This is a genomic window from Frigidibacter oleivorans, assembly GCF_003993775.1.
In the GTDB taxonomy this organism is placed as follows: Bacteria; Pseudomonadota; Alphaproteobacteria; order Rhodobacterales; family Rhodobacteraceae; genus Frigidibacter; species Frigidibacter oleivorans.
The window spans coordinates 1-56,268 of record NZ_RJRZ01000011.1 but is presented as its reverse complement, the minus strand read 5'-3'; the positions used below and the strand labels follow the sequence as shown (position 1 = coordinate 56,268).

General features: G+C 70.2%; 53 protein-coding genes and 1 pseudogene (1 of these 54 only partly in view). 39 read left to right on the top strand and 15 right to left on the bottom strand.

The features are described 5' to 3' along the window. The 5 genes from trkA to EEY80_RS13695 all read left to right on the top strand — a co-directional run. Positions 1-722, top strand: the 3' portion of a protein-coding gene (gene trkA / locus EEY80_RS13715; RefSeq protein ID WP_126977282.1) for a Trk system potassium transporter TrkA. 655 nt of this gene lie to the left of the window's left edge; only the last 722 of its 1,377 coding nucleotides appear in the window; the start codon falls outside the window, past its left edge; it ends in the stop codon at positions 720-722. A 9-nt stretch (positions 723-731) separates the two neighbouring features. Further along, positions 732-2,291: a potassium transporter TrkG gene (locus tag EEY80_RS13710; protein ID WP_126977280.1), complete on the top strand. Its 1,560-nt coding sequence runs from the start codon at positions 732-734 to the stop codon at positions 2,289-2,291. A gap of 212 nt (positions 2,292-2,503) precedes the next feature. Further along, on the top strand, positions 2,504-2,737 hold the full coding sequence (gene hfq / locus EEY80_RS13705) for an RNA chaperone Hfq (protein WP_066812964.1): 234 nt from the start codon (positions 2,504-2,506) through the stop codon (positions 2,735-2,737). Continuing rightward, complete coding sequence (gene hflX / locus EEY80_RS13700) at positions 2,734-4,041, top strand: GTPase HflX (RefSeq protein ID WP_126977278.1); 1,308 nt, start codon at positions 2,734-2,736, stop codon at positions 4,039-4,041. The genes hfq and hflX overlap by 4 nt, the downstream gene beginning before the upstream one ends. 271 nt (positions 4,042-4,312) lie before the next feature. Next, complete coding sequence (locus tag EEY80_RS13695) at positions 4,313-5,389, top strand: DUF475 domain-containing protein (protein WP_126977276.1); 1,077 nt, start codon at positions 4,313-4,315, stop codon at positions 5,387-5,389. A gap of 103 nt (positions 5,390-5,492) precedes the next feature. Here the strand turns inward: EEY80_RS13695 and EEY80_RS13690 are convergent, their stop codons facing one another. Continuing rightward, on the bottom strand, positions 5,493-5,675 hold the full coding sequence (locus EEY80_RS13690) for a hypothetical protein (protein WP_126977274.1): 183 nt from the start codon (positions 5,673-5,675) through the stop codon (positions 5,493-5,495). A gap of 343 nt (positions 5,676-6,018) precedes the next feature. Here EEY80_RS13690 and EEY80_RS13685 point away from each other — a divergent pair, with 343 nt between their 5' ends. From EEY80_RS13685 to EEY80_RS13650, 9 genes are all read left to right on the top strand, one after another. Next, positions 6,019-7,353 carry an ammonium transporter gene (locus EEY80_RS13685; protein WP_126977272.1) on the top strand — a complete coding sequence of 445 codons (1,335 nt, stop codon included), beginning with the start codon at positions 6,019-6,021 and terminating at the stop codon, positions 7,351-7,353. Positions 7,354-7,375: 22 nt separating this feature from the next. Further along, positions 7,376-7,543, top strand: a complete 168-nt coding sequence (locus EEY80_RS20130) for a hypothetical protein (protein WP_164738259.1) — start codon at positions 7,376-7,378, stop codon at positions 7,541-7,543. A gap of 181 nt (positions 7,544-7,724) precedes the next feature. Beyond that, complete coding sequence (locus EEY80_RS13680; RefSeq protein ID WP_126977270.1) at positions 7,725-10,073, top strand: DUF1989 domain-containing protein; 2,349 nt, start codon at positions 7,725-7,727, stop codon at positions 10,071-10,073. 104 nt (positions 10,074-10,177) lie between these two features. After that, on the top strand, positions 10,178-10,831 hold the full coding sequence (locus EEY80_RS13675) for a helix-turn-helix domain-containing protein (RefSeq protein ID WP_126977268.1): 654 nt from the start codon (positions 10,178-10,180) through the stop codon (positions 10,829-10,831). 187 nt (positions 10,832-11,018) lie between these two features. Then, a complete protein-coding gene (locus EEY80_RS13670; RefSeq protein ID WP_126977266.1) occupies positions 11,019-12,149 on the top strand; it encodes an aminomethyltransferase family protein in 1,131 nt (376 codons plus the stop codon). A 7-nt stretch (positions 12,150-12,156) separates the two neighbouring features. Beyond that, positions 12,157-12,753, top strand: a complete 597-nt coding sequence (locus EEY80_RS13665) for a dimethylamine monooxygenase subunit DmmA family protein (protein WP_126977264.1) — start codon at positions 12,157-12,159, stop codon at positions 12,751-12,753. Continuing rightward, positions 12,750-13,703 (top strand): PDR/VanB family oxidoreductase, encoded by a 954-nt coding sequence (locus tag EEY80_RS13660; protein WP_126977262.1) that lies wholly within the window; start codon positions 12,750-12,752, stop codon positions 13,701-13,703. The genes EEY80_RS13665 and EEY80_RS13660 overlap by 4 nt, the downstream gene beginning before the upstream one ends. A 10-nt stretch (positions 13,704-13,713) precedes the next feature. Beyond that, on the top strand, positions 13,714-14,787 hold the full coding sequence (locus tag EEY80_RS13655) for a heme-dependent oxidative N-demethylase family protein (RefSeq protein WP_126977260.1): 1,074 nt from the start codon (positions 13,714-13,716) through the stop codon (positions 14,785-14,787). Positions 14,788-14,836: 49 nt separating this feature from the next. Then, the gene (locus EEY80_RS13650) at positions 14,837-16,174 is read left to right on the top strand and encodes an NAD(P)-binding domain-containing protein (RefSeq protein ID WP_126977258.1); all 1,338 of its coding nucleotides are present in this window, start codon (positions 14,837-14,839) and stop codon (positions 16,172-16,174) included. A gap of 12 nt (positions 16,175-16,186) precedes the next feature. On the opposite strand, the gene mnmA is transcribed toward EEY80_RS13650, so the two are convergent. Next, a complete protein-coding gene (gene mnmA, locus EEY80_RS13645) occupies positions 16,187-17,329 on the bottom strand; it encodes a tRNA 2-thiouridine(34) synthase MnmA (protein ID WP_126977256.1) in 1,143 nt (380 codons plus the stop codon). A 199-nt stretch (positions 17,330-17,528) separates the two neighbouring features. On the opposite strand from mnmA, the gene sciP reads away from it, so the two are divergent. From sciP to EEY80_RS20610, 5 genes are all read left to right on the top strand, one after another. Then, positions 17,529-17,807 carry a CtrA inhibitor SciP gene (gene sciP / locus EEY80_RS13640; RefSeq protein WP_126977254.1) on the top strand — a complete coding sequence of 93 codons (279 nt, stop codon included), beginning with the start codon at positions 17,529-17,531 and terminating at the stop codon, positions 17,805-17,807. Positions 17,808-17,899: 92 nt separating this feature from the next. Beyond that, positions 17,900-18,613, top strand: coding sequence for a response regulator transcription factor CtrA (gene ctrA / locus EEY80_RS13635; protein ID WP_126977252.1), 714 nt, complete (start codon positions 17,900-17,902; stop codon positions 18,611-18,613). 151 nt (positions 18,614-18,764) lie between these two features. Beyond that, positions 18,765-21,023, top strand: coding sequence for an NAD-dependent DNA ligase LigA (ligA, locus tag EEY80_RS13630; protein WP_126977250.1), 2,259 nt, complete (start codon positions 18,765-18,767; stop codon positions 21,021-21,023). 1 nt (position 21,024) lies between these two features. Beyond that, the gene (gene recG, locus EEY80_RS13625; protein WP_126977248.1) at positions 21,025-23,127 is read left to right on the top strand and encodes an ATP-dependent DNA helicase RecG; all 2,103 of its coding nucleotides are present in this window, start codon (positions 21,025-21,027) and stop codon (positions 23,125-23,127) included. A gap of 105 nt (positions 23,128-23,232) precedes the next feature. After that, a complete protein-coding gene (locus EEY80_RS20610) occupies positions 23,233-23,355 on the top strand; it encodes a hypothetical protein (protein WP_268885658.1) in 123 nt (40 codons plus the stop codon). A gap of 179 nt (positions 23,356-23,534) precedes the next feature. On the opposite strand, the gene EEY80_RS13620 is transcribed toward EEY80_RS20610, so the two are convergent. Further along, entirely contained in the window at positions 23,535-23,993 is a 459-nt protein-coding gene (locus EEY80_RS13620) for an iron-sulfur cluster assembly scaffold protein (protein ID WP_126977246.1), read from the bottom strand. Positions 23,994-24,062: 69 nt separating this feature from the next. On the opposite strand from EEY80_RS13620, the gene hisI reads away from it, so the two are divergent. Beyond that, on the top strand, positions 24,063-24,455 hold the full coding sequence (gene hisI / locus EEY80_RS13615; RefSeq protein ID WP_126977244.1) for a phosphoribosyl-AMP cyclohydrolase: 393 nt from the start codon (positions 24,063-24,065) through the stop codon (positions 24,453-24,455). Between the two features lie 4 nt (positions 24,456-24,459). Here the strand turns inward: hisI and gluQRS are convergent, their stop codons facing one another. Together gluQRS and trmFO are read right to left on the bottom strand one after the other, a co-directional pair. Continuing rightward, positions 24,460-25,299 carry a tRNA glutamyl-Q(34) synthetase GluQRS gene (gene gluQRS, locus EEY80_RS13610; protein WP_126977242.1) on the bottom strand — a complete coding sequence of 280 codons (840 nt, stop codon included), beginning with the start codon at positions 25,297-25,299 and terminating at the stop codon, positions 24,460-24,462. Beyond that, positions 25,299-26,639 carry a methylenetetrahydrofolate--tRNA-(uracil(54)-C(5))-methyltransferase (FADH(2)-oxidizing) TrmFO gene (gene trmFO, locus EEY80_RS13605; protein ID WP_126977240.1) on the bottom strand — a complete coding sequence of 447 codons (1,341 nt, stop codon included), beginning with the start codon at positions 26,637-26,639 and terminating at the stop codon, positions 25,299-25,301. The genes gluQRS and trmFO overlap by 1 nt, the downstream gene beginning before the upstream one ends. A gap of 135 nt (positions 26,640-26,774) precedes the next feature. Here trmFO and EEY80_RS13600 point away from each other — a divergent pair, with 135 nt between their 5' ends. The 5 genes from EEY80_RS13600 (at position 26,775) to EEY80_RS13580 (ending at position 30,817) form a co-directional block, all read left to right on the top strand. Then, entirely contained in the window at positions 26,775-27,212 is a 438-nt protein-coding gene (locus tag EEY80_RS13600; RefSeq protein WP_407920734.1) for a PaaI family thioesterase, read from the top strand. Positions 27,213-27,355: 143 nt separating this feature from the next. After that, the gene (gene rplM, locus EEY80_RS13595) at positions 27,356-27,820 is read left to right on the top strand and encodes a 50S ribosomal protein L13 (protein ID WP_126977238.1); all 465 of its coding nucleotides are present in this window, start codon (positions 27,356-27,358) and stop codon (positions 27,818-27,820) included. Between the two features lie 2 nt (positions 27,821-27,822). Next, positions 27,823-28,317, top strand: a complete 495-nt coding sequence (gene rpsI / locus EEY80_RS13590; protein ID WP_126977236.1) for a 30S ribosomal protein S9 — start codon at positions 27,823-27,825, stop codon at positions 28,315-28,317. Positions 28,318-28,433: 116 nt separating this feature from the next. Further along, positions 28,434-30,413: an acyltransferase family protein gene (locus EEY80_RS13585; RefSeq protein WP_164738258.1), complete on the top strand. Its 1,980-nt coding sequence runs from the start codon at positions 28,434-28,436 to the stop codon at positions 30,411-30,413. A gap of 137 nt (positions 30,414-30,550) precedes the next feature. Continuing rightward, the gene (locus EEY80_RS13580; protein ID WP_126977232.1) at positions 30,551-30,817 is read left to right on the top strand and encodes a hypothetical protein; all 267 of its coding nucleotides are present in this window, start codon (positions 30,551-30,553) and stop codon (positions 30,815-30,817) included. 38 nt (positions 30,818-30,855) lie between these two features. On the opposite strand, the gene EEY80_RS13575 is transcribed toward EEY80_RS13580, so the two are convergent. The 7 genes from EEY80_RS13575 to miaA form a co-directional block, all read right to left on the bottom strand. Next, a complete protein-coding gene (locus EEY80_RS13575; RefSeq protein WP_126977230.1) occupies positions 30,856-31,620 on the bottom strand; it encodes a sulfite exporter TauE/SafE family protein in 765 nt (254 codons plus the stop codon). A gap of 64 nt (positions 31,621-31,684) precedes the next feature. Then, the gene (locus EEY80_RS13570) at positions 31,685-33,784 is read right to left on the bottom strand and encodes a dipeptide ABC transporter ATP-binding protein (RefSeq protein WP_126977228.1); all 2,100 of its coding nucleotides are present in this window, start codon (positions 33,782-33,784) and stop codon (positions 31,685-31,687) included. A gap of 67 nt (positions 33,785-33,851) precedes the next feature. After that, entirely contained in the window at positions 33,852-35,003 is a 1,152-nt protein-coding gene (locus EEY80_RS13565) for an ABC transporter permease (RefSeq protein WP_126977417.1), read from the bottom strand. Further along, positions 35,003-36,049, bottom strand: a complete 1,047-nt coding sequence (locus tag EEY80_RS13560; protein WP_126977226.1) for an ABC transporter permease — start codon at positions 36,047-36,049, stop codon at positions 35,003-35,005. Before EEY80_RS13560 ends, EEY80_RS13565 begins: the two co-directional genes overlap by 1 nt. Positions 36,050-36,159: 110 nt before the next feature. After that, positions 36,160-37,815, bottom strand: a complete 1,656-nt coding sequence (locus EEY80_RS13555; RefSeq protein WP_126977224.1) for an ABC transporter substrate-binding protein — start codon at positions 37,813-37,815, stop codon at positions 36,160-36,162. 365 nt (positions 37,816-38,180) lie between these two features. Further along, a complete protein-coding gene (locus EEY80_RS13550; protein ID WP_235829845.1) occupies positions 38,181-39,026 on the bottom strand; it encodes a helix-turn-helix domain-containing protein in 846 nt (281 codons plus the stop codon). 139 nt (positions 39,027-39,165) lie between these two features. Continuing rightward, positions 39,166-40,158, bottom strand: a complete 993-nt coding sequence (gene miaA / locus EEY80_RS13545; RefSeq protein ID WP_126977220.1) for a tRNA (adenosine(37)-N6)-dimethylallyltransferase MiaA — start codon at positions 40,156-40,158, stop codon at positions 39,166-39,168. A 36-nt stretch (positions 40,159-40,194) separates the two neighbouring features. Between miaA and pyrH the strand changes: the two genes are divergently transcribed. From pyrH to lpxB, 13 genes are all read left to right on the top strand, one after another. Continuing rightward, positions 40,195-40,995: a UMP kinase gene (gene pyrH, locus EEY80_RS13540; protein WP_268885657.1), complete on the top strand. Its 801-nt coding sequence runs from the start codon at positions 40,195-40,197 to the stop codon at positions 40,993-40,995. A 101-nt stretch (positions 40,996-41,096) separates the two neighbouring features. Continuing rightward, the gene (frr, locus tag EEY80_RS13535) at positions 41,097-41,660 is read left to right on the top strand and encodes a ribosome recycling factor (RefSeq protein WP_126977218.1); all 564 of its coding nucleotides are present in this window, start codon (positions 41,097-41,099) and stop codon (positions 41,658-41,660) included. Between the two features lie 74 nt (positions 41,661-41,734). Then, a complete protein-coding gene (gene uppS, locus EEY80_RS13530; protein ID WP_126977216.1) occupies positions 41,735-42,514 on the top strand; it encodes a polyprenyl diphosphate synthase in 780 nt (259 codons plus the stop codon). Next, positions 42,511-43,377, top strand: a complete 867-nt coding sequence (locus tag EEY80_RS20500; RefSeq protein WP_235829844.1) for a phosphatidate cytidylyltransferase — start codon at positions 42,511-42,513, stop codon at positions 43,375-43,377. The genes uppS and EEY80_RS20500 overlap by 4 nt, the downstream gene beginning before the upstream one ends. Further along, a complete protein-coding gene (gene dxr / locus EEY80_RS13525; protein WP_268885656.1) occupies positions 43,374-44,555 on the top strand; it encodes a 1-deoxy-D-xylulose-5-phosphate reductoisomerase in 1,182 nt (393 codons plus the stop codon). Before EEY80_RS20500 ends, dxr begins: the two co-directional genes overlap by 4 nt. Positions 44,556-44,587: 32 nt before the next feature. After that, the gene (rseP, locus tag EEY80_RS13520) at positions 44,588-45,940 is read left to right on the top strand and encodes an RIP metalloprotease RseP (RefSeq protein ID WP_126977212.1); all 1,353 of its coding nucleotides are present in this window, start codon (positions 44,588-44,590) and stop codon (positions 45,938-45,940) included. Between the two features lie 107 nt (positions 45,941-46,047). Next, a complete protein-coding gene (locus EEY80_RS20125) occupies positions 46,048-46,206 on the top strand; it encodes a hypothetical protein (protein WP_164738257.1) in 159 nt (52 codons plus the stop codon). 277 nt (positions 46,207-46,483) lie between these two features. Beyond that, positions 46,484-48,802: an outer membrane protein assembly factor BamA gene (bamA, locus tag EEY80_RS13515; protein WP_126977210.1), complete on the top strand. Its 2,319-nt coding sequence runs from the start codon at positions 46,484-46,486 to the stop codon at positions 48,800-48,802. A gap of 62 nt (positions 48,803-48,864) precedes the next feature. Beyond that, the gene (locus EEY80_RS13510) at positions 48,865-49,548 is read left to right on the top strand and encodes an OmpH family outer membrane protein (protein WP_205749121.1); all 684 of its coding nucleotides are present in this window, start codon (positions 48,865-48,867) and stop codon (positions 49,546-49,548) included. A gap of 168 nt (positions 49,549-49,716) precedes the next feature. Then, positions 49,717-50,217 carry a 3-hydroxyacyl-ACP dehydratase FabZ gene (fabZ, locus tag EEY80_RS13505; RefSeq protein WP_126977206.1) on the top strand — a complete coding sequence of 167 codons (501 nt, stop codon included), beginning with the start codon at positions 49,717-49,719 and terminating at the stop codon, positions 50,215-50,217. 4 nt (positions 50,218-50,221) lie between these two features. Next, entirely contained in the window at positions 50,222-51,016 is a 795-nt protein-coding gene (gene lpxA, locus EEY80_RS13500) for an acyl-ACP--UDP-N-acetylglucosamine O-acyltransferase (protein ID WP_126977204.1), read from the top strand. Continuing rightward, positions 51,013-51,834, top strand: coding sequence for an LpxI family protein (locus EEY80_RS13495; protein ID WP_126977202.1), 822 nt, complete (start codon positions 51,013-51,015; stop codon positions 51,832-51,834). Before lpxA ends, EEY80_RS13495 begins: the two co-directional genes overlap by 4 nt. Beyond that, positions 51,831-52,982, top strand: coding sequence for a lipid-A-disaccharide synthase (lpxB, locus tag EEY80_RS13490; RefSeq protein ID WP_126977200.1), 1,152 nt, complete (start codon positions 51,831-51,833; stop codon positions 52,980-52,982). Before EEY80_RS13495 ends, lpxB begins: the two co-directional genes overlap by 4 nt. Before the next feature lie 71 nt (positions 52,983-53,053). On the opposite strand, the gene EEY80_RS13485 is transcribed toward lpxB, so the two are convergent. Genes EEY80_RS13485 through EEY80_RS13475 form a run of 3 tightly spaced genes read right to left on the bottom strand, consistent with a single transcriptional unit; the run spans position 53,054 to position 55,383 of the window. Then, on the bottom strand, positions 53,054-53,731 hold the full coding sequence (locus tag EEY80_RS13485) for a uracil-DNA glycosylase (RefSeq protein WP_126977198.1): 678 nt from the start codon (positions 53,729-53,731) through the stop codon (positions 53,054-53,056). 24 nt (positions 53,732-53,755) lie between these two features. Then, complete coding sequence (gene trpD, locus EEY80_RS13480; RefSeq protein ID WP_126977196.1) at positions 53,756-54,775, bottom strand: anthranilate phosphoribosyltransferase; 1,020 nt, start codon at positions 54,773-54,775, stop codon at positions 53,756-53,758. After that, positions 54,772-55,383 (bottom strand): anthranilate synthase component II, encoded by a 612-nt coding sequence (locus EEY80_RS13475; protein ID WP_126977194.1) that lies wholly within the window; start codon positions 55,381-55,383, stop codon positions 54,772-54,774. The genes trpD and EEY80_RS13475 overlap by 4 nt, the downstream gene beginning before the upstream one ends. Positions 55,384-55,617: 234 nt before the next feature. On the opposite strand from EEY80_RS13475, the pseudogene EEY80_RS13470 reads away from it, so the two are divergent. Next, a pseudogene (locus EEY80_RS13470) lies at positions 55,618-56,268 on the top strand (hypothetical protein); the annotation flags it as partial.

The window sequence follows — 56,268 nt, the reverse complement described above, 5'->3', positions numbered from 1 at the left end:
TGAACCGCACGCTGGAAATCTTCGGCAAGTCGACGAAGAAGCAGGAACGGGTGGTGATCATCGGCGGCGGCAATGTCGGCCTCGCCGTCGCCCGGGCGCTGGAACGCCGCACCGACCGGGTGCGGGCCAAGGTGATCGAATATGACCGCGCGCAGGCGGAACGGGCGGCGGATGCGCTGGAACGCACCATCGTGCTGAACGGCGACGGGATGGACATGGACATCCTGCAGGAGGCCAATATCGACCGGGCCGATGCGGTGCTGGTCGTGACCGACGACGACAAGACCAACATCCTTGCCGCGGTGCGGGCCAAGCAGGCGGGCTGTCCGATGGCCATCGCGCTGATCAACGATCCGACGCTGGTGCCGCTGATGGGGCCGCTCGACATCGACGCCTATATCAACCCCCGCGCGACCACCGTCAGTTCGATCCTGCGCCATATCCGCCATGGCCGGGTGCGCGAGATCTATTCCATCGGCGATGCCGAGGCCGAGGTGATCGAGGCGCAGGTGCTGTCCACCTCGCCGCTGACCGGGCGGCTGGTGCGCGACATCGACTTCCCCGAAGGCGTGCTGGTGGGGGCGCTGCTGAAGGGCGATCAGGTGCTGAAGCCGCGTCCCGACCTGAAGGTCGAGGAGGGCGACGTGATCCTGCTGTTCTCGATGGCGGGCGACGTGCCGGAGGTCGAGCGCCTTCTGCAGGTCTCCATCGACTTCTTCTGAGGCGCCGGGGTGGGCCGGATCGCCACGCTGCCGCTGATCGTCCTGCTGATGCTGGTGGGGGCGCTGGCCATGCTGGTGCCGGCCGCCCATGCCGCGGCGCTGCGCGACTGGAACGTGGCGCGGGCCTTCCTGTTTCCCGCGCTGCTGGTCGTCACCCTGTCGGTGATGATCGGCATCGCCACCTCGGGCCGGCCGCCGATGACGCCGGCGCGGGGCCAGCTGCTGGCGCTGCTCGGCGCCTTCACCCTGTTGCCGCTGGTGCTGGCCGTGCCCTTCAACGAGGCGGTCCGCGACACCGGCTATGTCAGCGCCTGGTGGGAAATGGTCTCCTCGCTGACCACCACCGGGGCGACGCTGTTCGAACCCTCGCGCCTGCCGCCCTCGGTGCATCTGTGGCGGGCGCTGGTGGGCTGGCTCGGCGGATTCTTCATGCTGGTGGCGGGGGTGGCGATCTTCGCGCCGATGAACCTCGGCGGGTTCGAGGTGATGGGCGATGCCTCGGCCGCGCCCGGGCAGGGGGCGGCGCGGGTCGCCAACACGAAGCCGCGGGCGGCACGGGCGGTCGCGGCGGCCCGCGGCGCGCGCGGCGCCGCGCCCGGCGACCGGGTGGTGCGGCAGGCGGTGGTCGTCTTCCCGATCTATGCCGGGCTGACCGGGCTGCTGTGGCTGGCGCTGCTGCTGGCGGGGGACAGTTCGCTGGTGGCCTTCTGCCATGCGATGTCCACGCTCGCCACCTCGGGCATCTCGCCCGTCGGCGGCATCGGCCGGGGCGGATCGGGATTCGCGGGCGAGATCGCGATCTTCCTGTTCCTGCTGCTGGCGCTGTCGCGCCACACCCTGCCCGAGGCCGGGGCGCGCTGGCGGGCGGGGCCGCTGTGGCACGATCCCGAGGTGCGGATGGGGCTGGCGCTGATGCTGATCGTGCCGGGGGTGCTGTTCCTGCGCCACTGGGTGGGCGCGGTGGAGGTCAACGATACCGAGAATATCCCCGCCGCCGCCGAGGCCGCCTGGGGCGCGGTCTTCACCGTGCTGTCCTTCCTCACGACCACGGGCTTCGAATCCTCGGGCTGGATCGACGCGCGCTTCTGGTCGGGGCTGCCGACGCCGGGGCTGGTGCTGGCGGGGCTGGCGATCATCGGCGGCGGGGTGGCGACCACAGCGGGCGGGGTCAAGCTGCTGCGGGTCTATGCGCTCTACCGCCATGGCGAGCGCGAGCTGCAGAAGCTGGTGCACCCGCATTCGGTGGGTGGCGGCGGCGCGGCGGCCCGGCAGATGCGGCGGCAGGGCGCGCAGGTGGCCTGGGTGTTCTTCGCGCTCTTCGCGCTGTCGATCGCCGTCACCATGCTGGCGCTGACGCTGACGGGGCTGGATTTCACCGCGGCCACCATCCTCGGCATCGCGGCCCTGTCGAATACCGGGCCGCTGGCCGGGGTGGCGGGCGATGCGCCGCTGGTCTGGGCCGCGCTCGGGGTGGTGCCCAAGGCGGTTCTGGCGGTGGCGATGGTGCTGGGGCGGCTGGAGACGCTGGCCATCGTGGCGCTGCTGAATCCCGAGATGTGGCGCGGCTGAAGCGGAACCGCGACGCCCCTGCGCGCATTCGGCCACATGCGGCGGAGGCGGTGGCGGGACGTTCGCGCTTCGTGCTTTTCGGGGTGGAAACTCCCCCGGTTGCGTCACATACTCGCCACGACCCTGAGGCCGACGACCCTGCGGCCCTTGCATCTGCCGCAAGCAGGGTGGAACGAACTGCGACAACCCAAGGCAAGACAAGGCAAATAACAATGGCCGCCGACAAACAGAACCTGCAGGACGCCTTTCTCAACCACGTTCGCAAGACCAAGGTCCCGGTGACGATCTTCCTGATCAACGGGGTGAAGCTGCAGGGCGTCATCACCTGGTTCGACAATTTCTGCGTCCTGCTGCGGCGCGACGGGCAATCGCAACTGGTCTACAAGCACGCGATCTCGACCATCATGCCGGGGCAGGCCATCTCTCTCTACGAGGGCGAAGACTGACCGACCTTCCTGACGTCAAGGACCGGCCCACCCGCGCGCTGGTCCTGCATCCCGACCTGAAAAGCGGGCCGCGGGCGCGCGCGTCGCGGCGCGAGCCCGAACTGGCCCTGGCCGAGGCGGTGTCGCTGGCCGATGCCCTGCCGGACCTCGTGGTGGCGGGGGCCGAGGTCGTGCGCGTGCCGCGCGCCGCGCCGGGGCTGTTGTTCGGCACCGGCAAGGTCGAGGAGCTGAAGGGCCGGATCAAGGCCGACGAGGTCGATCTGGTGCTGATCGACGGGCCGGTGACGCCGATCCAGCAGCGCAACCTAGAAAAGGAATGGGGCTGCAAGCTCCTGGACCGGACCGGGCTGATCCTGGAAATCTTCGCCGACCGCGCCCGCACCCGCGAGGGCGTGCTGCAGGTGGAACTGGCGGCGCTGAGCTATCAGCGCACCCGGCTGGTCCGGGCCTGGACCCACCTCGAACGGCAGCGGGGCGGCTTCGGCTTCGTCGGCGGCCCCGGCGAGACCCAGCGCGAGGCCGACCGCCGCGCCATCGACGAAGAGGTGGTGAAGATCCGCCGCCAGCTGGACAAGGTGGTCCGCACGCGCGAACTGCACCGGGCGGCCCGGCGCAAGGTGCCGTTCCCGGTGGTGGCGCTGGTGGGCTATACCAACGCCGGCAAGTCCACGCTGTTCAACCGGATGACCGGGGCCGAGGTGCTGGCCAAGGACATGCTGTTCGCCACGCTCGATCCGACGATGCGGGGGGTGGTGCTGCCCTCGGGGCGCAAGGTGATCCTGTCGGACACGGTGGGCTTCATCTCGGACCTGCCGACGCAGCTGGTCGCCGCCTTCCGCGCCACGCTGGAAGAGGTGCTGGAGGCGGACCTGATCCTGCATGTCCGCGACATCGCCCATCCCGAGACCGAGGAACAGGCCGAGGATGTCGGCGGCATCCTCGAAAGCCTGGGCGTGGACGAGGACGTGGCGCTGTTCGAGGTCTGGAACAAGATCGACCTGCTGGGGCCGGAGTCGCGCCGGGCGCTGCTGGCGCAGGATGCGCGTACGCCCGGCGTCCATGCGGTGTCGGCGGTGACGGGCGAGGGGCTCGACGCGCTGCTGGCGGCGGTGTCCGAGGCGCTGGATGAGGAGCGGACCGAGGCGGTGGTGCATCTGCGCTACGAGGCCGGCAAGGAACGCGCCTTCCTGCACCGCGAGACGCTGGTGCTGGAGGAACTGGCCGAAGAGGCGGGCTACCGGCTGAAGGTGCGCTGGACCGCCCGGCAGCGCGCCGCCTATGAGGCGCTGGTGGCCGAGGGCTGATCGCACGCGGGGCCTGCGACAATATTGACCTTTGCCGGATTTGCGGTAGATGGGGGAACATGCGCGCCCGCGATCCCGGGCGCGCGACGGTGACCGGGCCCCTCTGGCGAGAGTAATCGGCGCTCTCGCGATGTCGGCGCCGCCAGGATGTGAAGCCGGCGGAACCAGATTTCATGACTCTCACTCACCCGCGCGACGCGCGCGCCCCTGCGCGCCCTCAGGGCCGCCTGCGCGCCCTGCCTGCCTGCGCCCTCTGCACGGAGCGCCAGCAATGACCACGCAACCGATCTCGCACAGCTCGACGCTGGGCTATTTCAGATGGGCCTTCATCGTCACGGCGATCGGCCTCGCGCTCGGCGCGTGGCTCGGCTTTTCCACCGAACATACGATCGCCGGGGCGATGAAGGTCTTCTTCATCTGCTGCGTGCTGGCGGTGCTGGAAATCTCGCTGTCCTTCGACAACGCGATCGTCAACGCCAACAAGCTGAAGGAAATGACGCCGAAGTGGCAGCACCGCTTCCTGACCTGGGGCATCGTCATCGCCGTCTTCGGGATGCGGATCCTGTTCCCGGTGCTGATCGTCGTGATCGCGGCCAAGATCGGCCCGTGGCAGGCGGTGGTTCTGGCCGCCTCCGAGCCCGAGCAATATGCCGAGATCATGCATGACGCGCATCTGCCGATCGCGGCCTTCGGCGGGACCTTCCTGATGATGGTGGCGCTGAACTTCTTCTTCGACCACGAAAAGGACGTACACTGGGTCCATGCGCTGGAAGACTGGGCCTCGCGCTATTCCTCGATCCGCGGGATCGAGATCGCGGTGGTGCTGGTGATCATGCTGGTCTTCTCGCGGCTGGTGCCCCCGGCGCAGGCGGGCGTCTTCATCTCGTCGGCGATCTGGGGTCTGCTGACCTTCCTGCTGGTCGAGGTGCTGGGCGGCATCCTCGACAAGAACGAAGAGGCGATGTCCGGCGCGGCCAAGGGCGGGCTCGGCGCCTTCCTCTATCTGGAAGTGCTGGACGCCTCGTTCTCCTTCGACGGGGTGATCGGGGCCTTCGCGCTGACGCAGAACCTGTTCATCATCGCCATCGGCCTCGGCATCGGCGCGATGTATGTGCGTTCGATGACGATCATGCTGGTCGAGAAGGGGACGCTCGCGCAGTACCGCTATCTGGAACACGGCGCCTTCTACGCGATCCTGATCCTGTCGGTGATCATGTATGTGCAGACGCTGTTCCACATCCCCGAGGTCATCACCGGCCTGGGCGGCGCGGCGCTGATCGGCATCTCGCTGTGGTCCTCGATCCGGTGGAACCGGGAAAACGGCCATGCGGCGGATGCGCCCGCCTGACCGTCACCCGTGACGCCAGACAGCAGAAAGGCCCGCCGGTTGCACGGCGGGCCTTTTCTCTTCCACGGACCGCGGGCGAGGCCGCGGACGGCGGCCGGTGCGGTCAGTGCAGGGCCGGGAAGGCGGCGGGTTCGATGCCGAGCGCGCGCAGCGTCGCGTCGTCGGGGCGGCGATGTGCCTGGATGTCGGCAGAGGCGCTGACGGCGGCCTCGAAGATGCGGAAGATCTCGCCGATCGCGGCAAGCGGGCTGCGGCGGGGCGCGTGGTCGAGCGTGAGGGTCGTCATGGTCGGGCTTCCTTGGGTTCGGTCGGGCGGCGTCGTTCTGCCCGTGAGCGGAAAATGGGGTTGCCGGTCTCTTTCTGCAACGCAGAAAGCGCCATGCCCGTCATGCGCTGGACGCAAGGAATGCGCGGTTTGCAAGGCGGCTAGAACATAGCTGCGGGGCGCGCACCTGCGACGGATCGCAACCGTGCCGCCCCGGCAGGAAGCTTGCCGCAGTTGCAACCCCCGATGCTGCAACGGAAAATGCTGCGTTGCAAAAATTCCTGCCGATTATAGAATATTATCTTGAGGAAACGCTTCCAAAGAGTCGAAAAACGACTGACTGTCCAACAGCGAAGGGAAACCCATGGAAGAGACCACGCCCGACCTCGAGGCCCAGATCGCCGCGCTGGAGGCGGCGATCGCCTCGGTCAACACGCTCAATATCGAGATATTCTACTGGTGGTGCACCGCCCTGATGCTGGCGATCCACGCCGGCTTCCTCGCCTATGAAATGGGCGCGTCGCGGTCCAAGAACGCGCTGGCCTCGGGCATCAAGAACCTGCTGGCCTTCGCCTTCCTCGTGCCGTCCTTCTATTATGTCGGCTGGTGGATCTACAACGCCTTCCCCGGCGGGATCATCCCCGCCGCCGCGCCGGGCGCGCTGCCCTGGTCGGCAAACATGGGGCCGAACCTCGCAGACCAGGCCTCGGGCATCTTCTATGCGGCCTTTACCCTGTTTGCCGCCACCACCGCCTCGATCATGTCCGGCTCGGTCATCGAGCGGATCCGCATGTCGGGCTTCACCATCCTCGCCATCGTGCTGGGTTCGGTCGTCTGGATCCTCGGCGCCGCCTGGGGCTGGCATCCGTCGGGCTGGCTGACCTCGGTCTGGGGCCTGCATGACGTGGGCGCGGCGGGCTGCGTCCACACCATCGCCGGCTTCTTCACGCTCGGCGTATTGATGAACCTCGGCCCGCGGATGGGCCGCTACAACCCGGACGGCACGCTGAACGAGATCCCGGGCCACAACATGCCGATGTCGCTGATCGGGCTGATGCTGATCGTGATGGGCTTCTTCGGCTTCCTCGGCGGCTGCATCATCTACACGCCCGACGGGTGGCTGACGATCTACAACACCCCCACCACGCTGTCGGCCTTTGCCTTCAACACGCTGATGGGCGTGGCGGGCGGCATGATCGGCGCCTATCTGATGACGCGCGATCCGTTCTGGATGATGTCCGGCGCGCTGATCGGGGTCATCTCCTCGGCGCCGGCGCTGGACCTCTACTATCCGGGTCTGGCCTTCCTCGTCTCGTTCATCGGCGGGGTGATCATCCCGAAGATCAACGATTTCATCGTCGTCCGGATGAAGATCGACGACGCGGTGGGCGCGGTGGCCGTGCATGGCTGTTCGGGCGTCTACGGGCTGGTGATGGCGGGGCTGCTGGCCTCGGGCTACCTGAACGTCGAGGGTCCGGCGATCAGCTTCACCGGCCAGCTGATGAGCGCGGCGGTCTTCGTCCTGCTGGGCTTCGTGCCGGGTTGGGTGCTGTCCTTCGTGCTGAAATCCGTGGGCCTGCTGCGCGTGAGCCAGGGTGTGGAACTGGCGGGGCTCGACAAGGTCGAGATCCCGGCCAAGGCCTATCCCGAGGCGGCGGTGCCGGCCTTCGACCTGTCGCCGGTCTCGCCGGCGGAATGATCCCCAGTCCAGGAGAGCACAGATGAACACCGCACCGATCACCAGCTGGGACGGCGCCGAGGTCTATTACACCTTCGCCGACAAGCCCGCCGTCGTGGGCTTCCTGATCCTCGCCGGCGTCGCCGCCTGCGTCTACACGATCTTCCGCATGGCCGCGCACGAGATGCATATGGCGAAGAAGCACGGCTGAGCCGTCCCGAAGGGCAGTCCGGCGGGCCGCGTCGCAGGGCGCGGCCCGTTGCTGTTCGAATCGGCTGTTGCGTCCTGCTAATAAACTAAAATTCCTGTAGGGCAATATTCCGACTTTACAGCCGCGCCGGTCGCGGCGGAAGATCGCTCCGAACCGCCGTTCCGCGAGGTCCGCCGCCCCCATGCTCCTGTCGCCCCCCGCCGCCAGCCTGTTGCGCCGGCCCGGGCAGCCCGCGCTGCCGCCGGGGGTGGAACGTCACCGCGTGCCGGCGGGGGGATCGGTGACGCTGCGGCTGGCGGCAGGCGAGGCGCTGGAACTGGTGGATATCGAGGGCGGGCAGGTGTGCGAGCTGTCCTTCGTCACCCGGGACGGGCGGTTCCGGACCGGGGCGCTCGGCCTTGCCGGCGACGGACCGGCGGGCGCGCTGCAGGCGCTGCTGGCGGCGGCGGACGGATCGGGCCGCCGCCTTGCCGCGGCGCTGCTGCGGGCGGGCGCGGACCCGGCGCAGGGCCGGGCGCTGCGGCTGTTCGGGCCGGACAGCCGCGCGGGCGACCGGGTCCGAATGACGGCGGCAGAGCCGGGGCTGCTGATCGCCGTGGCGCCGCGACCGCCCGCAGCCCCCGACAGTGCCGAGACGGCGACGCCCCTGCACCTGTTCGTCACCCGCGCCCCGGGCCGGCGCGCCTATGCCGACCGGCTGCCCGACCCGCTGGCCGAGCCGCTGACCGATCTGCGCATCCGCCCGGCCAGCGCCCGCGCCTTCACCGTGCGGGCGGGCGAGTGGATCCAGGTGATCGACGTCGACGGTCGGCAATGCAGCGATTTCCAGTGCTTCGACGCGCGCAAGCTCGACCGCGGCATCGAACATGCGCTGGACGCCACCATCACCCGCACCCTGACCGGGCGCAGCTATCCGGCGCCGGGCCTGCCGTCGAAGGCCTTCGACCGCGATTTCCAGCCGCTGGTGGAAATCGTGCAGGACACGGTCGGCCGGCACGACGCCTTCGCCACCGCCTGCAACGCCCGCTATTACGAGGATCAGGGCTATCCGGGCCATCCGAATTGCAGCGACAATTTCAACGCCGCGCTGAACCCGTTCGGCGTCGCTGCCCGCAAGGGGTGGGAGGCGCTGAATTTCTTCTACAACACCGGCGTCGATCACCTGAACCAGCTCTATTTCGACGAACCGTGGTCGCGGCCCGGCGATTATGTGCTGATGCGGGCGCTGACCGATCTGGTCTGCGTCTCGTCCTCCTGCCCCGACGACATCGACCCCGCCAATGGCTGGGACCTGACCGACATCCACATTCGCACCTATTCCGGGCGCGAGACCTTCCAGAGAGCCGTGGCCTGGCGCATGACCCCCGATGCCGAACCCGAACTGACCAGGGAGACCGGCTTTCATGCCGCGCTCGCCCCGCATGTGACCGAGCATGTCGAGTATCGCGGCTTCTGGCTGCCGCAGGAGACGCGGGCGGGCCGGATCGCCGAATACCGCGCCTGCCGCGAGGCGGCGGCGGTGATCGACCTGTCGGCGCTGCGCAAATACGAGGTGACCGGGCCGGATGCCGGGGCGCTGCTGCAATGGTGCCTGACCCGCGACGTGTCGAAACTGTCGGTGGGGCAGGTGGTCTATTCCGCCATGTGCTACGACCATGGCGGCATGGTCGATGACGGCACCCTGTTCCGCATGGGCGAGATGGCCTGGCGCTGGATCGGCGGCGACGATGCCAGCGGGCTGTGGCTGCGCGAACAGGCCGGGCGGATGGGCTACCGGGCCTGGGTCCGGTCCTCGACCGACCGGCTGCACAACATCGCGGTGCAGGGTCCGGCCTCGCGCGAGATCCTGCGCGATCTGGTCTGGACGGCGCCGAACCGCGTGCCGCTGGCCGATCTGGACTGGTTCCGCTTCACCGTGGGCCGGATCGGCGGGTTCGAGGGGATTCCGGTGGTGGTGTCGCGCACCGGCTATACCGGCGAACTGGGCTATGAGGTCTTCTGCGACCCCAAGGATGCGGGCCGGGTGCTGGAGGCGGTGATGGCGGCGGGTGCGCCGCACGGGCTGATCCCCATGGGCCTTGCCGCGCTCGACATGCTGCGGATCGAGGCGGGGCTGGTCTTCGCGGGCCACGAATTCACCGACCGGACCGACCCGTTCGAGGCGGGGCTGGGTTTCGCCGTGGCGCTGAAGGGCAAGGCCGACGACTTCTGCGGCCGCGCGGCGATCGAGCCGCGCAAGGCCCATCCGCGGCAGGTGCTGGCGGGACTGGCGCTGCAGGGGCGCGATGCGGTGGCGCATGGCGACGGCGTGTTTCTGGGCCGGGCGCAGGTGGGGGTGGTCACCTCGGCCACCCATTCGCCGGTGCTGGGCCGGCAGATCGCGCTCGCGCGGCTGGAGCCGGTCCATGCCGCGCAAGGCACGCGGCTGGAGGTCGGGCGGCTGGACGGGCAGATGAAGCGGATCCCGGCCGAGGTCACGGGACTGGCGCAATACGATCCGCAGAAGCTGCGGCCGCGGGGGCTGGCCTGAGCGGATCCGCGCGGCGGATCGTCTTTCCCCGGAAGGCGCATTGCGGTAATCAGCAGTGAAATGCGCCGGGCCTCCGGTGCAAGGATTCCCGGAAGGACTGCCCCTTGGACGATGCCAAGCGCCCCGTACCGCTGACCCAGGACCCGCACGCGCTGCGCGAGCCGCGCGAGAACCGGCTGGAACTGGCCATCGGGCACGAGGTGCGCACCTTCCGCAAGAAGCTGGGCATCACCGTCACCGATCTGGCCAATGCCACCGGCCTGTCGCTGGGGATGCTGTCGAAGATCGAGAACGGCAACATCTCGCCCTCGCTCTCGACCCTGCAGGCGCTGTCGCGCGGGCTCGGGGTGCCGCTGACCGCCTTCTTCCGCGGCTATGAGGAGCCGCGCAACGCGGTCTTCGTCCGGGCGGGCGAGGGGGTGGAGCTGGAACGGCGCGGCACCCGGGCCGGACACCAGTACAACCTGCTGGGCCATATCGACAACAACACCTCGGGCGTGGTGGTCGAACCCTACCTGATCACCCTGTCGGACAATGCCGATATCTTCCCCACCTTCCAGCACGAGGGCATGGAGTTCCTCTACATGCTGGAGGGCGAGGTGGTCTATCGCCATGCCGACCAGCTGTTCCACATGCGGCCCGGCGACAGCCTGTTCTTCGACGCGGATGCGCCGCACGGGCCGGAACAGCTGGTCAGCCTGCCGGCGCGCTATCTGTCGATCATCAGCTATCCGCAGGCCAACGGCGACCGGCGCTGACCGGCGCCCTGTCCCCCGCTCCCCCGTGACGGACCCTGTCCGCCGGCCCGGTCGGGGCGGGGCGGCCGATCCTTGTGCACCTGCCGCAGAATTCTGCCGCAACTGCGAGATTCTTCTTGCGACGCGGCAATCGCTGCCTATCATCAAGAAATAACTATTCCAGAAAATAAAACATCAGGGAGTGATCATGGCGCTGAGCTGGCGTTTCTCGGCCCTTGCGGACAGGCATCGCGCGCTTGGATCGGCGCTGGAGGACTGGAGCGGGATGGGCACCGCCTGGACCTATGCCAAGGACATCCAGGAGGAACACACCGCCATCCGCACCAAGGCCGGGCTGATGGACGTGTCGGGCCTGAAGAAGATGCACCTCGTCGGGCCGCATGCCATCGCCGTGCTGGACTGGATTACCACGCGCGACATGTCGAAGGTGACGCCGGGCCGGTCCGTCTATGCCTGCCTGCTGAACGAAAAGGGCTTCTTCACCGACGACTGCATCATCTACCGGACCGGCCCGAATGCCTGGATGCTGGTGCACGGCTCCGGGTCCGCGCATGAGGAGGTGGTGAAGGCCGCGATGGGCCGCAACTGCGCGGTGCTGTTCGACGACGACCTGCACGACCTGTCGCTGCAGGGGCCGGTGGCGGTGGATTACCTTGCCCGCCATGTGCCGGGTATCCGCGACCTGAAATACTTCCACCACATGCCGGCCACGCTCTTCGGCGCGCCGGTGACGATCTCGCGCACCGGCTATACCGGCGAACGCGGCTACGAGATCTTCTGCCGCGGGCAGGACGCGCCGCTGATCTGGGACACGATCCTGTCCGAGGGGGCAGAAATGGGCATCGTGCCCTGCTGCTTCTCGGTGCTCGACATGCTGCGGGTGGAAAGCTACCTGCTGTTCTACCCTTACGACAATTCGCAGATGTATCCCTTTGCGGACGAAGGCCCGGGCGACAGCCTGTGGGAACTGGGGCTGACCTTCACCGTCAGCCCGGGGAAGACCGCCTTCAAGGGTGCCGAGGAACATTTCCGCCTGAAGGGGAAAGAGCGGTTCCGCATCTTCGGCCTGCTGCTGGAGGCCGACCATGCCTGCGGTCTGGGGGACGAGGTCTGGGCGGGCGACCGGCGGGTGGGGGTGGTGACCTGCCCCAGCTATTCCGCGATCACCGGCCAGTCGATGGCGATCGCCCGGCTCGCGCCCGACTGCGCCGTGGCGGGAACGCCGCTGACGGTGAAGGGGGCGGAAACCTTTGCGGCAAAGGCGCATGAACTGCCCTTCGACGACCCGAAGAAGCTGAAACGCACGGCGGTGGGCTGAGGCGGGCATGGCGGCAGCGTTCCTCAGCCGGCCCGTCTATCCCGGCCTTGCGCTGGTCCCGCAGGCGCGGCGCCACATCTTCGCGCTGGAAGGTGCGGGGGCGGGGGCGCTGACGGACCTCGCCCCCGATGCCGGGGCACTGACCCGCAGCGATATCCTTTACCTGCCGCGCGACCCGGACGGTGCGGCGCAGGCCGTGGCGCTGGCGGCGCTTGGCGCGGCGAGCCTGTGGCAGGCGCCCGACCTCGCCGCGCTGCTTTCCCGCCTGGCGGGGCTGCTCGACGGCGCGCGGATGGGCACCCGGCTTTACGCGGCGGGCAGCGAGGGGTTCATCGGTCAGGTGCTGGTGGTGGCAGAGGCGGCGGGGATCGACCCGCTGTCGGTCGCGACGGAACATCGCGGCAACCGGGCGCGGCGGGTGCAATGCGTGCATTGCAAGACCGTGGCCGAGGAGGTGACGACCCAACCCTGTGCCTGCCCCGGCTGCGGGCTGACCCTGTTCGTGCGCGACCATTACTCGCGCCGGCTCGGCGCCTTTCAGGGCGTCTGCATCGATGCCGAGGAACCGGGCAGCGCGCCGGCGGCAGAGGAGGCCTTCCGATGACGGAACTCGCGCTGCGGGTCGCCGCGATCGACGATGCCATCCCCGGCATCCGCCGCATCCGGCTGGTGCCCCGGACGGGCGGGCTGCTGCCGGCCTTTTCCGCCGGGGCGCATCTGGTGCTGGCGATGCGCGACGGCCCGACGCTGCGCCGCAACCCCTATTCGCTGTGTTCCGACCCCGAGGACCGCAGCGGCTATGAGATTGCCGTGCGCCGGGCGGAGCGGTCGCGGGGCGGATCGGCCTTCCTGCACGACCGGCTGGCGGTGGGCGACCTTCTGTCGGCCGGCCAGCCCGCCAACCTGTTCCAGCCCGACTGGCGCGGGCGGCGGCATGTGATGGTGGCGGGGGGCATCGGCATCACGCCCTTCATGGCGATGACCGCCACCTTCGACCGGCTGGGCCTGCCCTTCGAGCTGCATTATGCCTGCCGCAGCCGCGCCACCGCCGCCTTCGCGGACCTTCTGGTGGCGCGTCACGGCGCGCGGGTGACGCTCTACCCCTCCGACGAGGGGCGCCGCATCGACCTTGCCGCCGTGGTCGGGGATCAGCCGCTCGGCACCCATCTTTACACCTGCGGGCCGGACGCGCTGATGGCCGCGGCGCTGCAGGCCGCGCGGGACGCCGGCTGGCCGGACCAGGCGCTGCATGCCGAACGGTTCGAGGCGCCGCCGCCCGGCGATCCCTTCACGGCGACGCTGGCCCGGTCAGGGATCGAGGTCACGGTCGGCCGCGACCAGAGCCTGCTGGAGGCGCTGGAGGCCGCGGGCGTGGCCGCGCCCTGCCTGTGCCGGGGCGGGGCCTGCGGCGAATGCGCCACCCGCGTGATCGAGGCGCGGGGCACGATCCTGCACAACGACCATTTCCTGTCGCCCGGGGAACGGGCGGCGGGCGACCGCATCATGACCTGCATGTCGCGCTTCACCGGCGACCGGCTGGTCCTCGACCTGTAGGAGATCGCCGATGCCGCCCGGTTCCGCCACCGCCGCCGTCCACCGCCCGGAGACCTTCCTGCCGGGCACCTTCCGCGACGATTTCAGCTATCGCAACAGCCCCGGCAACATCCCGCATTTCCCCTTTCCCTTTGCCGAGGACAGCTATCGCTATTCGGTGAACATCGAACCGCATGTGCCGGGCCGCCCCGGATCGGCCTTCGAGCATCTGATCGACGTGGACGAACACTACCTGTCGGAAATGGCCGACCGGGCGCGGGTGCTGGAGGAGGACCCGCTGCGCTATCAGGCGCTGCCGCACATGATGCTGGCGCAGTGGGACGTGCTGGAACTGCTGATGGAGGAGCAGGCGCGGGCCTATCCGCATCTGTTCACCCTGACGAAGGATGGCGACCGCTGGCGCTGGATCAACCGGCCGATGGGCATCGACGATACCTTCACCTTCGGCGATCCCGCGACCCTGCCGCGCGAACCCTTCGACTATATCGCCCGTCAGACCCAGGGCGACCACGCGATCCTCGACCAGCGCGACGGCAACCTGTGGATGGATGCGGGCATGATCACCGCGCAGGCGGACTGGTCGCTGGATTTCGACGTGGGGATGAGCTTTCACGAATGGCATGCGCCGGTGCCCCTGGCGCATGAGATGGGGGTGTTCGACCGGGCGCTGAAATTCCTGCTGAACCTGCGGCTCGGCCAGCCGGTGCGGCGGCTGAACTGGACGATGACGATCAACCCGCGGCTCGACACCAGCCCCGAACGCTATCCGCACTGGGGGCCGGACCGGATGACGGTCACGCCCCAGAATGCGGGGCGCAAGGTGCATCTGCGGGTAGAGCTGCAAAGCCTGTGGCGGCTGCCGCGGTCGAACGCGATCCTGTTCCCGATCCGCGGCTATCTGATGAGCCTCGACCAGATCGTGACGGTGCCGAAATGGGGCCGCCGCCTGCCGCGGGTGCTGGAAAGCCTGCCGCCCGAACTGGTGGAATACAAGGGGCTCAGCCGCTATCGCCAGACCGCGATCGACTGGCTGAAACCCTATGACGACGGCCAGCCGACCTCGCCCGGCATCTTCCCCGACTGACGATCCAACCGGACCCGGAGATACCGGGCATGAACGACAGGGAAACACGATGAGAATTTGCGTGATCGGGGCCGGTCCGTCCGGCCTTGCGCAGCTGCGCGCCTTCCAGTCCGCCGCCCGCAAGGGGGACCCCATCCCCGAGGTGGTCTGCTTCGAGAAGCAGGCGAACTGGGGCGGGTTGTGGAACTACACCTGGCGCACCGGGCTCGACGAACATGGCGAGCCGGTGCATTGCTCGATGTACCGCTATCTGTGGACCAACGGCCCGAAGGAGGGGCTGGAATTCGCCGATTACAGCTTCGAGGAGCATTTCGGCAAGCAGATCGCCAGCTATCCGCCGCGGGCGGTGATGTTCGACTATATCGAGGGGCGGGTGCTGAAGGCGGGCGTCAGGCCCTGGATCCGCTTTTCCACCGCCGTCCGCTGGGTCGCCTTCGACGCGGAGACGGACCGGTTCACCGTCACCGTCCACGACCTGGCGGCGGACCGGATCTATTCCGAGACGTTCGACCACGTCATCGTCGCCTCGGGGCATTTCTCGGTGCCGAACGTGCCGGAATATCCGGGCTTCGCCACCTTCAACGGCCGCATCCTGCATGCCCATGACTTTCGCGACGCGCGCGAATTCGCGGGCCGCGATATGCTGCTGATCGGCACCTCCTATTCGGCCGAGGATATCGGCTCGCAGCTGTGGAAATACGGCGCGAAATCGATCACCGTGTCGCATCGCACCGCGCCCATGGGCTATGACTGGCCCGACAACTGGGCCGAGGTGCCGATCCTGACCGGGGTCGAGGGCAACACCGCCAGCTTCGCCGATGGCAGCAGCCGGCATGTGGATGCAATCATCCTCTGCACCGGCTATCGCCACCATTTCCCCTTCCTGCCCGACGATCTGCGCCTGAAGACGGCGAACCGGCTGGCGACCGCCGACCTCTACAAGGGCGTGGTCTGGGTGAAGAACCCGAAGCTGTTCTATCTGGGGATGCAGGACCAGTGGTTTACCTTCAACATGTTCGACGCACAGGCCTGGTGGGTGCGCGACGCGATCCTCGGGCGCATCGCCATCCCCGACGATCCGCAGGCGCTGCTGGCCGATGTCGCCGCCCGCGTGGCGGGCGAGGATGCGGGGCAGGATGCCCATGACGCGATCCACTATCAGGGCGACTACGTGAAGGAGCTGATCGCCGAGACGGATTATCCCAGCTTCGACGTCGATGGCGCCTGCGAGGCCTTCTTCGAATGGAAGGACCACAAGAAGGCGGGGATCATGGCCTTCCGCGACCACAGCTATCGCTCGGTGATGACCGGCACGATGGCGCCGGTCCATCACACGCCCTGGAAGGAGGCGCTGGACGACAGCCTGGAAAGCTATCTGATAAACTGAAGGCGAAGGGGCTCAGCGCCCCTTCCAGATCCAGCCGCCGCCGAGGATGCGCGGGCTGTCGGGATCGTAGAACACGCAGGCCTGCCCGGGGCTGACGCCGGCCTCCGGGTCCAGCAGCTCCACCTCCGCCTCGGTGGCGGACAGGGGGCGGATCACCGCGGGGCGCGGCGGCCGGGTGGAGCGCACCTTGACCGCCACATGCCATTCGCCGCGGCTGTCGAGGGCCGCATCGCCCAGCCAGTTGATCTCGCGCACCGGGATCGTGCGGGTGGCGAGCGCGGTCTTCGGGCCGACGATCACCCGCCGCGCTGCCGGGTCGAGCCGGATGACGTAAAGCGGCTCGCCCGTGCCGCCGATGCCCAGGCCCCGGCGCTGGCCGATGGTGTAATGGATCACGCCGCGATGTTCGCCCAGCACATTGCCCGCCTGATCCACGATCTCGCCCGGCTGGCCCGCACCGGGGCGCAGCTTTTCGATCACCGCGGCATAGTTGCCCTCGGGAACGAAGCAGATGTCCTGGCTGTCGGGCTTGTCCGCCACCGGCAGCCCGTATTTCGCCGCCAGCGCCCGGGTTTCCGCCTTCGAGGCCAGATGCCCCAGCGGGAAGCGCAGGTAGGACAGCTGTTCCGGCGTGGTCGAGAACAGGAAATAGCTCTGGTCGCGGTTCGCATCGGCGGCGCAATGCAGTTCCGGCCCGGCGGCGCCCAGCTTGCGCTGGATGTAATGGCCGGTCGCCATGCAGTCGGCATCCAGATCCTTGGCGGTTTCCAGCAGGTCGCGGAACTTCACGCGCTCGTTGCAGCGGATGCAGGGCACCGGGGTCGCGCCGCCCAGATAGGCTTCGGCGAACTCCTCCATCACCGCCTCGCGGAAGGCGTTCTCGTAATCCAGCACGTAATGCGGAAAGCCCATCGTCTCGGCCACGCGGCGGGCGTCGTGGATGTCGCGGCCCGCGCAGCAGGCGCCCTTCTTGGCCAGCGCCGCCCCGTGATCGTACAGTTGCAGGGTGACGCCCACCACGTCATAGCCCTCGTCCTTCAGCATCGCGGCCACGACCGAACTGTCGACGCCGCCCGACATGGCGACGACCACGCGCGTCTCGGCCTGGGGCTTGGCAAAGCCCAGCGAGTTCACGGGATGACGGTCGAGCGGCATGGAAGGCTCCGGCGGGCTGCGTGCGGGGATGGGGCTGGTTCCGGCGGAATATAGGAAAATGCTGCCTACTCACAAGCCCGCGCTTCATGGCCCGTTAAGCGCGAGGGCCGCAGCCTCCGGCCGTCTTGGGCAAGGGGCGGGCGCGGCGATCGGCCCTCCGCCTTGCGCGGCGTCGGGCAGGGCAAGCAGGCAGGTGGTCATGTTTCTGAAGAAGGTCGATGGTCCCCGCGCGGTGACGATGGCGGACGGCACGGTGATGACCCGCGCCGATCTGCCCCCCGCAGACACGGTCCGATGGGTGGCGCGGCGCAAGGCGCTGGTGGTGCGCGCGGTGGCGGCCGGCCTGATTCCGCGGGCCGAGGCGCTGAGCCGCTATGCCCTGTCGGAGGAGGAGTTCGACGGATGGTGCCGGCTCGTGGAATGTCACGGCGAAACCGCGCTCCGGACCACGGCGCTGAAACAGTATCGTCAACTTTAGATTGAACCGGTGCGGCGCCCGATCACAGTAACGTGCAGTTAAGAAAATGAACCGAAAGTCGGTTCCTGACGGATGCCTGTGGAGAATCCCTTATGCGAGTCCTGCTGGTCGAGGATGACCCTGCCACGTCGCGCAGCATCGAACTGATGCTGACCCACGCGAACCTGAACGTCTACTGCACCGATCTGGGCGAGGAAGGCGTCGACCTGGCCAAGCTCTACGATTACGACCTGATCCTTCTCGACCTGAACCTGCCCGACATGACCGGGCATGACGTGCTGCGCCAGTTGCGGCTGGCCAAGGTGGACACGCCGATCCTGATCCTGTCGGGCGCGGACGATACCGACAGCAAGCTGAAGGGCTTCGGCTTCGGCGCCGACGATTACATGACCAAGCCCTTCCACCGCGAGGAACTGGTGGCGCGGATCCATGCCATCGTCCGCCGGTCCAAGGGGCATTCGCATTCGGTCATCCGCACCGGGCGCATCGCCGTCGATCTCGACGCGAAGACGGTGGATACCGACGGCACGCCGATCCATCTGACCGGCAAGGAATACCAGATGCTGGAACTGCTGTCGCTGCGCAAGGGCACGACGCTGACCAAGGAGATGTTCCTGAACCATCTTTATGGCGGGATGGACGAGCCGGAACTGAAGATCATCGACGTCTTCATCTGCAAGCTGCGCAAGAAACTGGCCGAGGCGACGGGCGGCGACAATTACATCGAAACCGTCTGGGGCCGCGGTTATGTGCTGCGCGACCCGGCCCCGGCGGCGCAGGAGGGCAGGGTGGCGCTGCGGGCCTGAGCGGCGGGCGCCCTCCGGCGCGGCGGCCGGGGCGATCCGCGCAAGTCGGCGCGCGCCGGCCGATGGACTAGCCTTCGCCCCGCCCGCATCCTAAACCCGGAAGGCAGGCATCCGGCGGGTCGGATGGCCGGGCTGGCGGGGAAGGGCGATCATGGCGGATCTGGCGGCGGTCGGGGTGGCGGATCTGGCGCCGGAACAGGCGGCGGCGGAATGGCAGCGCCTGGCCGAGGCGGTGTCGCGCGCCAACCGCGCCTATCACACCGAGGACGCGCCCGAAATCAGCGATGCCGAGTATGACGCGCTGAAGCGTCGGCTGGCCGCGATCGAGGACCGCTTCCCCGACCTCGCCGCCGGCAGCCCGACCCAGCAGGTGGGCGCGGCGCTGGCCGAGGGCTTTGCCAAGGTCCGCCACGCGGCGCGGATGCTGTCGCTGGAAAACGCCTTCGAGGATGCCGAGGTCACCGAGTTCGACGACCGCATCCGCCGCTATCTGAACCTGGCCGCCGACGCGCCGCTGGCCTTCACTGCCGAGCCGAAGATCGACGGGCTGTCGCTGTCCCTGCGCTATGAGGACGGGACGCTGGTGCAGGCGGCGACGCGCGGCGACGGCGAGATGGGCGAGAACGTCACCGCCAATGCCCGCACCATCGCCGACATCCCGCAGCGGCTGACCGGCGCGCCCGCGGTGCTGGAGGTGCGGGGCGAGGTCTACATGAGCCATGCCGATTTCGCCGCCCTGAACGAAAGACAGGCGGCGGCGGGGGGCAAGACCTTCGCCAACCCCCGCAATGCCGCCGCGGGCAGCCTGCGCCAGCTCGACGCGGCGATCACCGCCGCGCGGCCGCTGCGCTTTTTCGCCTATGGCTGGGGGGAGCTTTCGGCGCCGCTCGCCGGCACCCAGTCCGGCGCCATCGCCCGGCTGGCGGAACTGGGCTTCCGGACCAACCCGCTGACCCGGCTCTGCCGCAGCCCGGCCGAGATGCTGGACCAGTACCGCGCGATCGAGGCCGGGCGCGCGGGCCTTGGCTATGACATCGACGGCGTCGTCTACAAGGTCGACGATCTGGCGCTGCAGGCGCGGCTCGGCTTCCGCTCCACCACCCCCCGCTGGGCGCTGGCGCACAAGTTCCCCGCCGAGCTCGCCTGGACCCGGCTGGAGGCGATCGACATCCAGGTCGGCCGCACCGGCGCGCTGTCGCCGGTGGCGCGGCTGACCCCGGTGACGGTGGGCGGCGTCGTGGTGTCGAACGCCACCCTGCACAACGAGGATTACATCGCCGGGCGCGATTCGCGCGGCGCGCCGATCCGGGGCGGCAAGGACATCCGCATCGGCGACCAGGTGCAGGTCTACCGCGCCGGCGACGTGATCCCCAAGGTTGCGGACGTGGACCTGACCGCCCGGCCGGACGGGGCGGAGCCCTACGCCTTTCCCGACCGCTGCCCCGAATGCGGCTCGCCCGCCGTGCGGGAAGAGGGCGATTCCGTCCGCCGCTGTTCGGGCGGGCTGATCTGCCCGGCCCAGGCGGTGGAGAAGCTGAAACATGCCGTCAGCCGCGGCGCCTTCGACATCGAGGGGCTGGGGGCGAAACAGGTGGAAATGTTCTTCGCCGATCCCGCGCTGCCGATCCGCGAACCCGCCGACATCTTCACGCTGGAGGCGCGCGACGCCGCCGAACCGCTGAGAAAGCTGAAGAACCGCGAGGGCTGGGGCGAGAAATCCGCCACGAACCTGTTCCGCGCCATCGACGAGCGGCGGCAGATCCCGCTGCCCCGGCTGATCTTCGCGCTCGGCATCCGGCATGTGGGCGAGGTGGCGGCGCAGGATCTGGCGCGGCACTACGGATCCTGGGAGGCGATGACGGCGGCGCTGGACCGGGCGCGTCCGGCGGCGCTGGCCCATCGGGCGGCGGATGCGGCCGAGCAGGCGGAACGCGCGGCGGCCCTGGCCGAGGGGCGCCGCGCCAGGGTGTCGGAGGCCCGGGCGGCGGCGGTGGCGGCGGCGGATCTGCCGGCCGAGGCCGCGGCCGCCTGGTCGGACCTGGTGGCGACGGACGGCATCGGCCCGGTGCTGGCGCTGTCGCTCTCCGACGCCTTCGCCAATCCCGAGGAGCGCGCCGCCATCGACCGGCTGGCCGCGCATCTGACCGTCACCGCGCCGGCCGCCCGGCAGACGGCCGGCAGCCCGATCGCCGGCAAGACCCTGGTTTTCACCGGCACGCTGGAAAAGATGGCCCGGGCCGAGGCCAAGGCGCGGGCCGAGGCGATGGGGGCCAAGGTGGCGGGGTCGGTTTCGGCCAAGACCGATCTGGTGATTGCGGGGCCCGGCGCCGGATCCAAGGCCGCGAAGGCCGCCGAACTGGGGGTCGAGGTCATCGACGAGGATGCCTGGCTCGCGCTGATCGGGGGCTAGGATGCAGCCGCCCGCGCGGGGCCGCCCGCCGATCCTCTTCCCGCTCTTCGCCGGGCTCGAGACGCTGGAGGGCGTCGGCCCGAAGACGGCGAAGCTGTTCGCCGCGCTCGGGGCCGAACGGCCGCGCGACCTGCTCTTCCTTCTGCCGGGGGGCGTGGTGGACCGCCGGCCCCGCGCCTCGATCCGCGACTTCACCGCCCCCTGCATCGCCACGGTCGAGGTGACGGTGGGCGCGCATTGGCCGCCGGCGCGCAAGGGCGGGCCCTATCGCATCTCGGTCCGCGACGCGGCGACGGAATTCCAGCTGGTCTTCTTCCATGCGCGCGGCGACTGGCTGAGCCGGCACCTGCCCACCGGCCAGCGGCGGATCGTGTCGGGCAAGCTGGAACTGTTCGACGCGGTGGCGCAGATCGTGCACCCCGACCACATCCTGCGCCCCGAGGAAGCCGCCGACCTGCCGGGATGGGAGCCGGTCTATCCGCTGACCGCCGGGCTGGGGCAGAAGCAGGTGGCGAAGGCCGCAGCCTCGGCGCTGGCGCGGCTGCCGCGGCTGGCGGAATGGATCGACCCGGCGCTGAAGGCGCGCGAGGGCTGGCCCGACTGGGACGCGGCCCTGCGCGCCGCCCATGCGCCGCAAGCCGCCGCCGATTGCCAGCCCGAGGCGCCGGCCCGGGCGCGGCTGGCCTATGACGAGCTCTTCGCGCATCAGCTGACGCTGGCGCTGGCCCGCGCCCGCAGCCGCCGGGGCAAGGGCCGGCCCTCGCGCGGGGACGGGCGGCTGACCGACCGGGTGCTGGCGGCGCTGCCCTATCGCCCGACCGGCGCCCAGATCCGGGCGCTGGCCGAAATCGCCGCCGACATGGCCGGCGCGGGGCGGATGAACCGGCTGCTGCAGGGCGATGTCGGGTCGGGCAAGACGCTGGTGGCGCTGCTTGCGCTGTGCATCGCGGTCGAGGCGGGCGGGCAGGGCGCGCTGATGGCGCCTACCGAGATCCTGGCCCGCCAGCATCTGGACAGCATCGCCCCATACGCCGCCGCGGCGGGGCTGCGCGTGGCGATCCTGACGGGGCGCGACCGGGGCGCCGACCGGGCGGCGAAGCTGGCCGATCTGGCGGCGGGGCGGGTCGACCTGCTGGTCGGCACCCATGCGCTGTTCCAGAAGGATGTGGAGTTCCGCGACCTGCGGCTGGCCGTGGTGGACGAACAGCACCGTTTCGGCGTGGCGCAGCGGATGGAACTGGGCGCCAAGGGCGCGGCGGCGGATGTGCTGGTGATGACGGCGACGCCGATCCCGCGCAGCCTGGCGCTGGCGCAATATGGCGACATGGATGTGAGCCTGCTGGACGAAAAGCCGCCGGGCCGGCAGCCGGTGCGGACGGCGCTGATCTCGACCGCGCGGATGGACGAGGTGGTGGCGCATCTGGCGCGCGCGATCGCCGAGGGGCGGCAGGCCTATTGGGTCTGCCCGCTGGTGGAGGAGAGCGAGACCTCGGACCTGACGGCGGCGACAGAGCGGTTCCAGGCGCTGCGCGCGGCGCTCGGCGAGGGGCGGGTGGGGCTGGTCCATGGCCAGATGCCGCCTGCCGAGAAGGACGCCGCGATGGCCGGTTTCGTCGCCGGGCGCACGCGGCTGTTGGTGGCGACGACGGTGATCGAGGTGGGGGTGAACGTGCCCAATGCCTCGATCATGGTGATCGAGCGGGCCGAGACCTTCGGGCTGGCGCAGCTGCACCAGCTGCGGGGCCGGGTCGGGCGCGGGGCCGCCGAATCGACCTGCGTGCTGATGTATCGCGCGCCGCTGTCGGGCGCGGCCGAGCGGCGGCTGCAACTGCTGCGCGACAGCGAGGACGGGTTCCGCATCGCCGAGGAGGATCTGGCGATGCGCGGCGCGGGCGACATGATCGGCACGGCCCAATCCGGCCTGCCGCGCTTTCGCATCGCCGATATCGAACGGCAGGCGGGGCTGATGGCGGTGGCGCAAAGCGATGCGCGGGCGCTGCTGGCGATGGATCCGGCGCTGGAAGGGCCGCGCGGGCAGGCGGCGCGGGTGCTGCTGTGGCTGATGGAGCAGGACCGGGCGATCCGGCTGATCTCGGTCGGCTAGGCCGTCCGCCCACCGTATTCGTTAATCGTTCGCTAAAAGTTCTTGATCCGATCCGGGAATCATGAGAACAAAGCAGCAACAGGACCGCGAACAGGAGCCGCGACCATGCTGACCGACCTTCGCCAGACCCTTCGCCGCTGCCGCGCCACGATGCTGGAAGATGCCGCCGGCGCGGCGGTGCTGATGATCGCGCTGGTCGCGGCGCTGCACCTGCCGTCGCCCGTCTGACCCCGATCCGACCCTTACTGCCTCGCGCCCCTTCCCCCGGCCATCGCGGCGGGACTTCCCCGCCCGCCGCACCCCACTGCCTGTCCCGGGACCGCACTCCCGGCCGGCCGGACCGGAACGCGCCACTGCCGCCGCCATCCTTCCCGGGATGTGCGGCGGTTTTTTCATGGAAAAGGGGGTCAGGCCGTCGCCATCTCGGCCTGCGCCACCGCCTCGGCTGCGGCCTCGAGCGCCAGCAGGATCGAGGCATGGCGGTTGCGATAGTCGCGGGCGGGGATCAGCACCTCGTAATCGGCGAAGGGCGCGGCGGGGACCGCTCCGCCCTCCTTCAGCATCGCGGCGAGTTGGTCGCGCGCCGCCTCGATCTCGGCCCGGCTGCGGCCGATCATCGCCGCGCCCGCCACCGCCGCCGAGGCCTGGCCGAGCGCGCAGGCCCGCACCTCTTGCGCGAATTCGGCCACGCGCCCGTCCTGCAGCACCACATCCGCCGTCACCGTGGACCCGCACAGCGGCGAGCGCCGGCGCGCGCTGCCCTGCGGCGCGGGCAGGCGCCCCAGATGCGGGATATCGGCCGTCAGCGCGAGGATGCGCTGCGAATAGAGCTTCATCAGGTCGCCATCACTTGTCCCGTCGCTCATGCCGTTCTTCCTTCCACCGCGCACCGGCTATAGGTAGGGACGAATGCCCTGGCTTGCAAAGGTGCCGAGATGCCCGCCGACGCGACCTCTTCCGCCACGCCCGCGCCCTTCGATCCCGCGACGCTGCGCTACGACGCGAACGGGCTGATCCCGGCCATCGCGCAGGACCACGCCTCGGGCGAGGTGCTGATGATGGCCTGGATGACCGCCGAGTCGATCGCGCGGACGCTGGACGAGGGCATCGTCACCTACTGGTCGCGGTCGCGCCGCGCCTTCTGGCCGAAGGGCGCCACCTCGGGCCATGTGCAGCGGCTGGTGGAACTGCGCATCGACTGCGACCGCGACTGCCTGCTGCTGCTGGTGGATCAGACCGGGCCCGCCTGCCACACCAACCGCCGCTCCTGCTTCCACACCGCGCTGCGGGACGGGGCGGAAGTGGTCATCGCCGACCCCATCGCCTGAGCCGTCACACCCCGGCCAGTGCCCGCACCTGCGCCGGGGACAGCCCGTCCTCGCGATAGCGGCGGATGGCGCGGGCATCGTCTCGCTTGGCCAGACGCTTGCCGTAGCTATCGCGGACAAGGTCATGATGCCAGTAGCTTGGCTGCGGAAGCTGCAGCACCGCCTGAAGCAGGACGTGGATCTGCGTCGCCTCGAACAGGTCGCGGCCGCGGGTCACTTCGGTGATGCCCTGCGCCGCGTCATCGACCACCACGGCGAGGTGATAGGAGGTGCCGAATTCGCGGCGCGACAGCACCACGTCGCCGACATGGCTCAGCAGCGCTTCGGCGGTCAGCTGGTGTCGCCCCGGATGGCACGGGCCGGTTTCGAGGAAGGCGGGCAAGCTGCCAAGCCTGTCGATGGCGCGGCGCATGTCCAGCCGGATCGCATCCCGCGGCCCTGCCTCCGCCATCGCGCGGCCCCGGCAGGTGCCGGGATAGACCACGCCGTCCGGGCCGATGACCGGCGCGCCTTCCTGCGGGGCGGACAGTGCGGCGCGGATGTCGCCCCGGCTGCAGCGGCAGGGATAGGTCAGCCCCATCCCCGCCAGCCGGGCCAGCGCGGCGTCATAGGCGGGCAGGCGGTCCGACTGCCGCCAGACCGGGCGCTGCCAGTCGAGCCCCAGCCAGGCCAGATCCTCGAAGATCGCCGCCTCGAAGTCCGGGCGGCAGCGGGCGCGGTCGATATCCTCGATCCGGATCAGGAACTGCCCCGGATCGGCCCGTGCCGCGGCCTCGCAGGCCGCGCGGGCATGGCCGAGGTGCAGCAACCCGGTGGGCGAGGGCGAGAACCTCGTCCGCCGCATCAGCCTTGCGCCGCAAGCCACTGGCTGAACGAGGTTTTCGCCCGTTCCGTATAGGCAAGATAGCGGTCCTTGCGGCCCCGGCGCCCGCCCCGCGCCTCGACCGGCGGGAACAGCCCGAAATTCACGTTCATCGGCTGGAAGGTCTTCGCCTCGGCCCCGCCGGTGATATGGGTGACGAGCGCGCCCGTCGCGGTGTCGGGCGGCGGCGGCGGCAGGTCGCGGCCCAGGATCTGCGCCGCCGCCATCCGCCCCGCCAACAGCCCCATCGCCGCGCTTTCGACATAGCCCTCGACGCCGGTGATCTGCCCGGCGAAGCGCAGGCCGGGGCGCGAGCGCAGCCGCATCCGGTCGTCGAGCAGCGTGGGCGAGTTGATGAAGGTGTTGCGATGAATGCCACCCAACCGGGCGAAAACGGCATTCTCCAGCCCCGGAATCATCCGGAACACAGCGGTTTGCGTGCCATACTTCATTTTGGTCTGGAAGCCGACGATGTTGTAGAGCGTCCCCAGCTTGTTGTCGCGGCGCAGCTGCACCACCGCATAGGGCTTCACCTGCGGGTCATGGGCATTGGTCAGGCCGATGGGTTTCATCGGGCCGAAGCGCAGGGTTTCGCGCCCGCGCTCGGCCATCACCTCGATCGGCAGGCAGCCGTCGAAATAGCCCGCCGTCTCGCCCTCGCGGAACTCCGTCTTCTCGGCGGCCAGCAGCGCGTCGATGAAGGCCTCGTATTGCGGCTTCGTCATCGGGCAGTTCATGTAGGCGGTGCGCTCGTCCTCGGTCTCGCCCTTGTCATAGCGCGACTGCATCCAGGCCACCGACATGTCCACCGTGTCGGCATGGACGATGGGGGCGATAGCGTCGAAGAAGGCCAGCGCCTCGGCCCCCGTCTCGGCGCGGATGCTGTCGGCCAGCGCGCCCGAGGTCAGCGGTCCGGTGGCGACGATCCACTGCCCCTCGCGCGGCAGTTCGGTCACCTCGCCCGGCGCAACCGTCACCCGGGGATGCGCCCGCAGCCGCGCCGTCACCGCCTCGGAGAACGGGTCGCGGTCCACGGCCAGCGCGCCGCCGGCGGGCAGGCGATGCGCCTCGGCCATCGCCATGATCAGCCCGTTCGCCGCGCGCATTTCCCAATGCAGCAGCCCCACGGCATTGCGTTCGTCGTCGTCCGAGCGGAACGAGTTGGAACAGACCATCTCGGCCAGGTTGCCGGTGCGATGCGCGAAGGTGCCGGTCGCGGGGCGCATTTCGTGGATCACCACGTCCACGCCCATCTGCGCGGCCTGCCACGCCGCCTCGGACCCGGCCATGCCGCCGCCGATGATATGCAAGGTCTCTGTCATGGGGCGGAAATAATCCCGCCCGGCTCCGAAGGGAAGGCTTGGCCGCAACGTCGCGCGATGCAGCCGCGGCGCGCGGCTTGCCAGCGGGGCCGGGGCGCGGGCAGGCTGCGGCGCGGGAGCATCGGGAGGGGTTGGATGCGGGCGATGGACAGGCAGGCGCTGGCCGCGTTCCTGGCGCGGGAGTTTCCGCAGGTGGCGGGGGATTTCGCGCTGGAGGCGGTGGACGACACGGGCGCGCGGATGCGGCTGCGGGTGGCAGAGCGGCACCTGCGGCCGGGGGGCACGGTATCGGGCCCGTCGATCTTTGCCCTGGCGGATGTGGCGATCTACCTCGCCATCCTGTCGCGCATCGGGCCGGTGGCGCTGGCCGTCACCACCGGCGCCTCGATCGACTTCCTGCGCAAGCCCGCCGCCGGGGTGGACCTGATCTGCGCCGCGCGGCTGCTGAAGCTGGGGCGCAGCCTCGCCGTCGCCGACGCGCTGATCTATTCCGAGGGGCTGGCAGAGCCCGTTGCCCGCGCCTCGATGACCTATTCGATCCCGCCGCAGCGCGCGAAAGATGGGGTATCTTGATACCTATTTTGCAGGTCATTGTTTTTGCGCATGAAAATTGAGATCACGGCGCTTGACCCGCGTCGCGCAATCACGGATAAGCCCGCATCCGAATGCGGGTGCCCCGTGGCGCCCGGACCCGTCAGCCAAAGGGGCAAGACCCGATGAAAACCTTTACCGCGACCCCGGCGGACATCGAGAAGAAGTGGATCCTGATCGACGCCGAGGGTGTCGTTCTGGGCCGCCTCGCCACGATCGTCGCCATGCGTCTTCGTGGCAAGCACAAGCCGACCTTCACGCCGCACATGGACATGGGCGACAACGTGATCGTCATCAACGCCGACAAGGTGCAGATGACCGGCAAGAAGCGCGAGGACAAGCAGTATTTCTGGCACACCGGCTATCCGGGCGGCATCAAGTCGCGCACGGCGCGGCAGGTGCTGGAAGGCGCCCATCCCGAACGCGTTGTGATCAAGGCGGTGGAACGCATGATCTCGCGCAACCGTCTGGGCCGCCAGCAGATGTCGAACCTGCGCGTCTATGCCGGTGCCGCCCACCCGCACGAGGCGCAGCAGCCCGTCGTGCTGGACGTCAAATCGCTGAATCCGAAGAACACCCGGAGCGCCTGAAGATGGCCGAAGACCTCAAATCCCTCGACGATCTGAAGGCCGCTGTTGCGGGCACGCCCGCCGCCGCCGCCGTCGAGACCGCCCCCGCCCGTGAACCCCGCCGCGATGCGCAGGGCCGCAGCTATGCCACCGGCAAGCGGAAGGACGCGGTCGCCCGCGTCTGGATCAAGCCCGGCAACGGCAAGGTCGTGGTCAACGGCCGCGAGATGGCCGTCTACTTCGCCCGCCCGGTGCTGCAGATGATCCTGCGCCAGCCGTTCCAGATCGCCGGCGTCGAAGGCCAGTTCGACGTCTACGCGACCGTGGCCGGCGGTGGCCTGTCCGGTCAGGCCGGTGCGGTCAAGCACGGCGTGTCCAAGGCGCTGCAACTGTACGATCCCGCGCTGCGCCCGGCGCTGAAGGCCGCGGGCTTCCTGACCCGCGACAGCCGCGTCGTCGAACGGAAGAAATACGGCAAGGCCAAGGCCCGCCGCAGCTTCCAGTTCTCGAAGCGCTGATCCGGCCTTCCGCGTCGCTGCGACGCGACGCCATGGCGCGGGCATCGGCCCGCAAGGGAAAGGCGCGGATTTCGGTCCGCGCCTTTCTTGATGTCAGTCCGCCCGCCGGAGTGTCCGTGTCCGCCTCTCACGCCCACCGACCCGAGATCGACGGACTGCGCGCCATTGCCGTGCTGCCGGTGATCCTGTTCCATGCCGGGTTCGATGCCTTCGCCGGCGGCTATGTCGGGGTCGATGTCTTCTTCGTCATCTCCGGCTATCTGATCACCGCGATCCTGCTGCGCGATCTGGCGGAAGGGCGCTTCTCGATCCTCGGCTTCTATGAACGGCGGGTGCGGCGACTGTTGCCCGCGCTGTTCGTGATGCTGGCCGCGACGCTGCCCATCGGCTGGCTGCTGATGACGCCGCAACGGTTCGAGGACTATTTCGCCAGCCTCTCGGCCACCGCGCTCTTCATCGCCAACGTGCATTTCTACAAGGAAGCCGGCTATTTCGCGGCCGAGACCGAGCTGCAGCCGTTGGTCCATATGTGGAGCCTCGCGGTGGAAGAGCAGTTCTACCTGCTGTTCCCGCTGGCGCTGGCGGCGGTCTGGCGCTGGTGGCGGGGCGCGCTGTGGGCGGCGCTGGCCCTGGCCGCGCTGGCCAGCTTCGGCTGGAGCCTGTGGGCGATGTCGGCGGACCCGGACGGCGCCTTCTTCCTGATCGGCGGGCGGGCCTGGGAACTGCTCGCCGGCGGGCTGCTGGCCCTGTGGGCCGCGCGCCCGGCGGGCGAGGCGCGGCAGCCGGGGCTGTGGCACGAACTGGCCGCCGGGCTGGGGCTGGCGCTGATCGTGGTGCCGATGCTGACCTATGGCGAGACCACGCCCTTCCCGGGCGCCGCCGCGCTGCCGCCGGTGCTGGGAACGGTCGGGGTCCTGTGGGGCGCGCGGCAGGGCACGCGGGCGGCGGCGCTGCTGCGGGCGCGTCCGCTGGTGGCGGTGGGGCTGATCAGCTACAGCGCCTATCTCTGGCACCAGCCGGTCTTCGCGGCGGCGCGGCTGACCCATATCGCAGAGCCGCCCCTGGCGCTGATGCTGGCGCTGGTGCTGCTGTCGCTGGCGCTGGCCTGGCTCAGCTGGCGCTTCGTGGAACAGCCGTTCCGGGCCGTGCCCGCGCGGTCGCGGCGCCGCGCACCGCTGTTCGCGGGCGCGGTGGCGGGGATCGCCGTCTTCGCGCTGGCGGGCGCGGCGGGGCAATCGTCGCGGGCCGATGACCTGTGGCTGCGGATGAACCCCGACCTGGCGCCCGAGGTGGCACGGCTGGCCGCCGCCACCAGCCGGCCCGCCCCCGCCGATGACGGCGCCTGCCTGTTCAGTTCGGACGATGTCGATGCCGAATGGGAACGCCGCATGGCGGATTGCCACGCCCGGCTCGGCCCCGCCATCGTGGTTCTGGGCGACAGCCACGCGATCGACCTGATGGCGGCGCTGGCCGCACGCCCGGACCGCCCGCTGTTCCTGACCGGCCTGACCGAGGGCGGCTGCCGCCCGCACATGCCGGGATCGGATTGCGAATTCGACCTGTTCCTTGATTATGTGCGCACACATCCGGGGATGGTCGCGCGGGTCATCTACGAACAGGCCGGGTTCTACCTGCTCAGCCCCGACGGCAAGCGGCAGGGCGAGCGCGCGCTGATCTCGGACCTGTCGCTGGACGAGGCCGTACCCGACATCCAGCCCAATGCCGACGAGACGGCGCAGCTGGTCGCCTACCTGTCCGCCCTGGCGCGGCAGGTCGATCTGGTCTGGTTCGGCCCGCGACTGGAACCGCATGTGCCGCTGGACCTGATCCTGCGCTATGGCTGTGCGGCGCCGGTGCAACTGCGCCCGAACCTCAGGGCCGAGTTCTCCGCGCTGGACAGCTATCTGGCCGGGCAGGCCGCGGCGGCGCGGCTACGCTATGTGTCGCAGATCGACATGATGGACCTGACCTTTCCGCGCGACCTGCAGGATTGCCGCGAGATCTTCTGGCGCGACGGCGACCATTTCAGCCCGGCCGGGGTCAAGCGCTTTTCGGTGCGGCTGGACCCGAGCCTGTGGACGCCGGATCGGCGCTGAGGCCACAGAACCTGTGCCCGGTCTGCATCAGGTGCACGCAGCCGTGATCGCCGGCCCGATTGACGAAACCCGCGCTGCTGTTCATGCTTTTTTCACAAGAGTGCCGGGATAACCGGGACCGAGACGAGGCAGAGCAGATGGCACCCATCACTTTTCACAGCCCCCTTGGGGGATTCGATTTCCTTGGCCTGAGGCGCGCGCGCGACGGGCAGGGCTTCGAGATCGTCTATGACGACGGGGTGACCCGGCGGATGGTCTGGCGCGTGCAGTCCGAAGGCCGCAGGGCCGAGGCGATGCTGGGCGAGGCGCTGCGCAGCGCCGTCAACAAGCCCCGCGTGCTGCCCGCGCTGTACTCCGAGCTGAAAAAGCGCTCGATCGCCATCGAGGCGGTGGCCAGCGCCTGACCGGCCCCGCCAGATGGGTCCCCGCCGTGCCTGCGCCCCTACAGGCTGCGCAGGCCGGTCCAGATCAGCTGCGCCGCCAGCAACAGCAGCACCGCGTCCAGCGCCAGCCGGAAGCGGCGGTCGTCCAGCCGGTTCAGCAGGACCCGCCCGGCGAAGGTGCCGGCCAGCCCCGCCGCGATCAGCGCCGCGACCGGCGCCCACCACTCGGCGAAGGCGAAGCCCAGCAGGCCGAACGCCAGCGTCTTGACGCCGTGCTGCACCGTCATCAGCGCGGCATGGGTGGCGACATGGCCGTGGCGGGGCAGCGACTGGCTTTTGGTGAAGGTGGCGACGAACAGGCCCGTCGCCCCGAAGAACATCGTCAGGAAGGACGAGACCGCACCCACCAGCAGCGGCCAGTCCCGCACCTGCCGGGGCGGCCGACCGAGGATCGACCAGGCGACGAACAGCCCCACCCCGATCTGCACCACCGCCGGCGGCAGGTTCACCACCACCAGCCCGCCCATCCCGGCCCCCACCGCCGAGCCGAGCGTGAAGGCGGGCAACGCCGGCCAGAAGATGTGGCGGAAGGTCATCGCCGCCCGCCCGAGGTTCGACCCGATCTGGATCACCCCATGCGTCGGGATCAGCGCCGCGGGCGGCACCAGCAGCGCCATCACCGCCAGCATCATCGCGCCCCCGCCGATGCCGAAGGCCACCGTGATGAACGAGGACAGGAAACTCGCGCCGATCAGCAGCCAGACGGCGGCCTCCGTCAGACCCTCGGGCAGAAGGCCGTGCAGAAGACCGGGCGGCAGGATCATCGGGGGCCTGTCTCCGGTGCCGGGCCGGCCGGTGTGACGCCGGGGGCGCCCGCCATGCCGCGCCTCAGTCCGCGACCCGGATCACCGGCTCCATCGTCGCCAGTTGCGCGTCTGTCAGGTGGCACTTGATCCGGTGGCCCTCTGCCGTCTCGCGCAGCGCCGGCACCTCGGTCTCGCACAGGGTGCCGGGCACCTGGCTCTTCCAGCGGCAGCGCGTCTGGAAGGGGCAGCCCGGCGGCGGGTTCATCGCCGAGGGGATCTCGCCCTCCAGCACGATCCGCTTGCGGGCCACCTTCGGGTCGGGCACCGGCACCGCCGACAGCAGCGCCTCGGTATAGGGGTGGTAGGGCGGGCGGAACACCTGTTCCGTCGTGCCGATCTCCACCACATGGCCCAGATACATCACCAGCACCCGGTCGCTGAGATAGCGCACGATCCCCAGATCGTGGCTGATGAAGATCAGCGTGGTGCGCTCCTTGCGCTGGATTTCCATCAGCAGGTCGGTCACCGCCGCCTGCACGCTGACATCCAGCGCGCTGACCGGTTCGTCGGCAACCACCACGCGCGCCTCGCCGGCGAAGGCGCGGGCGATGCCCACCCGCTGCTTCTGCCCGCCCGACAGCTGGCGCGGCTTGCGGTCGGCAAAGGCGCGCGGCAGCTTCACCAGATCCAGCAGTTCCAGCATCCGGTCGCGGCGATCGGCCTCGCTGCGGCGGGTGCCGAAGATCTCGATGGCGCGCTGGATCTGCGAACCCACCGACATCGAGGGGTTCAGCGTGTCGAACGGGTTCTGGAACACCATCTGCAGCCGGCGCAGCAGGTCCGGCCCCCGCGCCTCGACCGGGCGGGACTGGATCTCGGTCCCCTCCAGCAGCACGGTGCCCTCGGTCGCGGTTTCCAGCCCCATCAGCAGCTTGGCCAGCGTGGACTTGCCGCAGCCCGACTCGCCGACGATGGCCAGCGTCTCGCCCTCGCGCGCGGCGAAGTCGATCTGCTCGTTGGCCTTCACCACCTTCGCCATCCCGCCGCCGAAGGCGCCGGACCGCGTCTCGTAATATTTCTTCAGGTTCCGCGCCTCGATCACCACCTCGCCGGGCGGCAGCGGCGGCGCGACCGGCGGCGGCGCGGGCGGATGGGCCCAGTCGATCTCGTCGATGCGGATGCAGCGCGACCCGTGCCGGGCATAGCCCTCGACCGGCACCATCGGGATGTCCTGCGCATCGCAGCGCCCCGCCACGAAATAGGCGCAGCGCGGGCCGAAATTGCAGCCGGGCGGGCGTTCGTGGGGCAGGGGGAAGTTCCCCGGGATCGCCACCAGCGGCCGCAGCGTCTTGTCCGCGCCCGGAACGGGGATCGAGCGGAACAGCGCCTGCGTATAGGGGTGGCGCATCGCGCCGAAGACCTCCTCCACGCCGCCCGTTTCCACCGCCTCGCCGGAATACATCACGCAGAGCCGGTCGCAGACATCGCTGACCAGCCCGAGGTTGTGGCTGATGAACAAGAGCGACGTGCCCTGCGTTTCCGCCAGATCGCGGACGAGGTCGATGATCCCCGCCTCCACCGTCACGTCGAGCGCGGTGGTCGGCTCGTCGAGGATCAAGAGCGACGGCTTCGACATCAGCGCCATGGCGATGACGATCCGCTGCTGCTGCCCGCCTGACAGCTGATGCGGGAAGGCATTCAGGATGCGGTCCGGGTCGGGCAGGCGCACCGCCGCCACGATCTCGCGCGCGCGGTCCAGCGCGGCGGCACGGTCCAGCCCCTCGTGCAGGATCGGCACCTCGGCCAGCTGCGCCCCGATCTTCATCGCCGGGTTCAGGCTCGCCATCGGCTCCTGATAGATCATGGCGATTTCCTTGCCCCGGATCGCGCGCAGTTCCCTGGGGCCCAGTTCCGCCAGATCGCGGCCCTTGAAGCGGATGCTGCCGCCGGTGATCCGGCCGTTCCGCCCCAGATCGCGCATCACCGCCAGCGCCACGGTGGACTTGCCGCAGCCCGACTCGCCCACCAGACCCATCGCCTCGCCCGGCATCACCGTGCAGGAAAAGTCCATCACCGCCGGGATTTCCCGCGTGCGGGTGAAGAAGCTGATCGACAGGTTCTCGATCTCGAGGATCGGGGTGGGGCTGGCTGGGGCGGTCTCGCTCACGGGCTTCCCTTCCATCTTCTGTTCGCAGATATCCCGCGGCGGGTGCGGGGGGCGCGACGCCCCCCCGCGTCCGGGCGCGGGATCAGTCCTTCAGGCTTTCCTCGCGCAGCGCGTCGGCCAGCAGGTTCAGGCCCAGCACTAGGCTCATCAGCGCCAGCGCCGGCACCAGCGCCGGGTGCGGCGCGATGGTCAGCAGGCGGCGGCCGTCATTGATCGTCGATCCCCAGTCCGGGCTTTCCGGGCTGACGCCGAGGCCGAAGAAGCCGAGCGTGCCCAGAAGGATGGTGGTATAGCCGATCCGCAGGCAGAAATCGACGATCAGCGGCCCGCGCGCATTGGGCAGGATTTCCCACAGCATCACATACCAGGCACCCTCGCCCCGGGTCTGCGCCGCCGCCACATAGTCGCGGGTGCGCAGGTCCAGCGCGAGGCCGCGCACGATGCGGAACACCGTGGGCGCGTTGACGAAGACGACCGAGACGAAGACGTTCAGCAGGTTCGGGTCCATCGACCAGACGCCGAGGGGATCGGCGTTGAAGGCCAGCCCCGACCAGGCCCACAGCCCGATCACCAGCGTCAGCCCGACCGCGATGTTGCGGGCGGTCTGGCGCATGTGCAGGCGGCTGTTCCAGAAGGCGGTGAAGAACACGACCGGAAACAGGAACAGCACGGCGGCCAGCACGACGGGCAGGCCGGTCGTGCGGATTTCCGGCGTCACCAGCAGGTAGAACAGCAGGATCACCGGGAAGGCCAGCACGAGGTTGGCGATGAAGGACAGCCCCGTGTCCAGCCGCCCGCCGCGATAGCCCGCGGGCAGGCCCAGCGTGATCCCCACCACGAAGGCGAAGGCGGTTGCCGCCGGCGCGATGGCCAGCACCCGCCGCGCGCCCACCACCATCCGGCTGAACACGTCGCGGCCCAGGTTGTCGCCGCCCAGCAGGTAATAGCCCGCGCCGTCGGGGCGCATGGTGCCCGGCACCTCGTTCTTCATCTGCGCGATCTGCGACAGCGGATCGTAGGGGGCGATCATCGGCGCGAAGATCGCGGTGAAGGTCCAGAAGGCCACCAGCAGCAGCCCGACGATGCCGATGGGGCTGTCGAACAGCCGCCCGTACAGCCCCAGCCGGCGCCGGTACAGCACCGAGGGCAGGATCAGCACCACCAGCGCCAGCCAGACCGGCCAGAGATGCCCGGCGAGGCGCAGGAAGATCGAGGACCAGCCAATCACCTCCATCATGACACCCGGATCCGCGGGTTGAGCAGCACATAGCCGATGTCGGACATCGCCTGCGTGACCAGCACCACCACCACCGCCACCACCGAACATCCCAGCAGGAGGTCGATGTCGTTGTTGCCCGCCGCCTGCACCAGCGTCCAGCCGAAGCCCTTGTAGTTGAACAGCGTTTCCACGATCACCACCCCGTTCAGCAGCCAGGGGAACTGCAGCATGATCACGGTGAAGGGCGCGATCAGCGCGTTGCGCAGCGCGTGGCGCATGACGACGCGGCCGAAGCCCGCGCCCTTCAGCCGGGCGGTGCGGATATATTGCTGGGTCATCACCTCGGCCATGCTGGCCCGGGTCATCCGGGCGATGTACCCCATGCCGTACAGCGCGATGGTCAGCACTGGCAGGAAGAAATTCTCGAAGGTGATCCCGTCCATGGCGCTGGCCGCGGTGCCCTTGAACCAGCGCAGCCCGACCAGCGATGAGGAGAAGACCACGATCAGCACCACGCCCGAGACATATTCCGGCGTCGCGGTGCTGGCGATCGAGATGGTCGACAGGCCCCGGTCCAGCCGCGACCCCTCGCGCATCCCCGACAGCACGCCGAGCAGCAGCGCCGAGGGCACCATCAGCACCATCACCCAGAACATCAGGATCCCGGTCAGCCCCAGCCGGGTGGCGATGATGTCGGACACCGGCTGCTTGAAGACGGTGGACAGGCCCCAGTTGCCCTGCAGCACGCCGCAGAAGCGCGCCGCCTCCTCGGGCGGGGTGCCGCGCGGGATGCAGCGGCCGCTGACGGTGCCGTCCGCCGCCTCCCAGGTCCAGCCGGGGGCGACGCCCAGCCATTCGCCATAGCGTTTCAGCAGCGGCTGCGCATGGCCGTTGCGTTCCAGCCAGCTTTCCACCTCGGCATCGGTCATCCGGGCACTGGCTTCGGATTTCGCCAGCTTCTCGAGGTTCGGCGGCAGGTTCGTCAGCCAGAACACGACGAAGGTCAGCACCAGCGCGGTGGCCACCATCGTCAGTGTCCGCCTGACCAGGAATTTCAGCATCGGCGCTCCCTCTCGGGCGGATGCGCCCCAAGGGGCCTTGGCTGGACGGAAGGGGCAGGGCGGGCCGGAACCCGCCATGCCCCCGTTCGGCTAGGGCATCGCCGCGGCGATCAGGCCTCGGTCATCCACCACTTGTAGTGGTGATGCTCGAAGGTCGGGTGCATGTCGGCGCCCATCACCCGCTCGGTCATGTGGCGATAGAGCGACCGCCAGTAGGGCTGGATCAGCACGCCCTCGTCCTGCATGATCTGTTCCAGCTTGGCCATCGACTCCTTGCGGGCCTCGGCATCGGCGATGGCCATCGCCTTGTCCAGCTCGGCATCGAATTCGGCGTTGTTGAAGGCCGACTCGTTCCAGGCCACGCCCGACTTGTAGGCCGATTGCAGCACCTGGACGCCAAGCGGGCGCATGTTCCATTCGGTGGCCGAGAACGGATATTTGGTCCAGTCGTTCCAGAAGGTCGAACCGGGCAGGATCGTGCGCTTGATGTTGATGCCCGCGTCGCGGATCTGCGCCGCCACCGCGTCGCAGGTCGCCGCCTGCCAGGCGTCGTCGATCGAGATCAGCTCGAACTCGGTATCCGCATGGCCGGCGGATGCGAGCATCTCCTTGGCCGCGGCCGGATCGACGGTCAGCGGCGGCAGTTCGGCATATTCGGGGTGGATCGGGCAGACATGGTGGTTTTCCGCCACGGTGCCGAGACCCGAATAGCCCAGTTCCAGCACCACCGCATTGTCCACCGCCATCTGCAGCGCCTTGCGCACGTCGCGGTTGTCGTAGGGCGGGTTGTCCTGGTTGAAGCGCACGGCCAGCGTCGCCGCCGTCACCGCCTCGGACTTCTGCCAGCCGAGGCTGTCGAAGATCTCGACGAATTCCGACACGGTCTGATAGGTCATGTCGATTTCCTCGGCCTCGGCCGCGGCGACCAGCGCCGAGGGGTCGGTGCCGTAATCGACATATTCGATGCGGTCGAGCCACGGCCCGCCATAGACCTCGGTGCCCCACCAGGTATGGTCGGGGTTCTTCACCAGCGTCTGGCGCACGCCCACCTCGTTCGTCTCGGGCAGGTAGGGGCCGGTGCCGATCGGGTTGGTCGAGGGGTCGCCGCCGTCATAGGACTGGTGCACCACCTGCGCCGGATAGTCGGCGAAGTTGGCGATCACCGCGATGTCGGGCGAAGACAGCGTCAGCTTCACCGTCATGTCGTCCACGACGGTGATCGCACCGTCGGCGGCCATCTTGCTGTCGGCATCGGCCAGCGCGGCCAGACGGCCCGCCATCGAGTTGCCCTCGACCGTGCCATCGGCCCAGCGGGTGATGTTGAAGGCTACATCCTCAGCGGTGAAGGGGTCGCCGTTGTTCCAGGTGACGTTCGGGCGGACATGCAGGGTGTATTCCGTGCCGTCCTCGTTCACGTCCCAGCTTTCCAGCAGCATGCCGCGGAAGGTACCGTCCTTCTGGTATTCCACCAGGTATTCCAGCCAGCCGCGGCTGAAATTGGCCAGCTGCGACCAGTCATAGGTGCGCGGGTCCTTCAGCGCCTTGGTTTCCATGTCCATGCGCAGGGTGCCGCCGGCGACCGGGGTTTCCTGCGCGGCGGCCGGCGCGTCGAGCCCGATCATCCCGTAGGCGACCGCCGCCGTGGCGCCGAGCGCCGAGGCCCGGGTCAGGAACTCGCGCCGGCTCAGAAGCCCCTCGCGGCATTCGCGCGCATACATGGCAACGGCTGGATGCACCTTCGGTCCGAAGGTTTCACGGATGGTCATCTCAGTCTCCCTGTGAGAGGTTCGTGTCCGATTATCGTTCTCGCCCTGCGGCGGCGCCGCGACGGTGGCCGGGCGATGCGGCCGGTCGTCATGGCGCAGGAGGCAGGGGCGGCAGGCGCAGTCTCTCGCAGCCATTCGGCACAGAATGGACGGGTCCGGCCAAGCCGGAAGGCGACATTCTCTGATGCAAAAACGACATGCGCCAAACAAAGCGCAGCCCGCGCCGGGGGTCAAGCGCGCATTGCCCGCATCCGTCAGCCTTTACAGAGATTTCGCAATTCCGGTTCAAGCCGCGCCAGAGGTTCCCTCCGCGGCGCGGGCCCTGCCGGGGCGGCCTGTCGGCCCGGTTGCCCCGGGCGCCGCAATCAGGCGCCGCGGCGGAAATCGCTGGGGGTGCGGCCCGTTTGCGCCTGGAACGCGCGGGTGAAATAGGCCGGCGAGGCGAAGCCCAGGCCTTCGGCGATCTCGCGCACCGGCAGCCGGGTTTCGGCCAGCAGGCGCCGCGCCTCGTGCATCTTGCGGTCGGCCAGCAGCGCATGCGCGGTCCGCCCGCAGGTGCGGTTGCAGACCCGCGTCAGATGCGTGGGCGTGACGCCCAGGTCCGAGGCATAGTCGGTCACGTTGCGGTCGCTGCGGAAGTCGCGTTCCAGCAGCGCGGCATAGCGGTTGGCCAGCCGGCGCGAGGCGTCCCGCCGCTGCATCGGGTCGGGATGGGCCGCGGCCTCGGCCACCTGCCGTTCCAGCCAGACCGAGACCAGCCCCAGATGCAGCAGCGCCGCGCGGTCATGGCCCGGGCGCGAGCCTTCCGCCTCGCGCTGGACGGCATCGAGGATCCCCGACAGCTCGCCCTGCGAGGTGGCGTCGCGGATGCGCAGGTGCTGCGGCGACATCGGCAGCGGCAGGTCGCAGGTCCGGCCGAAGAACAGCGCGGTGCCATGCACCTGATGGCCCAGCTCGAAGCCGTGCATCACCCCGGCGGGGATGAAGATCGCATTGTGCACGCCGTAGCCGCGGGTGACGCCGGCCACCGTGATCCGGCCCTGGCCGCGGGTGAACCACAACAGCAGCGGTTCGGAATAGCTGCGCATCGCCTCGACCCGCCAGCGCCCCCCCGCCGCCAGCCGCGCGATCGGCAGCAGGCGGAAGTCGGCGGGCTGCGGCGCCTCGGCCTTGGCGAAACGGGACAGGGGCGGGCCGGAGAAGAGCTTCACGGGTTCGGTCCTGCGCGGCGGATGACGGTCGCCGGCCAGACTAGGCCCGCCGGTGGCCCCCTGCCAAGACGGAAGCGGCGCGATCGAGGGCCGATTCGCAGACGTGGCCGATGTGCCACGGCTGGCGGGGCCGCCGGGTTCAGCCCGGCACCACCCGCCGCCAGCCGCGCATCCGCGCCCGGAACCATGTGCGCTGACGCTTGGCATATTGCCGGCTGGCCGCCTGCGCGCGGTCCCGCGCCACCGCAAGCGGGATCTCGCCCCGCAGATGCGCCACCAGTTCCGGCGCGCCGATGGCCTTGGCCCACAACGCGGCGGGGTCCCAGGCGGGCAGCATCGCCGCCACCTCGTCCAGCGCGCCACCCGCCAGCATCGCGTCGAAGCGCCGGTCGATCCGCGCCGCTAGCCAGTCGGGCCGCGCGTCGAGCAACAGGCAGGTCGCGCCCGCCTCGGGCAGCAGCGGCGGCGGCGTCCGGTCCTGCCAGAAGGCCAGCCCCCGGCCGGTGGCGCGCTGCACCTCCCATGCCCGCTGCACCCGGGCGGGGTTCAGCCGGTCGATCCGCGCCAGCGTGTCGGGGTCGATTTCGGCCAGCATCCCGGCGGTTCCCTCGGCGGCCAGGCGCGCATCGGCCTCGGCCCGCAGCTCGGGCGGCACCGGCGGGATCTCGGCCAGCCCCGCGGTCAGCGCGGTCAGGTACAGCCCGGTGCCGCCTACCACGATGGGCCGGTCCCGCCCGGCCAGCAGCGGCGCCACCTCGCGCAGCCAGTGGCCGACCGAGTACTCCGCGCCCGGCGAAAGATGGCCGTACAGCCGGTGCGGCGCCCGCGCCTCCTCCGCGGGCGAGGGGCGGGCCGACAGCAGCCGCCAGCAGGACCAGACCTGCAGCGCGTCGGCATTGACGATCGCGCCGCCCCGCGCCTCGGCGATGGCGAGCGCCAGCGCCGACTTGCCGCTGGCCGTCGCGCCGGCGATCACCACGGGCCGGTCGTCGGGTATGTCCGCAAGGTCGATCAAGGAAGGGCGCCGGGTCCGGTCATGAGGGCGGGCGGTTCGGTTTCCGGGCGCGGTTTCCGCCGCGCCGCGGCGGACCGGGTGCCGTGCCCGGTTGAACCCGTCCGCGATTTCGCGCATCTTGCCGCCCGACCCACGGAACGGCAAGGACGACAGATGACCGACAGCGACGCAGCATCAGCGGGGGCCGTCGGGACGGCCGGGGCAGGGGGCGAGACGGTCCGGCAGGCGGTGCCGCAGCTGTCCCCGGTAACCTACAAGCGGGTGCTGCTGAAGATCTCGGGCGAGGCGCTGATGGGCGACCAGGGCTATGGCCTGCATCCGCCCACCGTCGCCCGCATCGCGCAAGAGGTGAAATCGGTCCACGACCTGGGCGTCGAGATCTGCATGGTGATCGGCGGCGGCAACATCTTCCGCGGGCTGCAGGGCTCGGCGCAGGGGATGGAGCGGACGACGGCCGACTATATGGGGATGCTCGCCACGGTGATGAACGCGCTGGCGATGCAGGCCTCGCTCGAGGCGCTCGGCATCCATACCCGCGTGATCTCGGCCATTCCGATGGACCAGGTCTGCGAACCCTATATCCGCCGCCGCGCCGTCCGGCACCTGGAGAAGAAGCGCGTCTGCATCTTCGCCGCGGGCACCGGCAACCCCTATTTCACCACCGATACCGCCGGTGCGCTGCGCGCCAACGAGATGGCCTGCGAGGCGATCTTCAAGGGCACCAAGGTGGACGGGGTCTATGACAAGGACCCGAAGAAATTCGCCGATGCCAAACGCTACGACACCGTCAGCTATGACGAGGCGCTGGCCAAGCGGCTCGGGGTGATGGACGCGGCCGCGATCGCGCTGGCCCGCGACAACCGGCTGCCGATCATCGTCTTCAGCCTCGACGAGCCGGGCGGCTTCCGCGGCATTCTCGCCGGGACCGGAACCTATACGGTGGTGAAGGGCTGACCGTCCCGCCGTTGGTGGTTCGTTGACCGCCTTCCCCTATCTTTCGCCCCGTGCCTCGGCTAAGAGGTCGGGCAGACTGTGACACGGAAAGACGCATCATCATGGCCGACGACATCGAGATCGACATCGAGGATCTGACCCGCCGCATGGACGGCGCCATGGTATCGCTGCGGCACGAATTCGCCTCGCTGCGCACGGGCCGCGCCTCGGCCAGCCTGGTCGAGCCGATCCAGGTCGAGGCCTATGGCCAGATGACCCCGATCAACCAGCTGGGCACCGTCAACGTGCCCGAACCCCGGATGGTGACGGTCAACATCTGGGACAAGGGCATGGTCGGCAAGGTCGAGAAGGCGATCCGCGAAAGCGGGCTCGGCATCAACCCGCAGACCAACGGCACCATCATCATGCTGCCGATCCCGGAACTGAACGAGGAGCGGCGGCGAGAGCTGACGCGGGTGGCGGCGCAATATGCCGAACACGCGCGCGTGGCGATCCGCAACGTCCGCCGCGACGGCATGGACCAGATCAAGAAGGCCAAGGGCGACGGCATGTCCGAGGACGACCAGAAGTTCTGGTCGGACGAGGTGCAGGCCCTGACCGACAAGATGATCGCCGCCGTCGACAAGGCACTGGAAGGCAAGCAGGCCGAGATCATGCAGGTCTGACCTGCGCGCCGGCGATCCGGCCCGGCGCCGCCGGGCTGTCATTGATTGAAGCGGTTACAGGCAGCGAGGCGCCGATGGCGGCCAAGGACGTTGACGACAGGGCAGGGCGCGCCGCGGCCACGGGGCCGGGCGAGGGCGGCCGCGCACCGTGTCCGCCGCGTCACGTCGCGATCATCATGGACGGCAACGGACGCTGGGCCACCTCGCGCGGCTGGCCCCGGCTGGTGGGCCATCGCAAGGGGGCCGAGCGGGTCAAGGAAATCGTCCGCGCCTGCCCCGATCTGGGCATCGACTGGCTGACCGTCTATGCCTTCTCGACCGAGAACTGGAAGCGCTCCACCGAAGAGGTGCTGGGCCTGATGGGCATCTTCGCCCGCTATATCGAGAAAGAGGCCGATGCCATGTCGGCCGAGGGCGTGCGCCTGCGCTTCATCGGCGCGCGCGACCGGCTCGACCCGCGGCTGCAGCGGCTGATGGCGGGGATCGAGACCCGCACCGCCCCCAATGCCCGCGTCAACTTCACCGTGGCGATCAACTATGGCGGGCGGGACGAACTGGCCCGCGCCGCCCGCCGTCTGGCCGAGGATGTGGCGGCAGGCCGGCTCGATCCCTGCGCGGCGGACGAGGCGGCGCTGGCCGCGCGGCTGGACACCGCCGGGATGCCGGACCCGGATCTGGTGATCCGCACCTCGGGCGAGACGCGGACCTCGAACTTCCTGCCCTGGCAGTCGGCCTATGCCGAATACGAATTCTCGCCGGTCCTCTGGCCCGACTTCACCCCCGAGGTTCTGGCCGGGATCCTCGGCCGCTTCGGGCTGCGCGAACGCCGGTTCGGCGGTGTGCTGACGGGATGAGCGGCCCGGACCCAGCCGGCCCGCCCGCCGGCCCTTCCCGCGGTCGCTGGGCCGATCTGGGGCCGAGGCTTGCGTCGGGCGTGGCGATGGCGGGCGGCGGGCTGGCGCTGATCTGGCTGGGCGGCTGGTGGTTCGCGGGGCTCGCCGTCGCGGCATCCGGGCTGATGATCTGGGAACTGGCGGCGATGCTGGCCCGCGCCGCGCCCGCCGGCGCGCGGCGGATCGGCCTGCTGGCGGCGGCCTGCCTGCTGGCGGCGCTGGTGCTGGCGCGGGTCTGGCCGGGCTTCGGCGGCGGCGTCGGTTACTGGGGCTGGGGCTGGGGCGGGCTGATGCTGGCGCTGCCGCTGCTGGCCGGCCTTACCCTGCCGATGCGCGACCGGGCGATCTGGCTGATCTATGGTATCGCCGTCCTGCAGGCGGCCTATGGGCTGGTATCCTTCCGCGCCGATCACGGCGTGGTCTGGCTGGCCTGGCTGGTGCTGGTGGTGGTGGCGACCGACATCGCGGGCTATTTCGCCGGCCGGCTGATCGGCGGGCCGAAGTTCTGGCCGCGCGTCAGCCCGAAGAAGACCTGGGCCGGCACGGCCGGCGGATGGGTGGCGGCGGCGCTTGTGGGCGCGGTCTTCCTGACCTTCACCGATGCCGGGCCGGACCTGCCCTGGATTTCCGCCGCCGTCGCGCTGGCCTCCCAGATGGGCGACATCGCCGAAAGCGCGATCAAGCGCCGCGCCGGGGTCAAGGACAGTTCCACCCTGATCCCCGGCCATGGCGGGCTGCTCGACCGGTTCGACGGGTTGCTGGGGGCGGCGCTGATGATGCTGCTCGTGGCGCAGGTCGTCGACGTGCCGGAGCTGCGGCTGTGACGCGCCGGATCTCGATCTTCGGGGCGACCGGCTCCATCGGCGAGAGCACCTTCGACCTGACGATGCGGGCGGGCGGGCCGGGGGCCTTCCACACCGTCGCGGTGACCGGGGCGCGCAACACCGCGCGCCTGGCCGAGATGGCGCGCGCCCTGCGGGCCGAGGTCGCGGTGACCGCCGATCCCGGCTGCCTGGCCGACCTGCGGGCGCGCCTCGCCGGCAGCGGGATCGAGGCCGCGGCCGGCCCCGCCGCGCTGGTCGAGGCCGCCGACCGCCCCGCCGACTGGGTGATGAGCGCGATCGTGGGTTTCGCGGGCCTGCCGCCGGGGCTGGCGGCGCTGCGCCACGGCGCGACGCTGGCGCTGGCCAACAAGGAAAGCCTCGTCACCGCCGGCCCGCTGCTGATGGAGACCGCCCGCCGCCACGGCGCCACCATCCTGCCGGTGGACAGCGAACATTCCGCCGTCTTCCAGGCCCTGACGGGCGAGGACATCGCCTGCGTCGAGCGGGTGATCATCACCGCCTCGGGCGGGGCCTTCCGCGACTGGCCGCTGGACCGGCTCGCCCGTGCCACGGTGGCCGAGGCATCCAGCCATCCGAACTGGGCGATGGGCCAGCGCATCACCATCGACAGCGCCTCGATGTTCAACAAGGCGCTGGAGGTGATCGAGACGCGCGAGTTCTTCGACATCGCGCCCGAGCGGATCGAGGTGCTGGTGCATCCGGAATCGCTGGTCCATGCGCTGGTGGGGTTCTGCGACGGCGGGCTGATGGCGCATCTCGGCGCGCCGGACATGCGCCATGCCATCGGCTATGCGCTGAACTGGCCGACCCGCGCGCCCCTGCCGGTGGCACGGCTGGACCTGGGCCAGATCGGGCGGCTGACCTTCCGCGACCCGGACCCCGCGCGCTATCCCGCGCTGCGGCTGGCGCGCGAGGTGATGGCCACGCGCGGCCTGGCGGGGGCGGTGTTCAACGGCGCCAAGGAGGCGGCGCTCGACGCCTTCATCGCTGGCCGGCTGCCCTTCACCGGCATGGCCGCGGTGGTGGAACGGGTGCTCGCGCGAATGTCAGCCCAAAGCGGTCTTGGAAATGCCGACATCACGCTCGATAACCTCTGCGACGCCGATCGCGAGGCCCGCGCATTGGCAAGGGAATGCACCGGCGCCCGGGTGGATTGAACCGGGCCGTCAGGTCGATTTGAGGAAGACAGTTGGACATTGCATCGCTTCTCCCGTCCTTCGGCAACCTTCTCTATACGGTGGGGGCCTTCGTCGTCGCCCTGTCGATCATCGTCGCGGTGCATGAATACGGCCATTACATCGTCGGCCGCTGGTCGGGCATCCGGGCCGAGGTGTTCAGCCTCGGCTTCGGGCCGGTGCTGTTCTCGCGCAAGGACCGGCACGGCACGCGCTGGCAGGTGGCGGCGCTGCCCTTCGGCGGCTATGTGAAATTCCTGGGCGACGCCAATGCCGCCTCGGCCGGGCCGGATGACGCGGCGATGGCGCGCCTCTCGGCCGAGGAGCGGCGCCACACCATGCATGGCGCGCCGCTATGGGCGCGGGCGGCGACGGTGGCGGCGGGGCCGGTCTTCAACTTCGTGCTGTCGGCGCTGATCTTCGCCACCGTCTTCATGACCGTCGGCTTCGCCACCGACACGCCGACGGTCGGGCGGCTGCTGCCGCTGCCGGGCGGCACGGGCGAACTGGCGGCGGGCGACACGATTCGCGCCGTCGAGGGGCGCGCGGTCCCGGACTACACCACGCTTCAGGAGGTCGGCGAGGATCTGGCCGACCGCGACAGGCTCGCCTACAGCGTCACCCGCGACGGCGCCGAACTGGCGCTGACCGGCCCGGCCGTCAGCCCGCCGCGCATCGTCTCGGTCGCGCCCGAGTCCGCCGCGGCCGCCGCCGGTCTGGCCAAGGGCGACGTGATCCTGTCGGCCGAGGGCCGGCCGGTGCGCAGCTTCCGCGAATTGCAGGGCATCGTCACCGAAGCCGGGGGCGAGGAGATCGGGCTGCAGGTCTGGCGGCCGTCGGAGACGGGCGGGGGCAGCACCTTCGACACCCGGCTGTCGGCGCGGCGCACCGACCTGCCGCTGCGCGAGGGCGGGTTCGAGACGCGCTGGCTGATCGGCGTGGGCGGCGGGATGTTCTTCGAGCCGGTGACCCGCACCGTCGGCCCCGGCGAGGCGCTGGTCGAGGGTGCGCGCGAGGTGGGCTTCGTCATCCGCTCGTCGCTGTCGGCCTTCCGTCACATGCTGACCGGGGCGATCTCGTCCTGCAACCTGCGCGGGCCGATCGGCATCGCCGAAACCTCGGGCGCGGCGGCCAGCGCCGGCCTGTCGGATTTCTTCTGGTTCGTGGCGGTGCTGTCGACGGCGGTGGGGCTGATGAACCTCTTGCCGATCCCGGTGCTGGACGGCGGGCACCTGATGTTTCACGCTTGGGAATGGGCCTCCGGCCGGCCGCCCTCGGACCGGTTGACGGGGGTGCTGATGACGATGGGTCTGGCCATCGTTCTGGCGCTGATGCTGTTCGGGCTGACCAACGACCTGCGCTGCTAGGCCCGCCGTCCGGAACGCCCGCCCCGGCCGCGCCCGGCGGACGCCAAACTCGCGCCACAATCGCGCGCTAGCCCTTTGCCCGTGGATCAGGGTGGAGGGCCCCCGACATGTACGCTATCGCGAAAGGCGCCCGCGGCCTGTGGCTGCTGGTCGATCTGAACTGGGAACGCGTGGCCACGCCCATGGCGATTCTGGTCGGCCTGGTGGGCGGGGCAGCGATCGGCGCCGAACTGCTGCAACTGGTGCCCGGCCCGCTGCATCCCTGACCCGGGCGCCGCCCGCCAGGGGCCGCCGTCCCCCGCCGCCGCGCGGCTTTCCGCCCACGCCGACCCGGTTTGCCCGCCCGTGACCCGTTCTCAGGGCCCGCGACTGCTGCACCGGTGCCGCGGTCGCGCCCGCCCGTCGCTCCGGACCGCGCGCTTGTTTTGACAAGCCATAGCGTTCAAGCTACTCACGACCCGGAAGATATCGCGAAAAGACGGAGAGGGACGGATGGGCAGTGAGCAGAACGTCTGCGGCGGCAGGCGGACGAGTCGCCGGCTGATGTCGCGCCCCGCCCTTGCCCTGTCGGCGGCGCTGCTGTGCGGAACCGCGATGCCGGTCACGACCTTCGCGCAGGGCTACAGCTTTTCGGCCGTGCAGGTGCAAGGGAACGACCGGATCGATGCCAACACGATTCTCTCCTATGCGGGTATCGCGCGCGGCGCCTCGGTCTCGGCCGGGCAGCTGAACGACGCTTACCAGAACATCCTGAACTCGGGCCTCTTCGAGTCGGTCGAGGTCGTGCCCTCGGGCAACACGCTGGTGATCCGGGTCGTCGAATACCCGACGATCAACGTGATCGACTTCGAGGGCAATGCCCGCGTCAACGACGAACAGCTGCAGCAGGGCATCCAGTCCCGCCCCGGCCGCGTCTTCTCGCCCCGGCTGGCCGAGGCCGACGCCGCCTCGATTTCCGAGGCCTATGCCGCCGTGGGCCGGACCGCCGCCCGCGTCGAACCCAAGGTCATCCGCCGCGAAGACAATCGCGTCGATCTGGTGTTCGAGATCAGCGAGGGCCGCATCAACGAGATCGAGCGGCTGTCCTTCACCGGCAACCGCGACTTTTCCGACCGCCGCCTGCGCGAGGTGCTGAACACCAAGCAGGCGGGGCTGCTGCGCACCTTCCTCGGCAGCGACACCTATGCGCAGGACCGCATCAACCTCGACCGGCAACTGCTGTCCGACTTCTACCAGTCGCGCGGCTATGCCGATTTCCAGGTGCTGGGCATCACCACCGAATATTCGGAAGAGCGCGACGCCACCTTCGTGGTCTTCAACCTGCGCGAGGGCCAGAGCTTCCGCTTCGGTCAGGTCCGCGTCCTGTCCGAGGTGGATGGCCTGCCGGCGGATGAGTTCGTCAGCGCCCTGCGGGTGCGCAGCGGATCGACCTATTCGCCGAACACCGTCGACAATGCCATCACCCGGATGGAGAACGTGGCGCTGCGCAAGGGGCTCGACTTCATCCGCGTCGAGCCGCGCATCACCCGGAACGAGGCGGCAGGGACGCTGGACGTCGATTTCGTCGTCACCCGCGGCCCGCGCGTCTTCGTCGAACGCATCGACATCGAGGGCAACGCCACCACGCTCGACCGCGTGATCCGGCGCCAGTTCCGGTCGGTCGAGGGTGACCCCTTCAACGAACGCGAGATCCGTCAGGCCGCCGAACGCATTCGCGCGCTCAACTACTTCTCGGATTCCTCGGTCGACACCCGTCAGGGATCGGCGCAGGATCAGGTCATCGTCGACGTAAACGTAACCGAACAGCCGACCGGCTCGCTGTCCTTCGGTCTCAGCTACGGCGTGGACAGCGGCGTGGGTCTGGCGCTCAGCTTCAACGAGTCGAACTTCCTCGGCCGCGGGCAATTCCTGGGCGTGTCGATCAACACCACGGATTCGACCCAGAATTCCAGCATCACCTTCGTCGAGCCCGCCTTCCTCGACCGCAACGTGGCGCTGCGCTTCAACGCCTACTACCGCGTGTCGGACAACGAGAACGCGGATTACTCGATCCGGCTGATCGGCCTCGACCCCTCGATCGAATTCCCGCTGACCGAGGCGACGCGCCTGCAGCTTGGCGTGAAGATCGGGCAGGAAGAGCTGTACGACATCGACACGTTCAACAGCTCGCGCATCCTCGTCGCCGAAGAGGGCAGCCAGGACAGCTTCGGCCTGTCCTACCAGCTGAACTATGACAGCCGCCGCAACGGCATCAACCGGGATGGCGGGGTCGTCCTGCGCTTCGGCCAGGAATTCTACGGGCTGGCGGGGGATGTCGAGGCGATCAAGACCTCGTTCTTCGTCGGCAGCGAGTTCCGCACCTTCCGCGACACCTGGACGGTGCGGTCGGAATTCGAGGGCGGCGTCTTCACCGCGCTGAACGGCACGAATTCGCGCGTGACCGACCGCTATTTCGGCAGCGAGATGCGCGGCTTCGAAAGCCGGGGCATCGGCCCGCGCGACCTCGACGTCGCCAACGAGGATCCGCTGGGCGGCAACTACTTCGCCGTCGCCCGGATCGAGGCCGAATTCCCGATCGGCGTGCCCGAGGAATACGGCGTCTCGGGCGGCCTGTTCATGGACGTGGGCTCGGTCTGGGGCCTCGACGACACCTCGGGCGGTCTCGACACGGGCTGCACCGACCTCGACGGCGACGGCGGCTGCACCGTCGATGACGACATGTACGTCCGTTCGGTGGTGGGCGTGTCGCTGTTCTGGACGACGCCGATCGGTCCCCTGCGCTTCAACTTCTCGAAGGCGCTGCAGAAAGAGGACTACGACATCGAGCAGAACTTCGACCTGACCGTCTCGACCCGGTTCTGATGCCGGGCAGGGGCGGGGTCCGGGGCGGGGTCCGGCACCGCCTGCCGCGCATGGCGGCCCGGATGCTGGGTGTGGCGCTGCTGGCCGCGGTTCCGGGCGCGGCGCTGGCGCAGCAGGGGGGCGGGTCCCAACCGCCGGACCTTTCGCCCGGCGTCGGCCTTGCGCCGTTTTCCGGCGCCTTCCCCCTGGGCAACAGCCTCGGCGCCAGCCAGATCCTGACGCTCGACGAGGACCGGCTCTTTTCCGGATCGCTGTGGGGCAAGCGGGCCGAGCGCGAGATCGCCGAGGCCTCGGCCGCGCTGAACGCCGAAAACCGCCGGATCGAGGCGCAGCTTCTGGCCGAGGAGCGCAGCCTGACCGACCGCCGCGCCACCATGGACCCCGAGGCGTTCCGGCTGGAGGCCGACGCCTTCGATACCCGCGTCACCGGCATCCGCGAGGCGCAGGACCGCAAGGCCCGCGCCGTGACCCGGCAGCGCGAGGCCGAACGCCGCGCCTTCTTCGCCGCCGCGCTGCCGGTGCTGTCCCAGGTGATGCGCGAGCGGGGCGCGGTGGTGATGCTCGATGCGCGGGCGATGTTCCTGGCCGACCGGGACGTGGACGTGACCGACGAGCTGATCGCCGCCGTGGACGAACGGCTGGGCGAGGGCCGGGCGCCGGACGCGACCGAACCCGCGCCGGAGACATCGGAAACGGCGGTCCCCGAGGCCCCCGCGCCGCAGCCGGATGCCCCGGAAGCGCCCTGAGCGCGCCCGGGCTGCACCGGACCGACGGGCGGCGACGGGCCTGCCGGGACGCCGCGCGCTTGCCTCGCAGGGACCGAGTTGCTAACTGGTCCGGGACGCTGCGGTCGCCGCGGCCATCCGAAGCCCAAGGTCCGCCACGCCGGACTCCGATCTGACAAGGACCGTCCCATGACCGAGGCCGCCACCGAGACCGCCGACCGCAAGGCCGCGCGCGCCCCCTATCCCGCGACCGAGGCCGACATCCACCTGATCCAGCGGATCATCCCGCACCGCTATCCCTTCCTGCTGATCGACAAGGTCCGCGACATCGTGCCGATGCAATCGGCGGTGGGGATCAAGAACGTCACCTTCAACGAACCGCATTTCCAGGGCCATTTCCCTGCCGCGCCGATCATGCCGGGCGTGACCATCGTCGAGGCGATGGCGCAGGCCTCGGCGGTGCTGGTGGGCGTGTCGATGAACATCGTCGACAAGGAACTGCTGGTCTATTTCATGGGGATCGACGCCTGCAAGTTCCGCCGCAAGGTGATCCCGGGCGACGTGCTGGAACTGCATGTCACGGTGAAGCGCGGGGGCGGCAAGATCTGGAAGTTCGAGGGCCGCGCCACGGTCGAGGGGCAGCTGGCCTGCGAAGCGGAATTTACCGCGATGATGGACCTGCAGGGCTGACGCGATGGCCATCGACGCAAGCGCAGAGGTCCATCCCTCGGCGGTGATCGAGGCGGGGGCCAGCATCGGTCCCGGCTGCCGCATCGGCCCCTTCTGCCATGTCGGCCCCGAGGTCGAACTCGGCCCGGGGGTGGAGCTGAAAAGCCATGTCGTCGTCACCGGCTGGACCTCGATCGGCGAGGAGACGGTGGTCTTTCCCTTCGCGACGCTGGGGGGCATCCCGCAGGACCTGAAATACAAGGGCGAGCGCACGCGGCTGATCGTCGGCCGGCGCAACCGGATCCGCGAATGCGTGACGATGAGCACCGGCACCGAGGGCGGCGGCGGCGTGACCCGGGTCGGTGATGACGGGCTCTACATGGCCTCGGCCCATGTCGCCCATGACTGCACCATCGGCGACCGGGTGATCCTGGTGAACAACGTGGCCATCGCCGGCCATTGCGTGCTGGAAGACGACGTGATCGTCGGCGGCCAGTCCGGCGTGCATCAATGGGTGCGGATCGGGCGCGGCGCGATGATCGGCGCGGTGACGATGGTGACGGCGGACGTGATCCCGCACGGGCTGGTGCAGGGGCCGCGCGGGATGCTGGACGGTCTGAACCTCGTGGGGCTGAAGCGGCGCGGCCATGACCGGGCCGACATCCATGCGCTGCGCGACCTCTACGAGGCGCTGGCGGCAGGCAATTTCCGCGAAACCGCCCGGGCCCGGCAGGGCGAGGCGGGCGAGGGCACGCTCGCCGCCGAGGTCATCGACTTCATCCTCGGTCCCTCGGACCGCAGCTTCCTGACCCCGCGATGACGACGGCGGTGATCGCCGGGACGGGGGCGCTGCCCGGCCTGCTGGTCGCGGCGCTGACGCGAGCGGGCGAGCCGGTGCTGCTGGCCGAGATGGAGGGCTTCCCGGCCAGCGTGCCGGGCGTCACGCCGCTGCGCTTTCGCGTCGAACGGCTGGTGCCCTTCCTGGCAGACCTCGCCGATGCCGGGGTGACGCGGGTGGTCTTCGGCGGCGCGGTGCGCCGGCCGCGGCTGGACCCGGAACTGTTCGACAACCGCACCGCCACGCTGGTGCCGCGCCTGCTGGCCGCGATGCAGGCGGGCGACGACGCGACCCTGCGCGAGGTGGCGGCGATCTTCGAGGACTGGGACCTGCCGGTGGTGGGCGCGGCCGAGGTGGCGCCCGATCTGGTGCCGGGTCCGGGGCTGCTGGCCGGCGCGCCCACGCCCGGGGACGAGGCCGATGCCGCCCGGGCCGCCGCCATCGTCGCGGCGCTCGGCACTGTCGATGTGGGGCAGGGCGCGGTGGTGGCGCAGGGCCTGTGCCTTGCGGTCGAGGCACTGCCCGGCACCGACGCGATGCTCGACTGGGTGGCAGCCACAGGCGCGGGCCTGCGCCCCGATCCGCGCGGGGCGCGCGGCGTGATCTACAAGGCGCCGAAGCCCGGACAGGACCGACGGATGGACCTGCCCGCGCTCGGCCCCGAGACGGTCCGCCGCGCCGCCGCCGCGGGACTGGCCGGCCTCGCCTGGGAGGCGGGGGGCGTGCTCCTGCTCGACCGCGACGCCACGGTCGCGGCGGCAGAGGCGGCGGGGCTGTTCCTGTGGTCGCGCCCCGCATGAGCGGCCCGCGACTGTTCCTCATCGCGGGCGAGGCCTCGGGCGACGGGCTCGGCGCCGCGCTGATGGCGGGGATGCGGCAACTGGCGCCGGAAACGGCCTTCGCCGGTGTCGGCGGCCCGGCGATGCAGGCCGAGGGTCTGGCCAGTCTCTTCCCGATGGAGGAACTGTCGGTCATGGGCCTGGCCGAGGTGCTGCCCCGCTACTTCGACCTCAAGCGCCGCATTGCCGAGGTGGCGGCGGCGGTGATCGCCGCGAAGCCCGACGCGCTGATCGGCATCGACAGCCCGGATTTCTGCCTGCGCGTCGCGGCGCTGGTGCGGCAGGCCGACCCCGGCCAGCGGATCATGCACTATGTTGCACCCTCGGTCTGGGCCTGGCGGCCGGGTCGGGCGGCGAAGATGGCCCGCCATGTCGATCATGTGCTGGCGCTTTTGCCCTTCGAGCCGCCCTATATGCAGGCCGCCGGCATGACCTGCGATTTCGTCGGCCATCCGGTGGTGGCCGAGCCGCTGGCGACGCCCGAACAGGCAGCGGCCTTCCGCGCCGCCCATGGCATCGCCGCCGATGCGCCGCTGGTGCTGGCCCTGCCCGGGTCGCGGCGGGGCGAGGTGACGCGGCTCGCCCCCCGCTTCGACGAAAGCCTGATGCGCCTGCGCGACCGGGTGCCGGAGATGCGGGTGGTCCTGCCCACGGTGCGCGGCGTCAGCGCCATGGTGCGGGCGATGGCCGCGCGCTGGCCGGTGGCGCCGGTCGTGGTGGAACGCCCGGAAGACAAGCGCGCGGCCTTCGCCGCTGCCGATCTGGCGCTGGCGGCCTCGGGCACGGTCAGCCTGGAACTCGCGGCCAATGCGACGCCGATGGTGATCGCCTATGACATGGCCTGGGCCACGCGGATGTTGCTGGAACGGATGGTCCGGCTCGACACGGTGACGCTGGTCAACCTCGTGTCCGAAACCCGCGCGGTGCCGGAATTCCTCGGCACCCGCTGCCGGCCCGACCTGATCGCCCCGGCGCTGGTGCGGCTGGCCGATGACGGCGGCGGGCGCGAGGAGCAGATGGCGGCGATGGCGCTGACCATGGACCGGCTGGGCCGGGGCGGCGAGCCGCCGGGCCTGCGCGCCGCCCGCTCGGTGCTGGCGCACCTCTGAGCCCCGCCTGCGCGGGCGCCCCCATCTTCTGTTCCCCAATATCCCGGGGGGAGGCGGCCGCAGGCCCGCCCTCACCGCCCGATCCAATCCACCGGTGCCTCGCCCCGCGCCTCCAGCCAGGCGTTGATTCGGCCGAAGGGGCGCGAGCCGAAAAACCCGCGCCGAGCCGACAGCGGCGAGGGATGGGCGCTCGACAGGATCAGATGCGCGCCCTCGGGCGGGGGTTGCAGCGCGCGGGCGGCCTTCGCGGCGTGATTGCCCCATAACAGCACCGCCAGCGGCCGCGCGGTCGAGACATCGGCCAGAACCTCGGCCGCCAGCCGGTCCCAGCCCCAGCCCGCATGACCCCCGGCCCCGCCCGGCGGGACGCTGAGCGCGGTGTTCAGCAGCAAGACCCCCTGCCGCGCCCAATGCGACAGGTCGCCGTCGCGCGGGCAGTCGCCCAGATCGTCGCGCATCTCGCGATAGATGTTGGCCAGCGACCGGGGCAGCGCCACGCCGGGCGCCACCGAAAAGGCCAGCCCGTTGGCATGGCCGGGCGTCGGATAGGGGTCCTGGCCCAGGATCACCGCGCGCACCCGGTTGCGCGGGGTCAGCGCCAGCGCCGCGAAGCGCTGCGCCGCGGGCGGCAGCGCCGCAGGCTCCCCGGCCAGCCGGTCGCGGATCGCGGGCCAGTCGCGGGCGAAGAAGGGCAGGTGGCCCCAGCCCGCGGCCGCGACCTCGGGCGGGATCGGCGCGGGATCGGTCATCGGCGGCGGGTCATCTGCGACGGGTCATGCCGCCACGGGGGTGACGGCGGCCAGCGCCGCCAGCCGCGCCGCCGCCGAGCCGCTGTCGAGGCTTTCGGCCGCCAGCGCCGCGCCCTCGCGCAGGTCGCCCGCGCGCCCCGCCACCAGCAGCGCCGCCGCCGCGTTCAGCAGCACCGCATCGCGATAGGCCCCGGCCTCGCCCGACAGCAGCCGGCGGAAGGCGGCGGCATTCTCGACCGGCGTGCCGCCGAGGATCGCCTCGAACGGATGCACGGGCAGGCCGGCCTCTTCGGGATGGACCTCGAATTCCGTCACAGCGCCATCCGCCAGCGCCGCGACCCAGCTCGGGCCGCAGATCGACAGCTCGTCGGTGCCGTCGCTGCCATGCACCAGCCAGGCCCGGTCCGACCCGAGCCGGCCCAGCACCTCGGCCATAGGCCGGATCCAGTGGCGGGCGAAGGCGCCGGTCAGCTGCCGCCGCACCCCCGCCGGATTGGTCAGCGGCCCCAGCAGGTTGAACACCGTGCGCGTGCCCAGTTCCACCCGCGGCCCGCCGACATGGCGCATCGCCGGGTGATGCATCGGCGCCATCATGAATCCGATCCCGGCCTCGGCCAGCGCGCGTTCCACCGCCTCGGGGCCGACCATGACATTGATCCCCATCGCCGTCAGCGCATCCGCCGCGCCGGACTTCGACGACAGGTTGCGGTTGCCGTGCTTGGCCACCGGAACCCCGGCACCGGCCACCACGAAAGCGGTGGCGGTCGAGATGTTCAGCGTGCCCTTGCCGTCGCCCCCGGTGCCGACGATGTCCATCGCGCCCTCGGGCGCGCGGACCGGCAGGCATTTCGACCGCATCACCGCGGCGGCGGCGGCGATTTCCTCGACCGTCTCACCCCGCGCGCGCAGCGCCATCAGCAGTCCGCCGATCTGCGCAGGGGTCGCCTCGCCCTCGAACAGCGCCTCGAAGGCCATCGTCGCCTCGGCCCCGGTCAGCGGGCGGTCGGCGGCGGGGCCGATCAGCGGCTTCAGCCGGTCGCTCATGCCGGGACCGCCATCGACGGCACCGGACCCGAGGCGATACCGGCGAGGTCGAGGAAGTTCTTCAGGATCAGGTGCCCGTGTTCCGAGGCGATGCTTTCCGGGTGGAACTGCACGCCCTCGATCGGCAGGTCGCGGTGGCGCAGGCCCATGATCGTGCCATCCTCGACCCAGGCGGTGACCTCCAGGCAGTCGGGCAGGGTCGCCCGGTCCACCACCAGCGAATGATAGCGGGTGGCGAGGAAGGGCGAGGGCAGGCCGGCGAAGACGCCTTTGCCCTCGTGGAACATGGTGCCCATCTTGCCATGCACGATCTCGCCCGCGCGGACGACCGTGCCGCCGAAGGCCGCGCCGATGGTCTGGTGGCCGAGGCAGACGCCGAGCAGCGGCGTGCCGGTTTCGGCAGCGGCGGCGGTCAGGGCCAGGCAGATGCCCGCCTGCGCCGGGTCGCAGGGCCCGGGCGACAGCACGATGCCCGCGGGGTTCATCGCCATCGCCTGCTGCACGTCGAGCGCGTCGTTCCGCCGCACGACGACATCCGCCCCCAGCTCGCCCAGATAATGCACGAGGTTGTAGGTAAAGCTGTCGTAATTGTCGATGAGCAGCAGCATGTCCGCGCCTTCGCTGGCTGGTGGCGCCGGCGCGGCGGGCGCGCGGACGCGGGGATGGCGATCCCGGTCGGGGTGGGGCTATAGATGCAACTCAACCGGGGCCGGGGTCAAGGGCGGGCGACGGTGGCGGGCGACGGCGGGGGGTCTTGCGCGGGACGCGACGCCCCCGCAGGATGCGGGCAGCCGGAAGGGCAGGGCATGAAGGCCAGAGGGGTAGGGCATGAGGGGCAGGGCATGAGCGGCGCCGTGATCCGGAGCATGGCGGGCGGCCTTGTCGGAGGCGCGGTGCTCGGCGGCGTGGTGCTGTTCGCGGCCTCGCTGTCCCTGCCGCTGCCGGACCGGCCGGGCGCGACGATGGCGCGGGCCGTTCCGGAGGCGGAGGCGCCGCCGGCCGCGGTGGCCGAGGCGCCCCCCGCGGCGCCCGAACCGGCGGCCGGACCCGGAACCGCGCCGGTGGCGGAACCTGCCCCCGTGACCGAGGACGTGCCGCCGGAAACGGAGATGGCGGCGGCGCCCCCGGCCGCGGAGGACCCGGCCGCGGAGGCACCGGCCGGGGATCTCCCCGCCGAGGCGGTCGCCGAAATGCCCGCCGCAGCGGCGCCCGCAGCGGCGCAGCCCGACACCGGCACCCCCGACACCGGCACCCCAGAACCCGCCACTCCCGAGACCGGCATCGTCGCCACCCCCTATGGCAGCGAATTCGCACGGGGGCGCGACGACCTCGCGCCGCGCCTGCCGGGGCTGGAATCCGCGCCCTCGGGCGGGGCCGCCTCGGGGGCGCCGGCCGTGCCGCTGGCCGAGCGCGAGTCCCCGGTCCCGCCCGCACCCGGACCGGCGCCGATGCCCGAGGCCAGCGCCGCGGCGCCCGAGGCGCCGGCCGAACCC

Bases quoted from the DNA above. Each gene is read 5' to 3' on its own strand.
- hfq (WP_066812964.1), top strand. From the start codon at position 2,504: ATGGCCGCCGACAAACAGAACCTGCAGGACGCCTTTCTCAACCACGTT.
- EEY80_RS13695 (WP_126977276.1), top strand. From the start codon at position 4,313: ATGACCACGCAACCGATCTCGCACAGCTCGACGCTGGGCTATTTCAGA.
- EEY80_RS13690 (WP_126977274.1), bottom strand. From the start codon at position 5,675: ATGACGACCCTCACGCTCGACCACGCGCCCCGCCGCAGCCCGCTTGCC.
- EEY80_RS13685 (WP_126977272.1), top strand. From the start codon at position 6,019: ATGGAAGAGACCACGCCCGACCTCGAGGCCCAGATCGCCGCGCTGGAG.
- EEY80_RS20130 (WP_164738259.1), top strand. From the start codon at position 7,376: ATGAACACCGCACCGATCACCAGCTGGGACGGCGCCGAGGTCTATTAC.
- EEY80_RS13680 (WP_126977270.1), top strand. From the start codon at position 7,725: ATGCTCCTGTCGCCCCCCGCCGCCAGCCTGTTGCGCCGGCCCGGGCAG.
- EEY80_RS13670 (WP_126977266.1), top strand. From the start codon at position 11,019: ATGGCGCTGAGCTGGCGTTTCTCGGCCCTTGCGGACAGGCATCGCGCG.
- EEY80_RS13665 (WP_126977264.1), top strand. From the start codon at position 12,157: ATGGCGGCAGCGTTCCTCAGCCGGCCCGTCTATCCCGGCCTTGCGCTG.
- EEY80_RS13660 (WP_126977262.1), top strand. From the start codon at position 12,750: ATGACGGAACTCGCGCTGCGGGTCGCCGCGATCGACGATGCCATCCCC.
- EEY80_RS13655 (WP_126977260.1), top strand. From the start codon at position 13,714: ATGCCGCCCGGTTCCGCCACCGCCGCCGTCCACCGCCCGGAGACCTTC.
- EEY80_RS13650 (WP_126977258.1), top strand. From the start codon at position 14,837: ATGAGAATTTGCGTGATCGGGGCCGGTCCGTCCGGCCTTGCGCAGCTG.
- mnmA (WP_126977256.1), bottom strand. From the start codon at position 17,329: ATGCCGCTCGACCGTCATCCCGTGAACTCGCTGGGCTTTGCCAAGCCC.
- sciP (WP_126977254.1), top strand. From the start codon at position 17,529: ATGTTTCTGAAGAAGGTCGATGGTCCCCGCGCGGTGACGATGGCGGAC.
- ctrA (WP_126977252.1), top strand. From the start codon at position 17,900: ATGCGAGTCCTGCTGGTCGAGGATGACCCTGCCACGTCGCGCAGCATC.
- ligA (WP_126977250.1), top strand. From the start codon at position 18,765: ATGGCGGATCTGGCGGCGGTCGGGGTGGCGGATCTGGCGCCGGAACAG.
- recG (WP_126977248.1), top strand. From the start codon at position 21,025: ATGCAGCCGCCCGCGCGGGGCCGCCCGCCGATCCTCTTCCCGCTCTTC.
- EEY80_RS20610 (WP_268885658.1), top strand. From the start codon at position 23,233: ATGCTGACCGACCTTCGCCAGACCCTTCGCCGCTGCCGCGCCACGATG.
- EEY80_RS13620 (WP_126977246.1), bottom strand. From the start codon at position 23,993: ATGAGCGACGGGACAAGTGATGGCGACCTGATGAAGCTCTATTCGCAG.
- hisI (WP_126977244.1), top strand. From the start codon at position 24,063: ATGCCCGCCGACGCGACCTCTTCCGCCACGCCCGCGCCCTTCGATCCC.
- gluQRS (WP_126977242.1), bottom strand. From the start codon at position 25,299: ATGCGGCGGACGAGGTTCTCGCCCTCGCCCACCGGGTTGCTGCACCTC.
- trmFO (WP_126977240.1), bottom strand. From the start codon at position 26,639: ATGACAGAGACCTTGCATATCATCGGCGGCGGCATGGCCGGGTCCGAG.
- EEY80_RS13600 (WP_407920734.1), top strand. From the start codon at position 26,775: ATGCGGGCGATGGACAGGCAGGCGCTGGCCGCGTTCCTGGCGCGGGAG.
- rplM (WP_126977238.1), top strand. From the start codon at position 27,356: ATGAAAACCTTTACCGCGACCCCGGCGGACATCGAGAAGAAGTGGATC.
- rpsI (WP_126977236.1), top strand. From the start codon at position 27,823: ATGGCCGAAGACCTCAAATCCCTCGACGATCTGAAGGCCGCTGTTGCG.
- EEY80_RS13580 (WP_126977232.1), top strand. From the start codon at position 30,551: ATGGCACCCATCACTTTTCACAGCCCCCTTGGGGGATTCGATTTCCTT.
- EEY80_RS13575 (WP_126977230.1), bottom strand. From the start codon at position 31,620: ATGATCCTGCCGCCCGGTCTTCTGCACGGCCTTCTGCCCGAGGGTCTG.
- EEY80_RS13570 (WP_126977228.1), bottom strand. From the start codon at position 33,784: ATGGAAGGGAAGCCCGTGAGCGAGACCGCCCCAGCCAGCCCCACCCCG.
- EEY80_RS13565 (WP_126977417.1), bottom strand. From the start codon at position 35,003: ATGGAGGTGATTGGCTGGTCCTCGATCTTCCTGCGCCTCGCCGGGCAT.
- EEY80_RS13560 (WP_126977226.1), bottom strand. From the start codon at position 36,049: ATGCTGAAATTCCTGGTCAGGCGGACACTGACGATGGTGGCCACCGCG.
- EEY80_RS13555 (WP_126977224.1), bottom strand. From the start codon at position 37,815: ATGACCATCCGTGAAACCTTCGGACCGAAGGTGCATCCAGCCGTTGCC.
- miaA (WP_126977220.1), bottom strand. From the start codon at position 40,158: ATGCGCGAAATCGCGGACGGGTTCAACCGGGCACGGCACCCGGTCCGC.
- pyrH (WP_268885657.1), top strand. From the start codon at position 40,195: ATGACCGACAGCGACGCAGCATCAGCGGGGGCCGTCGGGACGGCCGGG.
- frr (WP_126977218.1), top strand. From the start codon at position 41,097: ATGGCCGACGACATCGAGATCGACATCGAGGATCTGACCCGCCGCATG.
- uppS (WP_126977216.1), top strand. From the start codon at position 41,735: ATGGCGGCCAAGGACGTTGACGACAGGGCAGGGCGCGCCGCGGCCACG.
- EEY80_RS20500 (WP_235829844.1), top strand. From the start codon at position 42,511: ATGAGCGGCCCGGACCCAGCCGGCCCGCCCGCCGGCCCTTCCCGCGGT.
- EEY80_RS20125 (WP_164738257.1), top strand. From the start codon at position 46,048: ATGTACGCTATCGCGAAAGGCGCCCGCGGCCTGTGGCTGCTGGTCGAT.
- bamA (WP_126977210.1), top strand. From the start codon at position 46,484: ATGTCGCGCCCCGCCCTTGCCCTGTCGGCGGCGCTGCTGTGCGGAACC.
- EEY80_RS13510 (WP_205749121.1), top strand. From the start codon at position 48,865: ATGCTGGGTGTGGCGCTGCTGGCCGCGGTTCCGGGCGCGGCGCTGGCG.
- fabZ (WP_126977206.1), top strand. From the start codon at position 49,717: ATGACCGAGGCCGCCACCGAGACCGCCGACCGCAAGGCCGCGCGCGCC.
- lpxA (WP_126977204.1), top strand. From the start codon at position 50,222: ATGGCCATCGACGCAAGCGCAGAGGTCCATCCCTCGGCGGTGATCGAG.
- EEY80_RS13495 (WP_126977202.1), top strand. From the start codon at position 51,013: ATGACGACGGCGGTGATCGCCGGGACGGGGGCGCTGCCCGGCCTGCTG.
- lpxB (WP_126977200.1), top strand. From the start codon at position 51,831: ATGAGCGGCCCGCGACTGTTCCTCATCGCGGGCGAGGCCTCGGGCGAC.
- EEY80_RS13485 (WP_126977198.1), bottom strand. From the start codon at position 53,731: ATGACCGATCCCGCGCCGATCCCGCCCGAGGTCGCGGCCGCGGGCTGG.
- trpD (WP_126977196.1), bottom strand. From the start codon at position 54,775: ATGAGCGACCGGCTGAAGCCGCTGATCGGCCCCGCCGCCGACCGCCCG.
- EEY80_RS13475 (WP_126977194.1), bottom strand. From the start codon at position 55,383: ATGCTGCTGCTCATCGACAATTACGACAGCTTTACCTACAACCTCGTG.